43 protein-coding genes and 1 pseudogene (1 of these 44 only partly in view) are annotated in these 52,061 nt (G+C 45.8%); 32 read left to right on the forward strand and 12 right to left on the reverse strand.

Features of this window, described 5'->3' with window-relative positions:
* Positions 1 to 1,882: the 3' portion of a multidrug efflux RND transporter permease subunit gene (locus P0Y67_RS03900; RefSeq protein ID WP_342390815.1), read on the forward strand. It extends 1,256 nt beyond the left edge of the window; 1,882 of the gene's 3,138 nt are visible here — the last part of the coding sequence; its start codon lies beyond the left edge, outside the window; it ends in the stop codon at positions 1,880 to 1,882.
* Between the two features lie 105 nt (positions 1,883 to 1,987).
* Here P0Y67_RS03900 and P0Y67_RS03905 read toward each other — a convergent pair whose 3' ends face one another.
* Positions 1,988 to 2,563, reverse strand: a complete 576-nt coding sequence (locus P0Y67_RS03905) for a porin family protein (RefSeq protein WP_342390816.1) — start codon at positions 2,561 to 2,563, stop codon at positions 1,988 to 1,990.
* A 159-nt stretch (positions 2,564 to 2,722) separates the two neighbouring features.
* Here P0Y67_RS03905 and rluF point away from each other — a divergent pair, with 159 nt between their 5' ends.
* On the forward strand, positions 2,723 to 3,775 hold the full coding sequence (gene rluF, locus P0Y67_RS03910) for a 23S rRNA pseudouridine(2604) synthase RluF (protein ID WP_342390817.1): 1,053 nt from the start codon (positions 2,723 to 2,725) through the stop codon (positions 3,773 to 3,775).
* A 92-nt stretch (positions 3,776 to 3,867) separates the two neighbouring features.
* Positions 3,868 to 4,956 (forward strand): chorismate synthase, encoded by a 1,089-nt coding sequence (gene aroC / locus P0Y67_RS03915; protein ID WP_342390818.1) that lies wholly within the window; start codon positions 3,868 to 3,870, stop codon positions 4,954 to 4,956.
* 116 nt (positions 4,957 to 5,072) lie between these two features.
* Here aroC and P0Y67_RS03920 read toward each other — a convergent pair whose 3' ends face one another.
* Positions 5,073 to 6,194, reverse strand: a complete 1,122-nt coding sequence (locus P0Y67_RS03920) for a UDP-N-acetylglucosamine 4,6-dehydratase family protein (RefSeq protein WP_446728792.1) — start codon at positions 6,192 to 6,194, stop codon at positions 5,073 to 5,075.
* Positions 6,195 to 6,465: 271 nt separating this feature from the next.
* On the opposite strand from P0Y67_RS03920, the gene P0Y67_RS03925 reads away from it, so the two are divergent.
* The gene (locus P0Y67_RS03925) at positions 6,466 to 6,999 is read left to right on the forward strand and encodes an elongation factor P hydroxylase (RefSeq protein WP_342390819.1); all 534 of its coding nucleotides are present in this window, start codon (positions 6,466 to 6,468) and stop codon (positions 6,997 to 6,999) included.
* 90 nt (positions 7,000 to 7,089) lie between these two features.
* Positions 7,090 to 7,359, forward strand: coding sequence for a YfcL family protein (locus P0Y67_RS03930; RefSeq protein ID WP_120511441.1), 270 nt, complete (start codon positions 7,090 to 7,092; stop codon positions 7,357 to 7,359).
* A 136-nt stretch (positions 7,360 to 7,495) separates the two neighbouring features.
* Here the strand turns inward: P0Y67_RS03930 and P0Y67_RS03935 are convergent, their stop codons facing one another.
* The 6 genes from P0Y67_RS03935 to P0Y67_RS03960 all read right to left on the reverse strand — a co-directional run bounded on the left by P0Y67_RS03935 (position 7,496) and on the right by P0Y67_RS03960 (position 13,935).
* On the reverse strand, positions 7,496 to 8,629 hold the full coding sequence (locus tag P0Y67_RS03935; protein WP_342390820.1) for an LPS O-antigen chain length determinant protein WzzB: 1,134 nt from the start codon (positions 8,627 to 8,629) through the stop codon (positions 7,496 to 7,498).
* A gap of 371 nt (positions 8,630 to 9,000) precedes the next feature.
* Positions 9,001 to 9,225 (reverse strand): hypothetical protein, encoded by a 225-nt coding sequence (locus P0Y67_RS03940; protein ID WP_027252897.1) that lies wholly within the window; start codon positions 9,223 to 9,225, stop codon positions 9,001 to 9,003.
* 373 nt (positions 9,226 to 9,598) lie between these two features.
* Entirely contained in the window at positions 9,599 to 11,830 is a 2,232-nt protein-coding gene (locus P0Y67_RS03945; protein WP_342390855.1) for a YjbH domain-containing protein, read from the reverse strand.
* Positions 11,831 to 11,844: 14 nt separating this feature from the next.
* A complete protein-coding gene (locus P0Y67_RS03950; RefSeq protein ID WP_342390821.1) occupies positions 11,845 to 12,720 on the reverse strand; it encodes a capsule biosynthesis GfcC family protein in 876 nt (291 codons plus the stop codon).
* A gap of 78 nt (positions 12,721 to 12,798) precedes the next feature.
* The gene (locus P0Y67_RS03955) at positions 12,799 to 13,536 is read right to left on the reverse strand and encodes a YjbF family lipoprotein (RefSeq protein ID WP_342390822.1); all 738 of its coding nucleotides are present in this window, start codon (positions 13,534 to 13,536) and stop codon (positions 12,799 to 12,801) included.
* Between the two features lie 108 nt (positions 13,537 to 13,644).
* Positions 13,645 to 13,935, reverse strand: a complete 291-nt coding sequence (locus tag P0Y67_RS03960; protein WP_342390823.1) for a hypothetical protein — start codon at positions 13,933 to 13,935, stop codon at positions 13,645 to 13,647.
* 900 nt (positions 13,936 to 14,835) lie between these two features.
* Between P0Y67_RS03960 and P0Y67_RS03965 the strand changes: the two genes are divergently transcribed.
* The 16 genes from P0Y67_RS03965 (at position 14,836) to wecA (P0Y67_RS04040) (ending at position 33,684) form a co-directional block, all read left to right on the forward strand.
* Positions 14,836 to 15,990: a polysaccharide export protein gene (locus P0Y67_RS03965; RefSeq protein ID WP_342390824.1), complete on the forward strand. Its 1,155-nt coding sequence runs from the start codon at positions 14,836 to 14,838 to the stop codon at positions 15,988 to 15,990.
* A gap of 3 nt (positions 15,991 to 15,993) precedes the next feature.
* The gene (locus tag P0Y67_RS03970; RefSeq protein ID WP_342390825.1) at positions 15,994 to 16,434 is read left to right on the forward strand and encodes an arsenate reductase/protein-tyrosine-phosphatase family protein; all 441 of its coding nucleotides are present in this window, start codon (positions 15,994 to 15,996) and stop codon (positions 16,432 to 16,434) included.
* Positions 16,435 to 16,572: 138 nt separating this feature from the next.
* Entirely contained in the window at positions 16,573 to 18,732 is a 2,160-nt protein-coding gene (locus P0Y67_RS03975; RefSeq protein WP_342390826.1) for a polysaccharide biosynthesis tyrosine autokinase, read from the forward strand.
* 18 nt (positions 18,733 to 18,750) lie between these two features.
* The gene (gene wecB / locus P0Y67_RS03980) at positions 18,751 to 19,872 is read left to right on the forward strand and encodes a non-hydrolyzing UDP-N-acetylglucosamine 2-epimerase (RefSeq protein ID WP_342390827.1); all 1,122 of its coding nucleotides are present in this window, start codon (positions 18,751 to 18,753) and stop codon (positions 19,870 to 19,872) included.
* A gap of 10 nt (positions 19,873 to 19,882) precedes the next feature.
* Positions 19,883 to 21,136: a UDP-N-acetyl-D-mannosamine dehydrogenase gene (wecC, locus tag P0Y67_RS03985; protein ID WP_342390828.1), complete on the forward strand. Its 1,254-nt coding sequence runs from the start codon at positions 19,883 to 19,885 to the stop codon at positions 21,134 to 21,136.
* A gap of 63 nt (positions 21,137 to 21,199) precedes the next feature.
* Positions 21,200 to 22,303, forward strand: a complete 1,104-nt coding sequence (locus P0Y67_RS03990) for a glycosyltransferase family 4 protein (RefSeq protein WP_342390829.1) — start codon at positions 21,200 to 21,202, stop codon at positions 22,301 to 22,303.
* A 37-nt stretch (positions 22,304 to 22,340) separates the two neighbouring features.
* A complete protein-coding gene (locus P0Y67_RS03995) occupies positions 22,341 to 23,588 on the forward strand; it encodes an oligosaccharide flippase family protein (RefSeq protein WP_342390830.1) in 1,248 nt (415 codons plus the stop codon).
* Positions 23,572 to 25,299, forward strand: a complete 1,728-nt coding sequence (locus P0Y67_RS04000; RefSeq protein ID WP_342390831.1) for a heparinase II/III family protein — start codon at positions 23,572 to 23,574, stop codon at positions 25,297 to 25,299. Before P0Y67_RS03995 ends, P0Y67_RS04000 begins: the two co-directional genes overlap by 17 nt.
* A gap of 5 nt (positions 25,300 to 25,304) precedes the next feature.
* Positions 25,305 to 26,546: a hypothetical protein gene (locus P0Y67_RS04005; protein ID WP_342390832.1), complete on the forward strand. Its 1,242-nt coding sequence runs from the start codon at positions 25,305 to 25,307 to the stop codon at positions 26,544 to 26,546.
* The gene (locus P0Y67_RS04010; protein ID WP_342390833.1) at positions 26,543 to 27,625 is read left to right on the forward strand and encodes a glycosyltransferase; all 1,083 of its coding nucleotides are present in this window, start codon (positions 26,543 to 26,545) and stop codon (positions 27,623 to 27,625) included. The genes P0Y67_RS04005 and P0Y67_RS04010 overlap by 4 nt, the downstream gene beginning before the upstream one ends.
* A 296-nt stretch (positions 27,626 to 27,921) precedes the next feature.
* Positions 27,922 to 28,803, forward strand: coding sequence for a hypothetical protein (locus P0Y67_RS04015; protein WP_342390834.1), 882 nt, complete (start codon positions 27,922 to 27,924; stop codon positions 28,801 to 28,803).
* Positions 28,742 to 29,614: a glycosyltransferase gene (locus tag P0Y67_RS04020; RefSeq protein WP_342390835.1), complete on the forward strand. Its 873-nt coding sequence runs from the start codon at positions 28,742 to 28,744 to the stop codon at positions 29,612 to 29,614. The genes P0Y67_RS04015 and P0Y67_RS04020 overlap by 62 nt, the downstream gene beginning before the upstream one ends.
* Before the next feature lie 8 nt (positions 29,615 to 29,622).
* The gene (locus tag P0Y67_RS04025) at positions 29,623 to 30,438 is read left to right on the forward strand and encodes a glycosyltransferase (protein WP_342390836.1); all 816 of its coding nucleotides are present in this window, start codon (positions 29,623 to 29,625) and stop codon (positions 30,436 to 30,438) included.
* Positions 30,439 to 30,442: 4 nt separating this feature from the next.
* Positions 30,443 to 31,609 (forward strand): nucleotide sugar dehydrogenase, encoded by a 1,167-nt coding sequence (locus P0Y67_RS04030; protein WP_342390837.1) that lies wholly within the window; start codon positions 30,443 to 30,445, stop codon positions 31,607 to 31,609.
* 13 nt (positions 31,610 to 31,622) lie between these two features.
* Positions 31,623 to 32,534, forward strand: a complete 912-nt coding sequence (gene galU / locus P0Y67_RS04035) for a UTP--glucose-1-phosphate uridylyltransferase GalU (RefSeq protein ID WP_342390838.1) — start codon at positions 31,623 to 31,625, stop codon at positions 32,532 to 32,534.
* Between the two features lie 55 nt (positions 32,535 to 32,589).
* Entirely contained in the window at positions 32,590 to 33,684 is a 1,095-nt protein-coding gene (wecA, locus tag P0Y67_RS04040; RefSeq protein WP_342390839.1) for a UDP-N-acetylglucosamine--undecaprenyl-phosphate N-acetylglucosaminephosphotransferase, read from the forward strand.
* A gap of 558 nt (positions 33,685 to 34,242) precedes the next feature.
* Here the strand turns inward: wecA (P0Y67_RS04040) and wecA (P0Y67_RS04045) are convergent.
* Positions 34,243 to 35,283, reverse strand: a complete 1,041-nt coding sequence (wecA, locus tag P0Y67_RS04045) for a UDP-N-acetylglucosamine--undecaprenyl-phosphate N-acetylglucosaminephosphotransferase (protein WP_342390840.1) — start codon at positions 35,281 to 35,283, stop codon at positions 34,243 to 34,245.
* 265 nt (positions 35,284 to 35,548) lie between these two features.
* Between wecA (P0Y67_RS04045) and P0Y67_RS04050 the strand changes: the two genes are divergently transcribed.
* The 3 genes from P0Y67_RS04050 (at position 35,549) to P0Y67_RS04060 (ending at position 40,395) form a co-directional block, all read left to right on the forward strand.
* A complete protein-coding gene (locus P0Y67_RS04050; RefSeq protein ID WP_342390841.1) occupies positions 35,549 to 39,367 on the forward strand; it encodes a DEAD/DEAH box helicase in 3,819 nt (1,272 codons plus the stop codon).
* A gap of 85 nt (positions 39,368 to 39,452) precedes the next feature.
* Entirely contained in the window at positions 39,453 to 39,770 is a 318-nt protein-coding gene (locus P0Y67_RS04055; RefSeq protein ID WP_342390842.1) for a hypothetical protein, read from the forward strand.
* A gap of 61 nt (positions 39,771 to 39,831) precedes the next feature.
* Complete coding sequence (locus P0Y67_RS04060; RefSeq protein WP_161442640.1) at positions 39,832 to 40,395, forward strand: helix-turn-helix transcriptional regulator; 564 nt, start codon at positions 39,832 to 39,834, stop codon at positions 40,393 to 40,395.
* A 165-nt stretch (positions 40,396 to 40,560) separates the two neighbouring features.
* Here P0Y67_RS04060 and P0Y67_RS04065 read toward each other — a convergent pair whose 3' ends face one another.
* The gene (locus P0Y67_RS04065; protein WP_342390843.1) at positions 40,561 to 40,848 is read right to left on the reverse strand and encodes a type II toxin-antitoxin system RelE/ParE family toxin; all 288 of its coding nucleotides are present in this window, start codon (positions 40,846 to 40,848) and stop codon (positions 40,561 to 40,563) included.
* Positions 40,823 to 41,053 (reverse strand): TA system antitoxin ParD family protein, encoded by a 231-nt coding sequence (locus tag P0Y67_RS04070; protein ID WP_161442636.1) that lies wholly within the window; start codon positions 41,051 to 41,053, stop codon positions 40,823 to 40,825. Before P0Y67_RS04070 ends, P0Y67_RS04065 begins: the two co-directional genes overlap by 26 nt.
* Before the next feature lie 253 nt (positions 41,054 to 41,306).
* Between P0Y67_RS04070 and P0Y67_RS04075 the strand changes: the two genes are divergently transcribed.
* The 7 genes from P0Y67_RS04075 (at position 41,307) to P0Y67_RS04105 (ending at position 49,090) form a co-directional block, all read left to right on the forward strand.
* Positions 41,307 to 42,767 (forward strand): mannose-1-phosphate guanylyltransferase/mannose-6-phosphate isomerase, encoded by a 1,461-nt coding sequence (locus P0Y67_RS04075; RefSeq protein WP_342390844.1) that lies wholly within the window; start codon positions 41,307 to 41,309, stop codon positions 42,765 to 42,767.
* Between the two features lie 31 nt (positions 42,768 to 42,798).
* Positions 42,799 to 44,196: a phosphomannomutase CpsG gene (locus P0Y67_RS04080; protein WP_342390845.1), complete on the forward strand. Its 1,398-nt coding sequence runs from the start codon at positions 42,799 to 42,801 to the stop codon at positions 44,194 to 44,196.
* Between the two features lie 452 nt (positions 44,197 to 44,648).
* Complete coding sequence (locus P0Y67_RS04085) at positions 44,649 to 45,050, forward strand: type II toxin-antitoxin system RelE/ParE family toxin (protein WP_342390846.1); 402 nt, start codon at positions 44,649 to 44,651, stop codon at positions 45,048 to 45,050.
* A gap of 8 nt (positions 45,051 to 45,058) precedes the next feature.
* Positions 45,059 to 45,373 (forward strand): helix-turn-helix domain-containing transcriptional regulator, encoded by a 315-nt coding sequence (locus P0Y67_RS04090; protein ID WP_342390847.1) that lies wholly within the window; start codon positions 45,059 to 45,061, stop codon positions 45,371 to 45,373.
* Positions 45,374 to 45,856: 483 nt separating this feature from the next.
* Entirely contained in the window at positions 45,857 to 47,227 is a 1,371-nt protein-coding gene (locus tag P0Y67_RS04095) for an MBL fold metallo-hydrolase (RefSeq protein ID WP_303453151.1), read from the forward strand.
* A 171-nt stretch (positions 47,228 to 47,398) separates the two neighbouring features.
* The gene (locus P0Y67_RS04100; protein ID WP_342390848.1) at positions 47,399 to 48,565 is read left to right on the forward strand and encodes a nucleotide sugar dehydrogenase; all 1,167 of its coding nucleotides are present in this window, start codon (positions 47,399 to 47,401) and stop codon (positions 48,563 to 48,565) included.
* 228 nt (positions 48,566 to 48,793) lie between these two features.
* Positions 48,794 to 49,090 (forward strand): hypothetical protein, encoded by a 297-nt coding sequence (locus tag P0Y67_RS04105; RefSeq protein ID WP_342390849.1) that lies wholly within the window; start codon positions 48,794 to 48,796, stop codon positions 49,088 to 49,090.
* 113 nt (positions 49,091 to 49,203) lie between these two features.
* Here the strand turns inward: P0Y67_RS04105 and mnmC are convergent, their stop codons facing one another.
* A complete protein-coding gene (mnmC, locus tag P0Y67_RS04110; RefSeq protein WP_342390850.1) occupies positions 49,204 to 51,231 on the reverse strand; it encodes a bifunctional tRNA (5-methylaminomethyl-2-thiouridine)(34)-methyltransferase MnmD/FAD-dependent 5-carboxymethylaminomethyl-2-thiouridine(34) oxidoreductase MnmC in 2,028 nt (675 codons plus the stop codon).
* Between the two features lie 205 nt (positions 51,232 to 51,436).
* On the opposite strand from mnmC, the pseudogene P0Y67_RS04115 reads away from it, so the two are divergent.
* Positions 51,437 to 52,009, forward strand: a pseudogene (locus tag P0Y67_RS04115) (beta-ketoacyl synthase N-terminal-like domain-containing protein); the annotation flags it as partial.
* Between the last annotated feature and the right edge of the window lie 52 nt (positions 52,010 to 52,061).

The raw sequence follows: 52,061 nt of genomic DNA on the forward strand, positions 1-52,061 counted from the left end.
ACCTTTGCTGGCCGCTTTTAAAGGCACCCGAGAGGTCGGGTTTGCCGTAATTGCCACCACACTGGTACTGGTAATGGTCTTCCTGCCTATCGGTTTTATGGATGGCATGGTGGGACCGCTGTTTACTGAATTTTCCGTGCTGCTGGCGATGTCTGTGCTGTTCTCCTCCCTGGTGGCACTGACCTTAAGCCCGGTGCTGGGCAGTAAGCTGCTCAAAGCCAATGTCAAACCCGGGCCGTTTAACCGCTTTGTCGACCGTCAGTTTGCTGCACTGGAGGCTGTGTACCGCAAAGCCGTCACTCAGGCCGTGCGCTGGCGCTGGGCGGCACCTTTGTTGATTGTCGCTGTGGTAGGCGCCAGTGTCTGGCTGTTTAAAATGGTCCCGAGCCAGCTTGCGCCCTCTGAAGACAGAGGGGTCATCTTTGCCTTTGTCCGCGGCGCGGAAGCGACCAGCTATAACCGCATGGTCGGTAATATCGAGCAGGTTGAGCAGCGCTTGTTGCCCATGGTGGGCAAAGGGCTGATCCGCTCTGTCAGTATCCAGACCCCGGCCTTTGGCGGCCGGGCCGGGGATCAGACCGGTTTTGTGATCATGCAGCTGGAAGACTGGGAAGATCGCGATGTCAGCGCGACCCAGGCACTCGGGGTGATCCGCAAAGCCCTGCAGGGCATTCCGGATATCCGTGTCTGGCCCTTCATGCCGGGATTTAGGGGCGGCTCGTCCGAGCCGATGCAGTTTATCCTCAATGGTGCCGATTACGACGAGCTGTTCGCCTGGGCCACCAAACTGAAAGATGTCGCTCAGGGCAGCGGCATGATGGACGGCGTGGACATAGATTACGCCGAAACCACCCCGGAGCTGGTGGTGACGGTTGATCGTCCCCGGGCGGCCGAGCTGGGCATTCCGCAGTCGGATATCGCAGAAACGCTGGAAGTCATGCTGGGCGGGCGCAGTGAAACCACCTTTGTCGAGCGCGGCGAGGAATACGATGTGTATCTGCGCGGTGATGAAAACAGTTTTAACAATGCGATGGATCTGAGCCGGATTTACGTTCGTGCCAGGAACGGCGAGCTGGTGTCGCTCAACAGTGTGGCGAAAGTCGAAGAAGTGGCGGCGGCCCGCAAGCTGAGCCATAACGAAAAGCAGAAGTCGATCACCATTACCGCCAACTTACTGCCCGGCCATACCTTGGGTGAAGCGCTGGATTTTATGGATGAGCAAGCTTTATCTATGTTGCCGAGTGATATTGTGATCGACTATGGTGGCGAATCGAAGGATTTCCGCGAGAATCAGAGCAGTATGGCGATGATCTTCGGTCTGGCATTGCTGGTGGCTTATCTGGTGCTGGCGGCACAGTTCGAAAGCTTCATCAACCCTATGGTGGTGATGCTGACTGTTCCGCTGGGGATCTTCGGCGGCTTGCTGGGACTGATCCTGATGGGGCAGAGCCTGAATATCTACAGTCAGATCGGCATGATCATGCTGATTGGTATGGTAACCAAGAACGGCATCCTGATTGTGGAATTTGCCAACCAGCTCAGGGATAAAGGCATCGCCTTTGAGCAGGCCATTGTCGATGCCTCAGCACGGCGTTTACGCCCGATTCTGATGACGGCATTCACCACCTTGTTTGGTGCCTTACCGCTGCTGCTGTCGAGCGGTGCAGGTTATGAAAGCCGCATTTCGGTCGGTACCGTGGTGTTCTTCGGCATGGCGTTTGCGACTTTGGTGACTTTGTTCGTGATCCCGGCCATGTATCGTCTGGTGTGCGCGAAAACTCAGTCACCGGGCCATGTCGCGGCACAACTGCAAAAAGCCCTGGAACATGATTATGTCGGACGCCGCAGCCATGGTGAGTTGCCACTGGAGGATTTAAAATAAAAGTAATTGATTGTAAATCAAAATGTTATGGATTCCCGCGCAGGCGGGAATCCATAATGTCTGCTCCGGGCCGATAGGTTCAAGCCAAACCAGTTTGATGGCTGATCAGTAACGATAACCGAGCGAGAGCTGGAATCCGTCCAGCTCAAACTCTTTAAATGTCTTGTTCAGCGAGCTTTGTTCAATACTGCTGATATATTCGCCTCTGAGCTGGAATCGGTGATTAATATCCCACTGAACCCCCAAGCCGGCATCAAAAGTCAGGCCGTTTTCCGAGAAATCAGCTGAGCATCCCTTACATTCGACGTCTGTCAAATTAACTGCAAGCCGGGCAAACAGCTTCAGCCGTGAGTTCCCCAGCTCTCCGGTCGAAGGTATCAGGCTCAGACCGACTTGTGAGGCTCTTAACTCAGCCGTTTCTATCTCAGTAAGCAGGTACTGATAACTACCTTCCAGAGCAATATAGGGCGAAAAATCATGGCCGATACCAGCTGTAAAATTATGCTGTTTATCAATACTGATCCCAGTACTTTTTTTGGCATCGAATCCCAGCGTCCCTGTTCCTCCATAAAGGTAAAAGGTTGGATTTGCAGAGATGACAAACGGGGAGACATCGTGCGGATTAGCGAAGACAGTTAGGGGTAAACAGGACAACATTAATATGGAGGGTAACTTAAACATTGATTATCAACACGTTTCTGAATTTTATAAGGGGGTTGTAGCATATTCTGTATATGCTCTGCATTCCCTTATCCGCTTCACAGATTTCTATTTAAACAGACATTAGGTAAAATCCCTGCTTCCGAACGCGTTGTGAAACGCACAATGAAGAAGATCATCATGCCAGAAAATAAACCTCAGTCTCGTAATGACGCACCATCCTCAGACACCAGTCTGGTTCGCCTGAATAAATTTATCAGTGACACAGGTTACTGCTCGCGCCGGGAAGCCGACAAACTGATTGAGCAAGGCCGGGTGCTGATTAACGGCCAGCAGCCAGAAATGGGGGTGAAAGTCGGCCCGAACGATGAAGTGCTGGTGGATGACAAACCGCTACGCAGCAAAGAGCAGCCTGTCTATATTGCGCTGAACAAGCCCGCCGGGATCACCTGCACCACGGAGAGGCATGTTGAAGGCAATATTGTTGACTTCATTGGCCACCGCAAACGTATTTTCCCGATCGGCCGACTGGATAAGGCGTCTGATGGTCTGATTTTCATGACCAATGACGGTGATATCGTCAACAAAATCCTCCGCGCTGGTAACTCGCACGAAAAAGAATATGTAGTGCGGGTGGATAAACCGGTGACCGAGGCGTTTCTGGCCAAAATGGCCTCCGGTGTTGAGATTCTCGATACCGTCACTCTGCCTTGTAAAGTTACCAAGGAAACCACTTATTCCTTTCGTATTGTGCTGACGCAGGGCCTTAACCGCCAGATCCGTCGTATGTGTGAAGCGCTGGGCTTTGAAGTGTATAAACTTCGCCGCGTTCGCATCATGAATATCACCATTGACGGTCTGACAAACGGTAAATGGCGCTATCTGACCGATGATGAAATGGCCGAGATTCACCGTTTACTGGCGCTGTCGAGTAAGACAGAAGAAGCGTCGCGGGTCGACAGCCAGGGGCAGGCCATCAGCAAAGCCACAGACGCTAAACTGTACGATGCCCGCCAGCAGAGTGAGCAGGAAGCGCCGGTTAGGTATAAAACCTATAAAGGTAAAGGCGAGGTCGAGCGTCGTCGTCCGGGCGGCAAACCGGGCAAATCACCGCAGCGTCCGCACGATAAAAAATCCGGCGGGCAAGCGGGTAAAGGCGGCCGCCCGGACCGTTCAGGTCATGAGTCGACATCGCCAGGCATTAAAAAATGGAAGTCTAAGAAAGACCAGTAACGGCTCAACGCCGATTCTGCTTGCATTCCCCTGCGCAACTTTGCACTATTCAATGATTACAAAAAGCCAGAAGCAAAGTTACAGGGGAAGTCATGGCAGGCAACACAATTGGACAAGTTTTTCGCGTCACCACCTTTGGCGAAAGCCATGGTCTGGCGCTGGGCTGCATCGTTGATGGTTGCCCACCGGGGTTGGCGCTGACAGAAGCCGACATGCAGCACGATCTCGACCGTCGTCGTCCGGGAACCTCTAAGTACACCACACAACGCCGTGAGCCGGATGAAGTCAAAATCCTGGCCGGCGTGTTTGAAGGCCAGACAACCGGTACTTCTATCGGTTTGATGATCGAAAATACCGATCAACGCTCAAAAGACTACTCCCAGATCAAAGATCTGTTCCGTCCCGGCCATGCTGATTACACCTATGAGCAAAAATACGGTGTCCGCGATTACCGCGGCGGCGGCCGTTCTTCCGCCCGTGAAACCGCGATGCGGGTAGCGGCTGGCGCAATCGCCAAAAAATACCTCAAACAGGTTCATGGTATCGAAGTGCGTGCTTACTTATCGCAAATGGGCGACGTCAGTATTGATACCGTCGATTGGGATCAGGTCGAGCAGAATGCGTTTTTCTGCCCGGATGCCTCGAAAGTCGACGCGCTGGATGAGCTGATCCGCAAACTCAAGAAGGAAGGCGATTCCATCGGTGCCAAATTGACAGTCGTGGCTGAGAATGTCCCGGTTGGACTGGGTGAGCCGGTGTTTGATCGTCTGGATGCCGACATTGCCCATGCGCTTATGGGCATCAACGCAGTGAAAGGCGTGGAAATCGGCGATGGCTTTGACGTTGTGACACAGCGCGGCAGCGAACACCGCGATGCCATGTCACCGCAGGGTTTCAAATCAAACCACGCCGGCGGTATTTTAGGCGGGATTTCCTCCGGTCAGGACATCGTCGCCCACCTGGCGCTGAAGCCCACATCCAGCATTACCGTGCCGGGCGAGACAATCAACAAGCAGGGCGAAAGCGCTGAAGTGGTGACCCGTGGTCGGCATGACCCGTGTGTCGGCATCCGCGCCGTACCGATTGCAGAAGCCATGGTGGCTATCGTCCTGATGGATCACATGTTGCGCCACCGCGCGCAAAACGCCGATGTGATCACCTCGACGCCTAAGCTGAAATAAAGAAGCTAAAAGAGATCAGCTGAAAGCAATCGAATAAAGCGTAAACCGCTCAACCTGATTCAGAGCGGCAGGTTAAACAAAAAGAGGACGTTGGGGCGTCCTCTTTTTGTTGTTCGTTACTGTTTCAGACAATCGCCAGCGGCTCTTAAGCACATAAAGTGACTTAAAAGGGAACGAATACCGTCTAAATCTGTTTCAGCACAATATTGGCTGAGTTGGTTTAAATAGGCTTCTGTTTCAGACCATGGGCTCGGTTCTTCTGTTAATACCATGATTTTTGGATGTACAGTTCTTTTGGCATTGTCTGTGATAAGCGGCTCTTCCTCGAGCTTTTCTCCAGCCCGAAGCCCAGTGAAAATGATTTGTATCTCGGGACTGGCCTGGTGAGTATTCACCGGGTGAAATTGCTGAATCAGTCGTTCAACCAATGTCAAAACTTTAATCGGTTTCCCCATATCAAGAACGAACAGTTGTCCGTTTTCGCTCATTCCATTTGCTTGAATTACCAATTGTGCAGCTTCTGGAATAGACATGAAATAGCGGGTTGCATCAGGATGCGTAACAGTAACAGGTCCGCCTTGCTGGATCTGCTGCCTGAATAACGGTACGGCTGAACCGGAAGAATCAAGCACGTTACCAAATCGTACTGCTGTAAAAAGTGTTGTGTTCTGATACTGAGCCAGAGATTGCACTATGAGCTCTGCCAGTCGTTTGCTAGCACCCATTATATTAATAGGTTGTACGGCTTTATCAGTAGAGATCAGGGTGAAGTGGCTGATTTGAGCCTGTATTGCGGCTTTTGCTAATGCCAAAGTACCAAAGACATTGTTATACAGTCCCTCAATGATGTTTTGCTCTTCTTCAAGCATAGGGACGTGTTTGTATGCTGCAGCATGATAAAGGTTATCTACCTGATGTTTTACCATCAGTGATTGAGTTCTCTGCTGATTTTGAACAGAACCTAAAGCTGCGATTAATGGAATATCAAGGTCCAGATTGTTGAGTTGCAGGCTGATTTCCTGATGAATGCGGTATAGGTTAAATTCATTTAACTCAAATAAGACCAATTTTCTGGGTTTCAGCCGGATGATCTGTCTGCATAACTCTGAACCAATTGAACCTCCAGCACCCGTAATCATCACGGTTTTGCCGGTAATATTTTTTGACATAAGCGATGTCAGAGGCAGCACTTGTTCACGGTCTAACAATGTTTCGATGTTTATAGTGGTTTTTGGCATGAGTGATTCTGAGAGCATGGAAAATCGCGATGTCGATATTACGGGCAACAGTATGCTTGGATAATAATTTGCATTATCTTGCTACTAGGCGTTCAGGAAGGCTGCATCATACCATGAGCTTCAGTGCTAGCGTGAGTCTCCTCGTGATGTAAGGCTTATGTGTTGCGGTTAGCACTATGATCCCAAACCCGCTATAATCGGCGGCATTCTTGCGGGAGGGGCTGGGATAATCAGCGCGACCTCCCAGATGTTAAATGAAGTCACACAGTCCATGCCTCACGATTATAACGACCTGATAACACTCTTTAACCGCACTTTCTTAACCAGCCTCAACACCGAATTGGTGCTGGGCGGTGACGAGCCGGTTTATCTTCCTGCCGATACTGAGCACCCGCACCACAGAATTGTGTTTGCCCGTGGTTACTTTGCCTCTGCACTGCACGAGATAGCGCACTGGTGTATTGCCGGCCCCGAGCGTCGCTTGCTGGAAGATTATGGCTACTGGTATTTGCCAGACGGGCGGGACGCTGATCAGCAGGCGGTGTTTGAACAGGTTGAAGTGAAACCTCAGGCGGTAGAGTGGCTGCTGTCGGCCAGTTGCGGCTTTCGTTTTCAGGTCAGCTGCGACAACCTGAGTGGTGATCATGAGCCGGATCGGGTAGCATTTACCCGCAAAGTCCGCCAGCAGGTGCTGCATTACCTGAATGGCAATACACCGGAGCGAGCAGGCATACTGTCAGAAGTGTTGCGTCAGCATTATGGTGTCCAACCGCTCAGCGCAGACGATTTTCCTGAGCCGCTTTGATTCGCATCATATCAATGCGTATCAGTGGCGTGAGTAAACCTATTCTGATCCGTACAGGGCCAGATTCAGATAAAACGAAAGAGTGACGAGATGATCCAGCAATACGAAGAAAAGCTGCTCACCCTGATTGACCTGATGGTGGAAACTGCATCGGATGACGAGTTATTTGCAGGCGGTTACCTGCGTGGCCACATTTCGCTGTCGGCAGCAGAGTGTGAGCGTGACGGCATTGCGTCTTTGGAGGCAATGAACCAGGCGGTGAATGACAGCCTGAAGAATGCGCAGTCTGAGCTGAACCCTGCCGATCAGCAACTGGTGAAATCACTGTGGCTTCAGTTGCAACAGTCGGCGGTTGAATAACTGCTCTGGTTAGATTGCCGTAATCCAGGCACATTGCCAGTAACTGAAACAGAAGTACAAATAGATACAAAAAGGCCAGTCCGGGTAACGGACTGGCCTTTTTGGTTATGCCGTCTCTGATTGCTTGTGTTGGCAATCAGTCGTGATTTCTGAACGCAGAGCGGATCAGGACAAAGGCCACAGCCAGCATACCGCCCAGCAGGGTGGCGATCACTACAATCAGTGAGCGTTTAGGTTTGTCTTTGGTCACCGGCTTTTCTACGTTTTCAAGAAAACGGTAGGTTTTAAATTTGATATTTTTATCCAGTTCAGTGCCCTGCAGCAGCGACAGACGTGCTTCTACCTGCTGAATGCGGGGTTCAACCACGCTCAGGTTCTTGACTGATTCCAGGGCACTCACTTTGGCCGCCAGTGCTTTGGCACCTAAGTTGATGGCAAAGATCTCGTTATCACCCAGGTTCTGAACTGGCTGATTGACATCCGCGGCGCTGGCGATATTCAGGGCGTATTGGGTACGCTCTTTTTCAACCTGCAGATAACTGCTGGCCTGACTGCGCAGTACCTTAAGCTGTTGTTTCAGCTCGTACTCTTTGGCTGACACCAGCGCCTGCACGTTGGCTAACGTATCGTTATAGACCTTGGCAGACACGAAATCGATGTACTGTTTCAGCATATCAAAGCTGCTGTTACTGGTGGTCGCCTGCAGGTTAATCACGAAGGTATCGGATTCCTGCTTGCTGGCCTGCTGAGCGGTGATTTTATCGAACCAGTTTTCCAGCGCTCTGTCGGTATCTTCTTCAGCGGCGACATTATTGTCAGTCAGAAATTGCTGAAAATCGCTACTGTTCGTTAAGAATGCCTTCTTGTTTTCCAGCGAATTAAAGCCATTGATGAAATGCTTAAACAACACTTCGGCATCAGCCACATCCAGAAGCTGAGTGCTGACCAGTACGGTACCGTCGGCCTGATAGACATCAAAGGCAGGCTGGAAGGCACTGATTTCACGTTGCAGCTGAGCAAAGTCGGTGATCTGAGGTTGAATCACTTTGGCTTTGGCCGTCCACCATTCTTGTGCGGTCAGTGCGTAGGCAACACCGGCGATGGCGAAAACAACAGTAATCAGTGCTATCAGCAGCTTTTCTTGCCACAGTGTTCTTACCAGCTGGACGAGATCAATTTCATCAGTGCTGTCTGGTGTTGGCATAGTTTGATTAGATTGATGAACAAGTTGAGGGCCTGACGGGACGGCTTTTGTGTGTGTATCTGTCACTATGACACTTCCATTGATAACTGCAATTTGTGATGCGATAAAGAAGAAAAGTAAAAAATTATCTTTGTAATTTTATCTTAATGTGTTCAGTAGAGCATTAGAATTAAGTAAATATGTACTCACAAGGCAAATTATAGGTGGGTGCTCTTAGCGGAAGCAAGCAGCCATAGGCCACTTGCAGGAAATTATTGAACAAGTTTCTACTATCCGTGATCCCTGACAAAAAAATCGGGATAACCGAGGCTCATCAAAAGTTACTTTTTATACAAAAAAGCAACATTCCCTTAAGCGTGGCCTAAAGGCACGGGATGCCGAGCCCCGCTCTCGCTTTGATTTGCGATGTTCGCTTTCATTTGCAACGAATGTCAGGGTCAATCGACTGAATAGGGGAAGCTGATATATTTGCGCCGGTAGTTTGACGAACCGGCAAAAAGAGTCAGCAGGAACATGACGGCCAATAACCCCAGACTGAACACGATATCCTCCTGAACTACCAGTTGGTAACAGCAGGTGGCAAAAAACGCGATCGCCAGCAACAGGTTGATTTTATGCAGTACGGGAAATGTTACCGAAAAAACAGCATATTTTCTGAACATATTTCTACCTCACAAACGTCGATTACGAGATCACTCCATCAGTTCAGGAAGGCGACAGTATTCGATGAAGATTAATATTTAGCCACTTTTTATATTGTCGGTACGGGATCCCGGTGCAACCGCTCAGCAGAGTGACTGGCAGCGTAGTAGCGCAGAGGTGCAATAAATCCATTCATTTTGCAGGGTTAATTATTGGTGAAATCAGACACACAGAACAACAAAAAAGAGTTGAAAGGATATAAAGAAAGCTAAAAAAACAGGAAAAAAAGCGAAGAGGGCAGAAAAGCAGGAGCGGTTGCGATCTCAGCAGTAAGCTGACCCGCCGAGGCGGGCCATCCAGTGTCACCTGACTATAAAGTCATGATCCTCATACTTATTCCGCTTGCATCATTTTCCGGCTGTACCAGGGATAACGCGCATCGGTAATGTTATAGAGCTGGTACTTACGGTTGAGCATCTGCCCGCCGTCGCGCGTCAGAGGAAGCCAGGAAATATTGGCGCGGTTGCGGCTTGGTTTTACTGTCATCAGATCGTAAGGGATCGAGATGTAAAAGCCTTTATTGTAACTGCCCTCACCAAATTCTTCGGCCGACAGGTTGGTTTTGGTCACAAAGGCACCGGCAATCACCCCACTGTCAAACTGCTTGGAGAAGTCGAAGGTTACACCCACATCTTCTGTCAGATAGCGCCCGGCGCTGATTTTCATCAGCGTATTGGGTAACAAAGTCCACTGTGGCTGGTAATAGAAAGTGGCATGACCGGTTAACGCGCCCGTCTGTACCTTGTAGTCACGTCCTGTGATGGGGTCAAAATGCACCTCGTCATGGAAAAGACCAAACTGGGTATCCGGGTCTCGCTGAATCACATAGTTCATATCAGCACCCAGCGCCCAGTTTTTCCCCATAGGGCGATAAAGCACTTCACTGCCGGCACCGGCAAACATCATTTCCAGGTAACCTGTGTACGCTTGCCCGTACCAGTTATCCGCCAGTTGATCCATCCAGGTCAGCTGAAGATTGTTGACCCGGATCGGATTGCCATCAATGTACTGGCGAACCAGAGTACGAACACGTTTTAAATCTGTGCCATCGGGCGGTACATCGTAGAGGAACTTATCATAGTTATCGAACAGATTGAGATAGACGCTGCCGCCCAGCTCCCAATGGTCTGTCATGTGGTAACTGGCACCAGCCGTCACCCCTAAGTTGTACAGATAAAACCCTTCCGAGCCACCAAAAGACTGCTGAAGAGTCGGGGACACACTCAGGTCCCATTTGTCAGTGTCTGTAGCAATCAACCGGCCTTGTGGTTGTGCCGGTACCTGATGAGTGATGGCATCATCGATAGAGGCATTGACATAGCTGTGACTGGCGACCTGATCAAATGCCTTCACATTCACCCGGGTTTCTTTGACCGGCAGCTTGTTGCTGGTTTCGATCAGGCGGTACTCGCTATAAAGCGGCAGGCCGGTGTCAGGATCTGTCGGTAACTGATTGCTGAGCAGGGTCGCCGCACGCTGATAGCCCTGGTCACGATCCCGGTATTTGTTCTGCGGCGCCTCTACAGTCACTGTATGGTCATCTGCGTACAGGGTCGGGTTTTCATAACCGGCGTTGATATGCAACTGATTCGCGATGTTCTGCCAGTCTGCGCTGGTGGTGGACCGCTTTTGCCTGTCGGGCGCATAAGTGTCGGCAGGTGTATCGCGCCAGGAGGTTGTCAGCTGATTAAAATTGGTATTAAGGTTAAAACCGGCGGTCCAGGTATTGCCGCGCTCATAGCTTATTCGCAGATCACCCCAGTCGCCCAGGCGGTATAACACCCCCAGGTTTATCGGGCTGTCCTGAGACATATCCGAGTCCGCGCGGGTTACAGGAAAATCACTGGTATAGTCGTTGCCGTCATATTCCAGTTTCAGTCGCAAAGGCCGCCAGGGTGTCTGGTATTCCACCCCGCCAAATAACGCCATGCAGCCGGAAAACCAGCGCTCGAAATCGACACTGCCGCCTTTGCCTTTATACTCGGTATTTCGGCCGCAGTCGCTGCTCAGGCTTTTATCGCCGGACAGATTGGCGCCGTTGCCAATGTAGCCCCAGCCCAGCCCCAGGGTAAAATCCAGCGCTCCCCAGTGTTTGCTGGCCGCAATGTATTCGCCGTCAAACAATCCGGTACCGCCAAAATCACGAATACCGACAGAGGTTTCTGGTATCCAGAAGCTTTCTTCCAATAGCCTAAGCTTAAAGTCTATGCCTTTGTCAGTGTATTTGGTGTCGCCACTGAAGTCCTCGTCCTCACTGTAGAGAACATCCTGAACCAGGGTGTAGCGTATGGTGGTTTCCAGCCAGGGGAACAACTGCAATGACACATTGTAATGCAGGTAATCCTGGTTATAGGTGGTACCAAAGGTGAATTCGCCTTCCGGCGCAACACGACCGGAAGGCATTTGGATCAGGCCTACGCCACCAAAATCGGATTGGGAAACGGAAAAATCAGGGTAACTGAAGTCATCGGCATGGGCCGCAAGGGTGATAACCCCCAGAGATAATCCTGACAGAAAACGGAGACCCGGAAAACGAAGACCCAGGTGCTTGGTACAGGAAGACATAACAGGCTGATCCATCAGAAAGGCCTTTGTGAAAGCAAATGAATAATTTGAGAATTTAACGACTTCGCACTTGCTGGCAGATCGGTAAACGCAAGATAAAGAATGGCGCCCGGCGCGATATCTTTATCTTGTCGGTTCCAGTACGCGATGCTGTGTTGTTCGGCTTTGCCGTCGGGCTGAATCACCCAGACGTAATCCCGGTTGGCCACCGATAACGCTTGTATCTGTTTCAGATAGCCTGCGGCATCTTGCCTTTCCTGCCACGGCAGGGAAATATCAGCTGTATTGCCGGCAGGCAGTTTGATGGCACCTGTCACCTTAACGGTATTGGGCCGGGTGGCTAATCGCAACACAAAAGGCCCGTTCAGCGCAGGGTTGTTCTCCGGCACAATGCGCACGCGATCGCTGTCTAACGGAAGAAAAATGCGCTCACCCGGCAAAGGTGAGGCTAAACTTTGTGCCAGCTGAATAAGAGTCTCACTGGCAGCCGGGCGATGGTAGCGCCAGTGATCGGCCAGCGCTCGGATCTGCCTGTCTGCGGTTTGCTGCTGCAGGGCGAGGGCTTGCTTAGCACGGTGATCGGCTTTCCATAAAAAGGAACCGATCCAGTACAGAGACTGCCAGTACAGAGCCTGAGCAGTATTGTCTGATTTTGTTGATAACTGGTATACATTGGCTAGCGCGTCTTGTTGAACCCGATCCAGGCGGACAGTTTGCGGGTAGCGCAGTTGCAGTTCTTTTTCGCCGCTGTCCAGCTGTACTCTGACGAAGGTGGGTGCCGTTTCAACAGGCATTGCCATGGCAACAGGTGTCAGGGCAGGTGACATCCCTAACAAAGCGAACAGTATCAAAGCCGTCAGTTTAATAACAGCCGGTATCAAAGCTTTCATCATAGATCCAGGGGCGAAAAGCCATGTCTGGCGAGGCGAAAATATCCGCTGTAAGTGATTGTCTGGATTCATAAACCGTTATCGTCCGTAAGCTTTAAGCAATTGTGTTTCGACTTCAGGTAAGCCGGGTGCGATAAGCTGGCGACTTTTCAGTACCTGACCACTGGCGGGCTCAATCCAGAAAGCGTTGTCAAACTGCAGATCCAGACTGGGTACATTGACCGTCTCAACAAAATAGCGTGCAGACTGAGTAATATTGTTGATCCTAATAGTCACCAGCCCTTTGTCCTCAAAGCGGGAGGTGAGCTGATAACCAAAGTGGTAGCCGGGCTGCCAGTCGATGCGGCGGGTCCAGGTTGTCGGCGTAGTGGGCAATTGCAACCCGAGAGCAACCGGGTCTGGCGTTTCTGCTGTAACCTGTACCAGATTGCCAAGGGGCAGGTTCAGGGTTTTCACCAGTCGCCCGTGTTCTGTCACTAGCATGCCTTTGTCGGCGGCCAGCCATTTCAGCTGCATAGCCGGCTCGGTCGCTTCTGACTCAGTAGCAGTTTTTGACGATGTCAGAACCGCAGCAGGCTCTGCCAGAGCCAGCACCATAAAGGCCTGAGGGCCGTCTCCGATACGGGCGTACATACTGGCGTAAGGGAGTTGTTCAATCCAGGCTGAGGATTTTACTGTGTCATCATCACCGCGAACAGCAAGACGAAAGGTATCCGACACATTCTGAAATTTTTGGCTGCATCCGGATAAAAAAAGCGGTAACAGGGCGATGAGTACCAGAAAGCGTCTGTTTACAGAAAGACGGGCGTCGAACATTAGGTATCCGCTAGTCATAGGTCAATGGGAATCACAGGTCAATGACAGAAATAAAAATAACCGCACAGATGTGCGGTTATCGAATCAGAGACAGCAAAGCGTGTTTGCTTAGCCCTGATTTACAGACGTTGATGTTGCTGTATCGTTGTCGTTGGCATCAACAACAGCAACTGCGGTGACTGCCACGGCAGCACCTACAGCAACAGTGGTAGCAGTGATACCGCCAACAGCGGCAGCCGTTGCACCCGCAGTACCGGCTGCAGTACCTGCCGCAGCTGTTGAAGCTGTAGTTGCGGTGGTAGTAGAAGTAGTAGCTGCTGCAGTACCTGTGGTGCCGGTAGCTGCAAACGCTGAACTGGCCATTAGCAATGCAGCCAGAGAAACGATTACCTTATTCATCCTATTCCCTTATTAAGTTGTGTTGAGTGATAAATTCTAAAGATTGCGGCTTGTTGATAACGCAAAACGCTTTTCAATGATATTTGCATATATAAAGGATAGCAATGTATAGAATGTGAAGATTGCTGTTTACTGCGATTTTAAAACAAAACACTCAGTTAGTATTTTTATACTAAGCGCATTACTAAGCGCATAGTATAGCCTTGTAGCTACTTGTTAGTACCAGAGATTCGGTGAACATTCCGTTGAATGCATTGAAAATTGAATTTTTCCTGCGAACAATTACCTGACGATGACTAATTACTCTAATTTGAACCCTGTTGCATTTAATGGTTTCTCAGTGGAGAGCGATTGTGTAGAATGCGGCAACCAAAGTGACAGTCAATCAGGGCGTTTTTACAGGCTCTGCAACGATTGTGATGGGGTAATACAGGCGTTTTTACAGGTTTTGGTTAAAACAAAGACAAATGTAAGCTAAATCACATTTTGCTAATAAAATGTCATGCGGCTGACACGAGTGTCATGTGAAAGCGGTAACCTGCACCTTGCAGAAAAACATGGATGTATTGAAGGCGTTTGGGAGCTGTAACCTAAGGGCGGTAGCATGCCTGAAAGGGTAAGTATTCGTTTATTCCCGGTTAGCGGAATAACTGAAATACCGGGTTCAACGCAGTCTCTTTCTTAACTGGCTTTCAATTATTATCCTTGTGTTATGCACCAGGGCATGCTTATCACTCCATCAGGTTTCTCTAATTAAGTTAAGCGATTGTTGTCACTTTAGTGTGATTCAGCTGCTTGCATAATGTGTGACAGACTTGTCAATTGGCAACTGCAATTTGCATATTGCGATTAGTTTTTCGATCAAAATTCAATTTTTTTATTTATCAACGTTGACTGGATATGGATTTCTCTAAGAAGCTCCTTTTTACTGCTGTGGCGTCATTGTTATTAGCAGGTTGTACGGTTGTTCCCGGTTCTCATATGTCTTTACCCGACAATAAACAACAAGCAGACAACGAAGCGTTCAACGTGTCTGAGCAGGTTAACGTCTATCCGTTGACACCCTCTGTTATTTACCAGTCAAAACGGCCAGAAGTGACAGCCAGAACCAATCCAGCCTTGGATGCCGAACTCACGGGTTATGAGTACTATATTGGCCCCGGTGATATCCTGAATATTACCATCTGGGATCACCCTGAGCTGACCATTCCTGCCGGTTCTTACCGCAGTTCCAGTGAGTCTGGTAACTGGGTGCATGCCGATGGCAGCATCTTCTATCCCTATATCGGCATTGTTCAGGTCGGCGGCAAAACCGTGACGCAAATCCGTGATGAAATCTCGCATCGGTTGGCGGCTTTCATAGAAAGCCCGCAAGTGGATGTCAACGTAGCGGCCTTCCGTTCGCAAAAAGCATACGTGACCGGCGAAGTTAACGAGCCGGGTCAGCAAGCGATCACTAATGTGCCAATGACTCTGTTGGATGCCATTAACCGCGCAGGCGGTCTGGCAAAAGAGGCCGACTGGCGAAATGTAACCCTGACCCGCAATGGCATCGAACAGGATATTTCGCTGTATGCCTTAATGCAACGTGGTGATCTGACGCAAAACCGCCTGCTTCGCCCTGGTGACATAGTGCATGTGCCGCGCAACGATGCGCAGAAAGTGTTTGTGATGGGTGAAGTGAACGCCCCGCAGTTGCTGAAAATTGACCGTGCCGGTATGACGCTGACGGAAGCACTGAGCAGTGTTGGCGGTATTAACGAGCTGGAAGCGGATGCGACCGGTGTCTTTGTGATTCGTAACGTACGCAAAAATAACAAGGCAAATACTGTATCCACAGCAGACAACGCGCAATTGGCGGACATTTACCAGCTCAATATCAAAGATGCCGCGGCACTGGTACTGGGGACAGAGTTTGAACTGGAACCCTACGATGTGGTGTATGTCACCTCAGCACCGATTGCGCGCTGGAATCGTGTGGTGCGTCAGTTGCTGCCAACCATTACCGGGTTTAATCAGCTGACCGAAGGGGCAGTTCGAGTGAGAGATTGGTAAGCCATGTTTAATAATATTCTTGTGGTATGCGTCGGCAATATTTGCCGTTCTCCGTCGGGGGAAGCGCTGCTCAAACAATTGCTGCCGGCTAAAAATATTCAGTCGGCAGGGTTGGGAACAGAGAAAAGCAATCTGCAGGGAAAACCTGCTGATCGCACGGCCAGCGAGATTGCCGCTGAAAATGGGGTTTCCCTTGACGGGCATCAGGCTCAGCAGCTGACTTCAGCGATGTGCCGTGACGTCGATTTGATTCTGGTGATGGAAAAAAGCCATCTGGATGCTGTGGCGTCTATCGTGCCTGAAGCCAGAGGCAAAACCATGCTGTTTGGGCAATGGATCGGTCAGCAGGACATTCCCGACCCTTACCGCCTGAGCCGGGAAGCATACGAACATGCTTATCAGCTGATTGACAAAGCGGCCCGTGCCTGGGCGCAAAAGCTGTAACACCTGGTGTCAGTTTTTACAGACTGATGCATTCAGAGTGATCAAAGACTGTCGGTTTGAACCCTGAGCGACAGTAATTAAGACAGGGAAGATCACCATGACATCCACCATCATGAGTAGCCTGAGTAGATAGACACTATGACTGTTTCGCAACAAGTGTCGGTGAAACAAACCGACTCCGACGAGATTGATCTGGGCAAGCTGTTTGGCATATTGCTGGACAGGCGCTGGACCATTATCGCCATTACGTTCGCCTTTGCGGTTGCAGGCATTGCTTATGCACTGTTAGCGACCCCCATCTATAAAGCCGATGCCCTGCTTCAGGTTGAAGAGAAAAGCAATGGCTTGTCTGGCCTGGGGGAGATGGGGGATCTGTTTTCGAGTGAATCCTCTTCGAATACCGAGATTGAAATTATTCGCTCGCGCATGATCCTCGGCAAAACCGTCGACAAACTCAACCTGACCACACTGGCAGAACCTGCTGCGTTGCCTTTGATTGGTAAGGGCTTAAATCGTCTGACCGGCAATAAAGACAGTATTGCGATCAGTCGATTTGATATCCCTCAGGGCATAGAAGAGCCGGTTTATACCCTGGTGGTGGATGACCCGGACAGCGGGACTTATATCCTGTTCGACAGTGAAGAGCAGAAAGTTTTATCGGGTAAAGTCGGCGAGTTGGCGACATCCGGTGAGTATCAGCTTTTTGTCTCGGAGCTGATTAGCGAACAGGCAGGGACAGAGTTCAGCATCAGTAAACGTTCACGCTTAGATACCATCCAGTGGATTCAGCAGAGCCTGTCAGTCTCGGAGCGCGGCAAGCAAACAGGTATTTTACAGTTGTCGTTTACCGGGCCGGACAAAGCGCAGAACACCGCGATTTTGAATGACATCAGCCAGAACTATTTTTTGCAGAACGTGGCCCGTAATTCGGCTGAAGCGGAAAAGAGCCTGGAATTTTTGCGTGGTCACCTGCCGGATGTCAAAGTACATTTGACCAAAGCAGAAGACGAGCTGAACCAGTTCCGCCAGGCCAACGATTCGATTGATCTGGGACTGGAAGCCAAATCGACTCTGGATGTGATGGTCACCCTGGAATCCCAGCTCAATGAGCTGACCTTCAAAGAAAGTGAAATTTCACAGCGCTTCACCAAAGAGCACCCGGCTTATATTGCGTTGATGGATAAGCGTAAAACCTTGCTGAGTGAGCGCGAGAAACTCAACCGCCAGGTGCAAAAACTGCCCAAAACCCAACGTGAAGTGTTGCGCTTAACCCGGGATGTGGAAGTCAACCAGCAAATTTATGTTCAGTTGCTGAACAAAGTGCAGGAACTCAATATCCTTAAAGCCAGCACAGTCGGTAATGTCCGCATTCTGGATGTCGCTCAGTCATATACAAGCGCGATCAAGCCAAAGAAAGCCTTAATCGTGGTGTTAGCGACTATGTTGGGCGGTATGCTAGCTGTAGTGTTAGTTCTGATTCGAGCAGCCTTTCATCGCGGGGTGGAAAACCCGGATGAAATTGAAGCCATTGGTTTGCCTGTTTATGCCAGTATTCCACTGTCAGACTGGCAAAGCGACATGGAAAAGAAACAAAAAACAAAGCGGCAACTCACGGTGGAAGAGAGTTTACTGGCAGTGGCGAACCCGGCGGACTTGTCGATTGAAGCGCTGCGCAGCCTGCGCACCAGCCTGCACTTTGCCATGATGGAAGCCAAAAACAATATCCTGATGATCTCAGGCCCCAGCCCTGGCATTGGTAAGTCGTTTGTGTCATCCAACATGGCAGCAGTGATTGCTAAAACCGGCCAGCGTGTGTTGCTGATTGATGCCGATATGCGCAAAGGCCGATTGGAAAAGAACATGGCGGTCACTCACACACCGGGACTGTCGAGTTATCTGGTTGATAAAGCCGCAATAGAAGAGATTATCAAGCAGCCAGGTGTGGACAATCTGGATTTTATTGGCCGCGGTGAAGTACCGCCTAACCCGTCTGAGCTTTTAATGCACCCAAGGTTTAAAAAATTGCTGGATTGGGCATCGGATAATTACGACATTGTGGTGGTGGATACCCCGCCAATTCTGGCAGTGACCGATCCGGCTATCGTGGGTGCCCATGCGGGTACCACCTTGCTGGTGGGCCGCTTTGGCCAGAACGCTGTAAAAGAGATTGAAGTGACCAAGCAACGCTTTGAACAAAACGGTATTGAAGTGAAAGGTTTTATTCTCAATGCGGTATTGCGAACTGCAAGTTCACATTATAGCGGTGGCTACTACAACTACAGTTATGAGTCGAAATAATCGGGTTTATATAATTTTATGTCTAAGAAGAAAGTACTGACGGTTTTTGGCACACGTCCAGAAGCGATAAAAATGGCGCCATTGGTTCATGCATTGAATGATGATGATCGCTTTGAGGCCAAAGTCTGTGTGACTGCTCAGCACAGAGAGATGCTGGATCAGGTTCTGGAATTATTTGATATAACCCCAGACTATGATTTGAACTTAATGAAAGCCGGCCAGACGTTGAATGATGTTACAGCAAGAATACTTCTTGAATTAAAGGCTGTACTGCAAGAGTTCAAGCCTGATGTTGTTCTGGTTCATGGCGACACAGCAACCACATTTGCTGCAAGTCTAGCTGCTTATTATGAGCAAATCCCGGTTGGACATGTTGAAGCCGGTCTGAGAACCGGAAATATTTATTCACCCTGGCCTGAAGAAGCAAACCGTAAATTAACAGGCGCGTTGACAAAGTATCACTTTGCACCAACTGATACATCTAAAGAAAATCTACTGAAAGAGAACTTCTGCTCGTCTGGCATTTATGTCACTGGAAACACTGTCATTGATGCCTTGTTGATGGTGAAAAATAAAATTGATGCGGATGAAGATTTAAAAGCAACTCTGGCATCAAACTTTCCTGAATTAGACGGAAATAAAAAATTAATTCTTGTAACCGGTCATCGCAGAGAAAGTTTTGGTGGTGGTTTTGAGCGAATTTGCCAGGCACTCGTTGAAATAGCTAAACAACATGATGATGTACAAGTTATATATCCTGTTCACTTGAACCCAAATGTGCGTGAGCCCGTTAATCGGATATTAGCAGGTGTAGACAACGTACATTTAATCGAACCACAACAATATTTGCCCTTTATTTATTTGATGAGCCGAGCGCACATTATTTTGACGGATTCTGGTGGTATACAAGAAGAAGCGCCTTCTTTGGGTAAACCTGTTCTTGTTATGCGAGATACAACTGAGCGCCCAGAAGCCGTTTCTGCAGGCACTGTAAAGTTGGTTGGTACTGATGTAGATGTCATTGTTAATAGCTTAAATGAATTATTGACTGATAAAGAGCAGTATCAAAAAATGAGCTTCGCCCACAACCCATATGGCGATGGAAAAGCATGTGAGCGAATTTTAAATAGTTTGGCGTAAAGGTAGTAAAATGTCATTTGAAACAGTATCAGTAATTGGCCTTGGTTATATTGGTTTGCCGACAGCAGCAATGTTTGCCTCCCGAAAGAAAAAAGTGATTGGTGTTGATGTCAACCAGTACGCAGTAGACACAATCAATCAGGGGAAAATTCATATCATTGAACCTGAGCTGGATATGATTGTTCATGCTGCGGTTACTGAAGGCTATTTAAAAGCAACAACATCTCCTGAATCAGCAGACGCTTTCCTCATTGCAGTACCAACGCCATTTAAGAAAAATACCAATGGTGATATTCCTGAACCAGATTTGTCTTATATCAAGGCAGCAAGTCAGGCAATTGCACCTGTGCTAAAAAAGGGTGACCTAGTAATATTGGAATCCACATCACCCGTTGGCGCAACAGAACAAATGGCAGAATGGTTAGCGATAGCTCGCCCAGATTTGAGCTTTCCGCAAACAGCTAGTGATAATGCAGATGTGAATGTTGCTCATTGCCCGGAGCGAGTCTTACCTGGCCACGTCGTTCGCGAACTGGTAGAAAATGACCGTGTCATAGGTGGTATGAGTGCTCGTTGCTCTGAGCGTGCGATTGAGCTATATAAAACATTTGTCGAGGGTGAGTGCGTTATTACCAATGCTCGTACAGCTGAAATGGCAAAACTGACCGAAAACAGTTCCCGCGATGTTCAAATTGCATTCGCAAATGAACTATCAATTATTTGTGATAAACTTGATATTGATGTTTGGGAATTAATTACACTTGCTAATAGACATCCTCGAGTGAATATTCTACAGCCAGGTCCTGGAGTGGGCGGCCATTGTATTGCTGTTGATCCTTGGTTTATTGTTTCTAAAACTCCAAATGAGTCCCAGCTAATTCATGTAGCTAGGAAGGTGAATGACTCAAAACCTAGTTGGGTGATAGATAAATTAAAATTATCTATATTAGATTATTTACAAGATCATCCTGGAAAAACGATTAATGATGTTTGTGTGGCATGTTATGGTATTTCATTTAAGCCGAATATTGATGATTTAAGAGAAAGTCCAGCATTTTCAATAACAAAAGAAATAGCATCCTTCCATAGAGGACCGCTTTTAGTTGTTGAACCAAATATCAGTAAGTTAGATAATTTTGAGCTTGTTAAACAAGAAATAGCATTTAATAAAGCAGATATACACTTATTGCTTGTTGATCATGATGATTTTAAACTCAGTAAGCCTCAATCAAACTATATTGTTGATTGTAAAGGTATTTGGTAAGCTAATAGGCGCATGCTTTTTATATAACTGTAGTTGTGCGCCAAAGATTAAATATGTGAATAAATGAAAAATATCATTCAAGTTGGCAGTGTTACAGCGGAGTTTGGTGGTGAGGTTGGTGGTATATCAACACATTTAATTCAACTGTCAAAAGAGTTATCTAAAAAAAAATATCAAGTTACTATATTATCAGATGTTAAAAATGACTATACGACAGATTATTTTAATGTTGTAGGGATAAAGAAGAGGAGGCGTATATTAAAAACATTTATTAATAGCCCATTTAAGTTTGTGTCTCAATGCCTTTTTAGAGGTAGGTTGGGAATAAAACAGCTTATTGTTCATTATGAGATTTCTAAATTTAACGTTGATGATACAGTAATTCATGTTCATTCTTTGCATAATGAGTTAGCTGACCAGGTCGATTTAAAGTATAAAAAGTGTTATTCAGATCATGGTTTTTGGCAAAAAGATAAATTTAATGCTGAAGATATAAAAGCAAAGCTTAATAATTCTCATGTTATAATATCAGTATCTTCTTATGCGAGAGACATTTTCATAAAGACTTTTGGTGAAAAATATAGAAAAAAATCAAAAGTTATTTACAACCCAGTTACAAATTGTGAAAACAAAAAAGATATAAAATTAAAAAGAAATAGAGAGTTCGTGTTTTTCAATGGTTACTCTGAATCAATCAAAAGGAAAGGATTTCTTGATTTTTGTAAGTTAGCCAAAGATTATCCAAACGAAAAATTTGTAGCTGTGGCAGATAAAGATAGTGAGAAATATGCAGAAAAGCATAAAATTTCAAACTTAACAGTATATGGTAGGTTAAGTTTAGATGAAATTTTTAAGTTATATAGCAACTCCAAACTCATGGTTTTACCGAGCAAAAGTGAAAGTTTTGGTATTGTATATATAGAGTCTGCAATGCATGGTGTTCCATTTGTTGGTTTTTCTCCTGTTGTAAAAGAATTCAATAAATACTCTGAGTTAACATTAGGTTATGAGTATGACCCTAATGTTAATAATTATATTGAGTTGAAAAATATCTTTGAGTTGGCTCTCAAAGCTGATTTGGATGCAGAACGGATGCAACAAGTTGTGAGGTCTTGTTTTAGTTGGGAACACTTGATTGAAAATTATACAGCTGCTTATGAATCATAATGATATTAGTTGCTTTTTGTGATGGATATTTTGAAATATGAATCTCGTAAGTAGAAATATAAACTTGTTGTTGTTTTTATTATCTAACTTTCTCATTAAGGGTATCGGATATATTACTCAACTCCTTCTTATTGTTTTTATTTCTGTTGAAGAAATAGGATATGTAAGAATAAGTTTCAATTATCTTGAAGTGTTTAATATACTATTAGGGTTAGGATTAGTAACTGCACTTTTACAAGTTAACTCAATTTCTTGGATTGATGAAAATGAAAAGAGTGATAATTTACTATATGCGATAACAATAACATTAGTTGTTAGTGTTCCAATTTTATTCGTTTTGATTTATATGGCTAGTAGCGGACACTATTCTAGTGTTGAACGTGTTAATAATATTATTTGTTATGTATCTGGTGTTTCTTTACTCACTGCAATTAATTCACTGTTGATTGCACATTTGCAATCTTACGACCGATTCAAAACAATATCAAAAATACAATTACAATCAAAAATAATTGGATTTATTGCCTTTCTAATATGTTCATGGAACTGGGGAATAGATGGGTTTATAATTTCTATATATATATCTATGATTGTAAGTTTATATTTAAACTTTGTGGGTTGTAGTGATATTATATATAAAAGAACGATTTCATTTCATAGGTTTAAAAAGTTTTTTGTTAAAAATTTATCAATATCTTCATATTCACTGTTTTCTAATCTTCTTGGTACTACAAACAAATATTTGTCAATGTTCATAATTGGTTATTATAGTTTTGATGAGTATATTTTTGGGTATTTTAGTATTGCATTAATTATAGTTCTGGCTTTGGATATAATTACAACCACTACGCAGCAGTTCTATTTGCCAAAAATGGTAGAGAAATCAAAGAATATGAATGAGTGGACTAAGTTTTATTTAGGTATTGAATATAAGTTTATTGTTATCTCAATTGCAGTTTTTATCTTCTTAAACTTATTTGCTTATATTTGTTCTCTAGTAGTGCATATAAACGATTTAATCATACGTTATATTTTTTTACTATCTTTAAGTTGGCTTTTATCATCATTTTATAGTTTAAAAGGTATAGGTTTGATTAGCTTAGGAAAAGTTAAATCTAATTTTTACGCTCAATTATTTATTACACCATTCTATATTATCTCTTCTCTTTATCTAGTTGATTTGTTTGAGGTTGATGGGGTCGCTTATTCAAGATTATTATATGTGATTCTTTCTTTATTGGTATTTATGTATATATTTAAGAAAAATTATGTTCAGAAAAATTAAGAATCTATTTTACCGAATCAAACGAATAACTATAGTTTTTTTGTTAGATATATATGGTATTCTTTCATCTAAATTCAAAAAAGATTTTATAAACAATATCGATTTTAATGTTAATTTTGATAACATTAAATATGATTTACCTGATGAATTTATTCGTGGTATAGAAGAAAGAAAATTAGTATTGCTTGGAGATGAGTATTTAGAGTTTTCATCAAATGGCAAAGATTTTAATTGGTCTAAGTGCCCTAATACTGGATATATTTGGAAAAGAAAATGGCATAAGCTTAGTAATAAAGATAGAAAAGATGATATTGATATTAAAGTTCCTTGGGAGCTAGGTAGACTGCAATTTCTTATTCCGTATTTATTGAATAGTAAAAGCAAGAAGAATGAAGATATTGTAATTAAAGATATTAATTTGATTCTGGCTAGTTTTATTAAGGGAAATCCTCCAGGTTTAGGTGTTCAATGGGCATGTAATATGGATGTATCAATTCGTGCTGTGAACTTGATTTTTTTATATCTATTGATTCTAGATGATAATAAGACAGAACTTAAGAGTGATTTATCTAGGTTGTTAAAATCAGAATTCCCTATTTATCTAAACCACATTGAAAATCATTTTGAATGGAATAATGGTAATCGTAATAACCATTATTTATGTAATTTAATGGGAGCTGTGTCATTATCAGCTATTTTATATGAACTATCAGGAGAGTTTAAATATAATTTAAAAGCCAGAAAGTATGCAGGGCTCTTCATGGATGAGGTCTGCTATCAGTTTAATGATGATGGATCAAATTTCGAATGTTCATTAAATTACCATAGACTTTCAACTGAATGTTTTTTCACCACGCTACTATTCATCTTTGAATATGATTTATTAAGTGAATCAGATAAATCTAAAATTTTAGGAATGTACTCTAAAGCATTATCATTTTTAAAGTGCTTTTTAGCAGATGGTATCTTGCCAAATATCGGTGATACAGACTCTGGGATTATCCTAATGCTAAAACCGCAGTTTATGTATCGACATGCTCAAATGATATTAGATTCTAGAAAATTATCTCAACACTTATACGATGAAATTAGTGTTTTTGAAGGGATTAAATCTTATATTTCAAAATACATAGCTTCCTTGGATTATAAACCAAAAATTGAAAAAGATAGAGCAGTTAACTTAACTGCTCCATGTGTTATACATCAGGGAAAGGCAAAAATAAATATTGATACTAATAATAAGTGTTCTGATTGGATATGTAAATATTACAAAGATTTTGGTATAGCGAAAATATATAGAGATAAAGATTATATATTAATAAAGCTAAATGGTAAGAATAATACTGGACATAAACATTTAGACTTCATAAAAACTGAAATATTTTTAAAGGGTATGTTTTACAGTAAATTTCCTGGGAATAAATGGTACAAAGGAACTTTGGCTGAGAGGTTTTCAGATCGAGTTATAAATAAAAATATCGATTTTATACATTTGCCCAATAGATTTGAAATTCTACCTTTAGACATGAGTGAATATAGAGATTCACTTATTGTTAGTGACAATTATTATCAATTTAAGACAGGGGATCTATGGCTTGATATCACTGTATCGAATGAAGAGTTGTTATTTGATTACAATGATGACCCATTTATTTTTCCTGATGTAATATATCCTGCTTACAATTTATCCCAACGTGTATCTATATTGTGATTTTTATGGAAATAATAAAATACCTTAGGAAATCGGTCCCAAATGTTATTAAGTATAATTTAAAGTATATTTATAAACGAATACAATTAAGATTCTATAAAAGATGGGATGCTGAAAAGATTAATATTTATCAGGTCAAAAAAGTTAATAAAGTAATATCAACGTTTAACTTTTGTCATGATAAAAATTATAATCAGATTAATGATATCAACGAAATAGAGCACATCGATATTACTTCGAAGCATAATTATAGTAATGAAAATGCATTTAAAAAAAGTCGTGGTATCGGATTGTATTGCTCCAATACAGGGGGGACAACAGGAAAACCACTTAAATTGATTAAAAGTCGAAATGATCTGGCATTCGAAGCTGCTTTTATTGATGATATTATCCATGATTTTGATGTAAACACATTTATTCCTTATAAAGCCGTTAGGTTAAGAGGTGATAACATCGATAGTTGGATAAAAAGCACAGGATATAATAAATATTCTTTATCTTCTTATAAGATCAATGAAAACACTGTGAAATATTACTATGACTTTTTGAAGTCATTTTCACCAGATGTGATTTTTTGCTATCCATCTTCTTTATATTTGTTGTCGAAGGAAATTATCTCAAAGACTGATGATTTTGATAAGATTAAATGTAAAGTTATTGTTTTTAGCTCTGAGAATTTGTTTGATTACCAACTTGAATTGATTAAACGTGTTTTTGATTCTAATGTTATAAATTTATATGGAAATACAGAACACAGTGTGTTGGCTGTAGATTATTGCCAAGGAAGTGGTTTTATATTTAATAGTTTATATTCCCATGTTAGCTTTAAAAATAAGAAGATTATATCGACCTCTTTTAATGATTTAAATATGCCAATGTTGAGGTATGATACTGATGATTTAGTTGATGTGGATAATTTGGGGCGATTAAAAATTTTAGGACGAAATCAGGATATTGCTATTGGAGTTTCTGGACAGAATTATCCTGTTGTTGGATTGTTTTTCGGACAGCATTTTACATTTTTTAATGAAGTTAAAGAAATGCAATTAGTTCAAAATAAGGCTGGTCAGTTATCTATTCATTATTACTCTGAAAAAATTCTTTCAGAGAGTTCAATGTTACAAGCACAAGAAAAAGTTAGGAAACTTTCTAACAACGATCTTGATGTTAGCTTTGAATACAAATCATCACCACTTTGCCGAACTAAAAGTGGGAAGCTTAAATTTTTTGTAAAAGATATATTATGAAGAAAGTAATTGTTTTGTTGTTTGAAAATATATGTACAGATGGTCGTGTTAAGAGACAGCTAGATATTTTGTCAAAAATTGATGATATAGAAATATCTTTGTTTGCATTTAACAATAATGATTTTCGATATAAAAATTTTTTTTCGTTAGGAAAAGAAAGAACACTATTACCATCATATTTTTTCTTCATAAGAAAATTCTTATTTTCGATAAAAGCAGATTATATTTACTGCAATAACATTCAATCAATAATACCAGCACTCCTTATTAAGATATTAAATATTAAAGCTAAGATTATTTATGATAGTCACGAGTTGATAATACCAGATCCTGAAACGGGAATTTCAATAGCTTCAAAAAAGTCGCAGTTCTTAGAAAGAATAATAACGAAGCTAGCGTCAAAAGTTATTTGTCCAAATGAAGATAGGGCAAACTTGATGATGAGTAGTTATCAATTAGATTCTAAACCTTTTATTGTTCCTAACTTTCTTGAGTCAGGTGAATGGGATTCTGGTATATTGAATGAGAAAGTAGGAAGATTCACATTTATCTACCAAGGAGTTCTAAAAAATAATCGTTATTTAATTGAGTTGATAAAAGCTTTTAAATTTGTAGATAATGCACAGTTATTTATTGTTGGATTTGGCGAATTAGAAGAAAACATAAAGACACTTATTACCGAGTTGTCGCTAATGGATAAAGTGGTTTTAGTAGGTTCTTTGCCAAGAGAAAAATTATATAAACTTACTAAAACGTGCCATGTTGGTATTGTTACTTATGATTTTTCAAACATTAACAATAAACTTTGTGCACCTAATAAAATATCTGAGTACTTACTTCTTGGGTTGCCGATTATATCTACACCACAAGTAACAATCAAAAATATCATTGAGAATGAATCTGTTGGACTTTGCTTTAATAAAGATGCCTTAGATTCAGAGGATTTAATTAACATATCAAAAACCTTTAAACAAGCACAAAAAAATTATAATATGCATCTTGAAAATGTATTGAAATGCAGAATGAGATTTGAGTTTAAAGCTGAAAACTATACAACTATACTGGACTTTTCAAAATGAAAATTTCGATAGGTGCGATCATTATATTTTTAGCTGTCTTTTTAATAAATTTGAATGTTGAGTCGTTATATTTTAGATTAATCTCTTTAAGTCTATGTTTTGTCTTTTTGTTTTTTATCGTTTTCTACGATGGCTTTAAATTTTGTAAAAGGCAATTCATTTTAAAGTTATTATTTTTGTTCTTCTGTTTATCACTCTATTATTTATTAGAGAAATATTTTAGAGGGCAGTCATATACAATATTATTTTTGATTTCCATTTTGACTTTTTTGAATTGTTTTTTCATCATACAGTGGATGGATAAGAAAAGTGATAGAATTATTTTTTTTAGAAAAGCACTTTCCTTTTTTGTTTTATTCAATGCAGTTAGTGTTTTTATTCAGCTTTTCTTTTGGTATTTATTCAACAATGATTTAGATTATAGCTTGATGTTAGGGATAACAGATACGGCGCAGAGATCAATTTTTTACGGTGGAGTCTACAGACCTACTGGATTTTATGCTGAGCCTTCTATCTATTCATCTATTACACTTTCAATTGTTGTTCTGAGGTATGCCTTAACCACTAAATTTGATTCGATATCACTTTTAGGGATATTGTCTTCATGTTTGACTCTTTCAACAGTTGCTTTGCTAATTTCTTTTATGTTGATTGTTGTGGTGTATTTCAGGTTTAAAATCTCTGATCTCATTTATGCTACTCTGTTACTGTTTGTTTTTGTTTATTTGTCGTTTGATGCATTGAGTATGCGTTTGGACTTATTGCTATCGGGTGTAGATGGTAGTTCTAATGTTAAAATAGAAGTATTGAATTATTGGTTTTCAAGGAATGAGCTATTTTTGTTTGGATTTTCACTAATTGATAAATCAAGAAGTAATTTTGGTGAGTTTATTGTTGGTCTTGGTGATTTAGGCATATTTGTTAATAATTTAATGTTCTTTGGCCTTTTTGTTGGGGGCATAGTGAACATGCTACTTCTTTTACTATTTTTTAAAGGAAGCATCAGGGTTGGTCTTTTATGTATAATTGTGACCATTAAATTGAGCTCATTCACTTTTCCTGCGACAATTTTCTTTATTTGCATGGTTTCATATATAAATTCACTAGGAGTTAAAAGTGTTTTCAGTTGTCATAACAACAAAAGACAGGCCTCAATTTTTACAAAGAGTTCTTGCTAGCATAGAATATTCCACGGTGTTACCTGATGAAGTAATTATCGTTAATGATGGCGAGAAAATATCTGATACGGTTGGAGGCTTTTTGTTTAGCATCCAAGTTTTTAATAATGAAAAGCCAATGGGAGCTAACTTTAGCAGAAATTTTGGTATAAACCACTCAAAAAGTGATATAGTATTTTTGATTGATGATGATGATGCTTTTTCGAAAACAGCTTTTGAAGATAGATTAAATATATTTGAAAGTGATCCAGATGTTGGTTTATGTTTCACTGGTATAAAAATAGTAAATAGTAGTAATTTAAATGAAGTTATCCGAACTGTAACACCTTTATCTTGTGATGACTATCATAAAGAATTATTTTTTAAAGGAAATATAATAGGATCTACATCTCGAGTCGCTATAAAAAAAAGCGACTTTATTAAAGCTGGATGCTTTGATGAAAATCTTAATTGTTTTCAGGATTACGATCTATGGATTAGGATGAGTAAAATAACCAAGATTAAACACGATTCGAAGTCAAATATATACTATACAATTCATGATAGCTCGAATCAGATTAGTAGTAATTACATTAAATATAAAAATGCTGCTCAATATTTGTTAGTAAAATATAATGAATCCCCACCAAAGTTCATTAATAGATTGTCAGCAAATCTTAATTTAAGGATTGCAATATCTGCAATAGGAAAAAATTGGAGGGTTTCTAAGTTGTGCTCGATAAAATCTTTTTTAAAAAAACCCAGTTTAAAATCATTCGTGATTACGGTTCTTCCTGGGTCAGTTATTAAAAAGCTATATAGTTTTGTCTAGGTTTTATTATGACTAGTAATGTGGCAGTGATCATGTCTGTTTATAAAACAGATTGCTTAGAAAAGTTTAAGATTTCAGTAAATAGTATTTTATCTCAAGATTATTTATCTGATCTGTATCTCTATCGTGATGGTCCTGTATCAGAAGGAATTGATGACTTCCTTGATGAAATATCGTGTCATGAAAACGTAAGGCTTTATCGTTCTGATGTTAACAAAGGTTTGGCTCATGCTCTAAATTATATTATTGATAAGGTTGTTGAAAATGGTGGGTATGAATATATTGCCAGAATGGATAGTGATGACATATCCTATGTAAATAGAATAAGCACTCAAGTTTCTTTTCTTGAAAAAAACATAGATGTTGACGTTTGTGGTACCTCTTGCAAAGAAGTAGGTGCATCCTATGCAGTGGAAGAAAAGCATCTTCCACCAAATCACGAAGAACTTCTTAATTTTAGTATGACTCGTTGTCCGTTTGTTCATCCAACAGTTATGTTTAGAGCTAAAATATTTGAAGCTGGAGTAAGATATCCTGTCAATACTACTTTAACTGAAGACATGGCTTTGTGGTTTTGTCTATTAAAAATAGGTTATAAATTTTCAAATATTAACGAAGTTCTTCTTGAGTATTACCTTGATGAAAATACCATTTATAGAAGGAAGGGTATAAAAAAAGCGTGGAGCGAGGTAAGTATAAGAATGAAAAACATGGTGCAGTTAAATAAGACGTCTCTTTTAAATGTTACTCTTATTCTTTCACGTTTTTGCTTTCATCTAGCACCAGCATGGATGATAAAGTTAGCTTATAAATATGCAAGGTAAAGTCATGAAGATTGCAGTTGCTGGCACAGGCTATGTGGGTTTGTCTAATGCCATGTTATTGGCGAAACATAACGAAGTTGTAGCCGTAGATATAATTGAAGAAAAAGTAAAGCTTCTGAATGATCGTATATCTCCGATTGTTGATTCTGAAATTACCGAGTTCTTACAGCGCAGTGATATTAATTTTACTGCAACTATTGATAAGAAATTTGCTTTAAAAGATGCCGACTATATAATTATCGCCACTCCAACTGACTATGATGCAGAAACGAATTACTTTAATACGTCCTCTGTTGAGTCGGTCATTAAAGACGTAATGGCAATTAATCCTAATGCTGTCATGGTCATCAAGTCAACCATTCCTGTGGGTTATACTGAGCGTATTAAAAAAGAGCTGGGTTGCGAAAACCTGATTTTTTCACCTGAGTTTTTACGCGAAGGAAAAGCGCTCTTCGATAACTTATATCCATCCCGTATTATTGTGGGTGAGAAGAGTGAGCGAGCAAAAATCTTTGCTGAACTATTGCTGCAAGGTGCGGTGAAGAAAGATGTTCCCGTTCTGTTTACAGATTCCACTGAAGCAGAAGCCGTTAAGCTTTTTTCTAATACGTATCTGGCGATGCGTGTGGCATATTTCAATGAGCTTGACTCTTATGCTGAATCTCACGGATTAGATAGCCGTCAAATTATCGAAGGTGTAGGCCTGGACCCGCGAATTGGGTCGCATTATAACAATCCATCTTTTGGTTATGGTGGATATTGTTTGCCTAAAGATACCAAACAGTTGCTTGCAAACTACCAGGATGTGCCAAATAGTTTAATTAAAGCAATTGTTGATGCGAATACTACCCGTAAAGATTTTGTCGCTGATGCTATTTTAAAGCGGCAGCCAAAAGTGGTGGGTATCTACCGACTAATCATGAAATCGGGTTCAGATAACTTCAGAGCTTCAAGTATTCAGGGGATTATGAAACGGCTGAAGGCCAAGGGTGTTGAAGTCATTGTCTATGAGCCTGTACTACAGGAAAGCGAGTTCTTCAACTCAGCGGTATACAGAGATTTCGATGCATTCAAAGCAGAAGCGGATGTGATTGTTTCAAATCGTATGGCTGAAGAGCTCCTGGATGTACAATCTAAAGTGTATACCCGGGATCTTTTTGGTTCTGATTAATAGAATATTTAATATGAATAGAATAAAGAAAGCTGTAATCCCTGTTGCAGGGCTAGGTACTCGAATGTTACCCGCGACCAAAGCAATTCCTAAAGAGATGTTGCCGTTAGTCGATAAGCCGTTAATTCAGTATATTGTCAATGAATGCGTGGCTGCTGGTATTAAGGAAATTGTGCTGGTAACTCATTCTTCAAAAAATGCGATTGAAAATCACTTTGATACTTCGTTTGAGCTTGAGGCAACTTTAGAAAAGCGAGTGAAGCGTCAGCTACTTGATGAGGTTCAATCGATTTGCCCTAAAGATGTCACCATAATGCATGTACGGCAGGGTAATGCTTTAGGTTTGGGGCACGCCGTATTGTGTGCTAAACCCCTGATTGGAGATGAGCCTTTTGCCGTCTTATTGCCAGACGTTGTCCTGGACGAATATACAGCCGATCAGAGTAAAGAGAATCTGGCGGCTATGCTGACACGGTTTGCAAAATCATCAGCCAGCCAGATTATGGTTGAGCCTGTGCCAATGCAAGATGTATCAAAATACGGTGTTGTGGATTGTGGCGGCGCAGTACTGAGTGGTGGTCAATCGCACGCAATGACAGCTATGGTTGAGAAGCCTTCTGTTGAACAGGCACCATCTAATCTGGCTGTCGTGGGTCGCTATGTACTATCTGCCAAAATCTGGGACAAACTTGCTATAACGCCACCTGGTGCAGGCGATGAAATTCAGTTAACGGATGCTATTGATATGCTGATGGCAGAAGAAACTGTAGAGGCATTCCATATGACAGGTAAATCTCACGACTGTGGTGACAAAATCGGCTATATGAAAGCATTTATTGAGTATGGGCTTCGCCACTCAGAGTTGGGTGATGGCTTCAAGGCATACTTAAATGATGTCATCCCAATTGTGCGTGCTGTGTCCTGAGTTTCGATACCCCGACATGATTCGGGGTTAACTTGTTTAACTTAAGAGTCCCAACATGACTTCTGCATTCTTATTTGTTTTCCTGATGTCCTTTTGCAGCTTGTTTATCTGCCGTAAAGTGGCGAAACGGGTTGGACTGGTCGATGCACCTAACGAACGAAAACACCATAACGGTGTGATCCCGCTTGTGGGTGGTGTGTCGATCTTTGTTACGCTGGCGATAGCCTTCAGTTTTTTTGAATTGTTTCCGCAGAACCCCTGGTTGTATTTAAGCTGTGCCACTGTGTTGGTGGTTATCGGCGTGATTGATGACAGATACGATATCAGTTTTAAATTACGCTTGCTGGTACAGGCCTGCGTATCACTGGTGATGATTTTCATCGGCGATAAAAGCCTGCACTATCTGGGTTACATGTTGGGGGATTTTCCTCTCGATTTACCCGTAGTCGCCAGCACGCTGCTGACCATCTTCGCTGTCATTGGCGCGATTAACGCATTCAACATGGTTGATGGTATTGATGGCCTGTTAGGCGGCCTGGCTTCAGTCAGTTTTGCGGCACTCGGTTATGTCTTCTATGTGTCGGGTAACACGGAATTTTTTGTTATCTGCACCATGATAGTCACCGCTATGGTTCCTTACATTCTGTTGAACCTCGGTTTCCCTCTGGGGCGTCGGTTTAAAGTCTTTATGGGGGATGCCGGCAGTATCTTCATTGGTTTTACTGTCATCTGGTTATTGCTGGAAGCGACCCAGAAGGGTGAACTGAGTGCTATGCGCCCGGTCACTGCCTTGTGGTTAATTGCTTTACCATTAATGGATATGGCCACCATCATGATTCGACGAATCCGCAAAGGCCAGTCACCCTTTAAGCCGGATCGTGAACACCTGCACCATATTTGTCAGCGCATTGGTTTGTCACCTTTCATGACCTTGGTGGTGATTTGTGGCCTGGCAGCCAGTATGGCGGGAGTCGGTATTTGGTCTGACATATCGCAGGTTAACGAAACCCTGATGTTGCTGAGCTTTATGATTATGTTCGGTGTGTATTTTGCCGTGATCAGCCATATCTGGCGTATTACCACCTGGATACACAAGCTGACCGGCCGCAGTCAGCCGAAAACGCCCGAGCAGGCGACCTCAGAGCGTTAAGCGGATTCACCTAAGGGTGAATGCGATGTGAGTGATTGAACAGAAGTCAAAGATGTTGAACATGAACCCAGGCTTGTCCTGGGTTTTTTTATGCGTTTTTTCTGTGCATTATCCAGGAACCTGTCTGCTTTACTGGCTAATTTAACGTCCCAGCCGGTCTTCTCTTCTTATCTGTTTTGCAGCTTTGTCATAGTGGTCTAACTGATTGAGCCAGCATACAGCGGTCCATAACAGCACAAAGCCGATGTTCGTGGCCGCTGAATATACTGCTGTCAGGCACAGGCGTTCAGCTCTGTTAACTATCGCTTGTAATGTGCGCCTCAGCATAGCGTGTAAAATCTCTCTCATCGTCTTGGTCTTGTATTTGTTGTATCTGTATATGATTTAATATCTCTGTAACATATAAAGATGCGTCAGCTATTAAGTACAAGCTTAATGGATTTGAGAGAAGATGAACTAACTGGGACTGTTGTCCAATAAATTTGCAATGCGCCTGTAACAGCCATATATAGAAGTGAATAAGTGACAGCCGCACAGAACATACGGCTGTTTGCTTCGTTAAGAGGCTTCTTGCGGAGGCGAGTACTTTTCTACTTTCGACAGTGTGAAGAAGTAGATGAGGAAACACAGGATGAATAACCAAAACATCATATACTCTGGCACATTGGCAATCTCGCCATAAATCCCTACAGCGCTCAGTAAGGTCGCAATTGTGCAGATAGCAATCAGCGTTTGCAGTGAATTGAGGCCCAGACGCTGGAAGATATGGTGCAGATGCTCGCGGTCTGGTTTAAAGGGGGAGTCGCCGCGCTTGATTCGGCGGATCATGATGGCTGTCATATCCATTAAGGGGACGGCGATTATCCAGAGTGCCGTCACCGGCCGCAACGGTGGGCGGCTGCCATTCTGGCTGGCCAGCAGTAAAAACCAGATCACAGTGAAACCGATCAGCATACTACCTGCATCCCCCATAAAGACTTTACGCTGCCGGCCAAATGCCCCCAGGTTAAGCAGGATATAAGGGATCATCGCCACTATGATGATGCCGCACAGATACGCCAGTGATTGCTGACCATCGTGGAACAGCATGATACCCAGCCCGCCAAAAGTTACCATAGATAACCCGCCCAGCAGGCCATCAATACCGTCGACCATGTTGAAGGCATTGATAGCGCCAATCACCGCCAGTACAGTCACCAGATAGCCAAACATCCCCAGGTCTATTTCGCCAAAGCCAATCATATTCCCCAGCGTATGCAGTTCCAGACCGGCAAAAACCATCATGCAGACAGATAACAAGGCTTGGATCGCCAGGCGGAGCTTGAAGCTCACATCAAACTTATCATCAAGTGCACCGATGATGGTCAGAATGGTGATACAGAAAACGTAAAGCCCGGCGTCGTCCAGTATGTTCGGCGAGTAATAGAGAAACTGAGCCAGCGTAATGCAGATAGCCAAACCGCCAACCAGCGGGATCGCCCCCTGATGCAGCTTTCTGGCATTGGGTTTATCCACCAGACCAACACGTTTGGCGACCTTTCGAAGTAAAAAAAGTGCGGCAAATGAAGAAAAAAAGACAAAGAAAAAATCGGCTATCATGCTGTGGTCCGAAGGCATACAAAACGCAAAAAGACTACCAATATTTTGTCTCTCTAGGAAGAGAAGAAAAAATATTCACTAAGTAAATTATTACTTTTGCTCCCTCCGTCCCAAGTGCAGCTAGGCGCAAACACCAGCAAGCCTGATCGCAATGATTTGGACTAGGTAGCTGTAAGTGTTTGTTGCAACAGCATGAATATTTTACAATCACTCGCGTCGCAATAATCTTTGATAAATGGTTTGATATCATCCAGCAGGGAAATCCATGCAATATTTACAGTCTGAAGCTTCTGTTACTGAAGAGCTGTTAGCCCAGATTCTCATTACATCTGGCATCACCACCAAAAGCCTGTGTCGGCAGATCAGCAATAGCCATAGTGGCCCAGAGATAGAGGCAGCACTGTCTGCGATGCAGGAAGCTGGATTGGTGGTGAAAAAAAGACAGAGCTGGAGCTTGTCGCTGAACGGATTTTTGTCTGCATTACAGAGCTTATTGCGATTTGGCCGGGAGCGAACCCTTTATGCTGCTATGACCCACGCCGATAAGGTCTCTGTGGAACTGGAAGTCTATTCTGTGCTGTCAAATACCCGCTGGATGTTTGCCTATTCAGCGATTTCTCCGCAGGCGGAAGGGTTGCTGATGCATTTATTCCTGCATCCTGATGCGTGGGAATTACTGGCATTGATTGAAGACGACAGGCTGAAATACAGCCTGCAGGGATGGGCCTGGTTGTTAAATCAGCTGTACACGACGGGGAATATTACATGGGAGCCGTTAGCCAGCAAGACGATCACAGATTACGGCAGAAGGCAGGTTGTCTGGGCTCCTGCCGAGGATAATTGGCAGGCGCTCAGGGCCGGAAGTGTTTCCCACCCTTTGTGCGATCCTTTCGATGATAAGTACTTCCAGCATCGCACAGCTTTCTCTGCCATGACGGCAAAACGCTATTCCTATACGGCCTTGGCTGATCTGGCCGTAGTGGCTTTACTGGACAAATCCGAAGCCGTTGCAAGCTATCAGCACAGCCTCGACGCTCACCGTAGTCAGCAAATCGCGTATGACCAGTTCTGGCAACAGCAGGCTTACGTCATTATTGCGCCTTACAGTGAGCAAGAGGAATATTTGGCGGGTGTTGACGATTGGTTTGATTCACTCATGGTGATTGCAGATTACGTGAGCTGGGGGAAATTATTGCTGGATGTGCTGATGCTTTGCCAATGGCAGCATGCGAACCCGAAACAGTATCAGCAATGGGTGGCTCAGGTGAAAGCGCACCCGCTGACGGAAGTGATTTTATCCCATCACTCTGAAAGCCTGTTAGCCGCCAGAGCCAAACACGCCCTGCGTTACCTTACCGGACAGATCAGCGAATCTGACGCCCCTTTTTATGTCCCGGCTGCCCGCCAGGATATCTGGTTAAGAAAGCTGACGCAGACCATCCAGTCGGATAAGGAGGATCAGGCAGCTCAGCGACTGGTCTGGGAGTTGTGCCTGAAATCACTGAAAGTACAGCCGAGGATTCAGTCAATGGGGAAACGTGGCTGGACCAAAGGCCGGGTGATTCAACTGTATTCCATCCAGTATTCAGCGGCTGAAGCTTTGATGTCAGATGCTGACTGGCATGTCTGTCAGCAGCTGGAACGTCAGAGCAGGGTTCGCTGGGGCCAACCTGCTCCCGATGTGTTGCCGGTACTGAAAGCCTTGTCGGCGTGTGACAACATCATCAGTCAGGACGGCCAGTCCGTCAGTCTGCACGGTGTCAAGCCGCTGGCCGTGCTGCAAGCCGGTGAACAGGTGACATTCGATGTCTTTCCCCGAGTGGCAAATGGAACATTGCGGCAGGTGATGGATGATGCCTGGTGTTTTCTGGATATCTCAGCGATATCGCCTCAGTTCATTGAAGTTATCGAATCGAGACCTGAGCAACTGGGCAGTGAGCATTTGCAGCCACTGACAGAGGCGCTGGAACAGCAGAAGGATTTACTCTGGTACAGCCCATGCCAGCACAAAGGCAATATAAAACCTGGTAACTGGGATGCGAGGCCGCATTTATGGCTGGACTGGCATCAGGGCACTCTGGATGTGGCCATTGAGCACCAGAATGATGTGTCCGGTGAGCTGCCGGCAAATCGCATGAGCATGCCTTCGGGACAGGGAGAGACATGGATCAGCGGCCCGGATCAGCAATGGTATCAGCGTGATCTCAGCCAGGAAAAAGCGGATTCGCTGGCACTGAGCAAGCACCTGGGATTGAAAGCGAACAAGCAACGGCGCTGGGCCTTGTCTGGTGAAGCGGCGTTATCGCTGATAAAAGCCGTGCAGAATTTGCAGGACGTGCCGGTTCACTGGCGCCAGCGCAGCAGCCAGGTAAAGGTGCTGACCCGCCAGGATCTGACACTGGATATCGAGAAACGCAAAAACTGGTTTGCTGTCACAGGCAAGGCGTCCACGGATCAGCATCTGGAGCTGAACCTGCGTCTGTTACTGGCAAATAGCCGCCAGGGATTTATTGAGCAGGATAGCGACAATCTGGTTGTGCTGATGGAAGATGAGCTTCAGCAGCAATTACGTATGCTGGACGGTTTGCTCAATGAAGAGATGGCCGTCGATGTGCAGATGGCCTATCCCTTACAACAGGTACTGGAAACCTTTAGTCATCAGGGCGATGCGGGATGGCAGTCGCTGCAAGAAAAATGGTCAGAGAAGCCGGTGGTTGCCGAGCATATTCTGGCCCCGCTGAGGGATTATCAGAAAACCAGTGTCCAGTGGGCGGCGCACTTATCTCACCACGGCTTTGGTGCCTGTCTGGCAGACGATATGGGGCTGGGTAAAACCTTGCAGGCCATCAGTCTGATCCGCCACTATCAGTGCGAGGGCGCGGCATTGGTTGTGGCTCCCAAGTCTGTGATTCACAACTGGCAGGCAGAATGCCAGCGCTTTGCACCGGAGCTGACAGTGGTGGATCTGGAACAGGTGGATAACCGGAACGAAGCCATCGCCGCGGCGGGCGAAAAGACCGTTGTACTGGTCAGTTACGGATTACTGACCCGCTGTCAGGATGCGATGCAGGAAAAAGACTGGCAGACCATAGTGCTGGACGAAGCGCAGCAGATTAAAAATCCGCAGACCAAACGGGCAAAACTGGTATTTGGTTTAACGGCAGAGCGGCGTTTTACCCTTACCGGTACCCCAGTTGAAAATCATTTAACAGAGCTTTGGAGCCAGTTCGCTTTCCTGAATCCGGGCCTGCTGGGTTCGCTGAAGCAGTTCAGGCAGAAATATGGTCAGGCCGCGCGTAATGCCGAGGATATGATGCGGCTGAAAGCCTTGATCAGTCCGTTTATCATGCGGCGAATGAAAGGTGAGGTGTTATCTGAGCTGCCCAGCAAAACCGAGATCACCCACACCGTCTATTTATCGGCCAAAGAAAGTGCCGCTTATGAAGCCGTCCGTAAGGATGCCCTGAAAACAGCCAAAAACAGTAAGGGTGTGGTCGAGGTGCTTGCCGCACTGACCCGTTTAAGGCAGGTATGCTGTGACGCCAGTCTGGTGTTTGATTCCTTTGCGGAAGAGAGCAGTAAGCTCAGGGAGGCCCTGGCTCTGGTGTCAGAAGCGATAGAAGGCGGCCATCAGATTTTGGTGTTCAGCCAGTTTGTGCAATTGCTGAAACGTTTTGCGGCGCAGCTGGAACAAGCCTCGCTGTCGTTCAGTTATCTGGACGGACAGTCGAGCAGTAAGCAGAGGAAAGCGGCGATTGAGGCGTTTAAAGCAGGAAAGCATCCTGTCTTTCTCATCAGCCTGAAAGCGGGTGGAACGGGCCTGAACCTGACAGAAGCCGATACAGTTATTCATTTGGATCCGTGGTGGAATCCGGCGGTAGAAGATCAGGCCAGCGACAGGGCGCACCGTATGGGACAGAGCAGACCGGTGACAGTTTATCGTCTGGTCACAGAAAATACGGTGGAAGAAAAAATTGTCCAGCTTCACCGGGACAAACGCGATCTGGCAGAAAAAGTCCTTTCAGGGCAAGACGATACCCAGACCCTGAATCCGCAGATGCTGCTCAGTATGATAGAAGATTAAATGCTCGCATGGCGCTCTGCTTCATTTGTAGAGCAGGCGCCTCGCTGGTGGTTTTAGCCTGTCAGATCTGTTGTGCTGGTAACAAATGTTGACACCTCAACTTTTACTGGTTACTATTGTTACCAGTTGGCCGTTTTGGCTAACTACGTTCTTTAACAATGTGAGACTTACTAAGAAGGAGATGCCTATCGCGTATCATAAAAATAAAGAGATCAACGCGGCGATTGCATACGCCGTGTCTAATGGCTGGACTTATATCAAGCGTAAGGGTAAAGGCCATGCCGTGGCGATTTTGCGTTGTGGCAATGAAAACAAGTGCCATCAGAAATCAGTTTGGGGAACGCCTGACAGCCCTCAAGACCATGCGAAAGACATAATCTCATTAGTAGATAAATGCAAATAATACTAAGGCCGTCAAACGGCGGCCTTCTTCTTCAGGTCTCACACATCATAGGAAAGTAGCTATGAAAAAATACAGTTTCGATATTGTGGTAGGCGGAAAGAAGATCACTACCGACGATGATTTATTTGATGTCTCAGACGCTTTGTATGAGGCTGGATGCAGCGACGCTCACCCTGCGGCATACAATGGTACCTTGTACGTGAATTTCACGCGACAAGGTAAGAATTACGAGCAAGCAGTTATGTCTGCAATATCAGATATTGAGTCAGTTTCCGGTTTAGTCTGCCTATCAGTGGACATTGGCGATATGGTCAGCCTCAGTGATGCGGCAGAGTTAGCCAGCACCACCAAAGCAACGCTATCTCGATACAGCAAAGGCAGTCGTGGAAAAGGTGATTTCCCGACTCCTATCTTGCGCGTAGACAGTAGCCGTCCGCTATGGTCATGGAGTGACATTGCTGAATGGCTGGCAAAAAACAAAGCCATCGACAACGAACTGGTAGAACAGGCACAGATCACTGGATCAATTAACACCGCCCTATCTATCAGACATGCAAACTCAATGGACGCAGTGTCCCATTACCTTAATGCACTGAATAACAACCATGCGGTCGTTACCGCATAATAATAACTCCTTCAAAGTCTCACAGTTGGCCATCCTTGCGATGGCCTTTTTTTTGTCTTTCTGTATTCACTCGCGCAAGAAGCATAAGCAACAATAGCCAATATACCCACCAAGCCTATGTCTAGTACGCTCACATTGTGTGGGCTTTTTTATATCTTCGCTTCATTACTCACTGGTATAAAAGTTCTCATGCGAACCAAGGCTTAACAGGCAGAGCCTTAATTCGTTATTAATCCAAGAGTAGCCGAGTAGCAATTCTTGCTTGCTCACCTTGAACTTATGAACTCGCAAGTGTGACAAGTCGCTTTTCTTTTGCTGCCCTATTTTTGGATTGGCAATAATCTTTTCGATCTCATCTTCAACGATGTTGAGCTGCTTTGTTGGTAGCCTGCTTAGGGCTTTGGTGAAGCGCCTAGCCTCAAAGACCTCAATCTCTCTTTGTTCTTCGCTCATATGGCTTCACCAATCCCTGCTTAACCTCTTCTGTAGCTAATAATGATTCACGGACAAATTCATAAGACAGATCTGGGTTCTCCATCATGATTTTACCGATCTTGGCCCAGTACTCTATTTGCATGGGCACAGAGCGATTCTCAGCGATCCCATAAGCCTTGGCTTCGGAAACAAAGTCATCATTTAATCGAACGCTTGTTGCCATAATTAAATCTCCTACTTAATTAACGGTGATTTGACTATAGACACAACATTGCATAATGCAATCATTTGTCGCATTGTGATTTAGCCACCACTCACAATACAGTTGCGACTGGCACTTTTTCATCCGCGCGCCTTCAATCCCCTTGTCTATACTTGCCTGAACAGGTGATAAAAAAAGACTAATGTAGATTGGTATAAATACCTGACAAAGAAGTACCGAGTATCTTGCACTTTTTTGCGAAGGGGAAAGGCGTATGCAGATTTTACCGGTTATTCTGGCTGGGGGGACAGGCAGTCGCTTGTGGCCCTTATCGCGTGAGCAGTATCCCAAACAATTTCTTGCCCTTCAGCCTGCTGAAAACCCGTCTATTGCCTCTCCATCGCTCCCGGCCAGCATGCTGCAGCAAACCCTTGCCCGTCTGGCTGAGTTGGATGCTCTGTCCCCGTTAGTGATCTGTCAGGAAGAGCATCGGTTTCTTGCCGCAGAGCAGCTCAGATCCTGCACCAGCCAGCCGAGTCACCTTCTGCTCGAGCCCCAGGGCCGTAATACCGCGCCTGCCATTGCGCTGGCGGCGCTACTGGCACAGGAGTCGCCTGACAGTCTGTCTTTAGAAGATAGTGATCCCTTACTTCTGGTGCTGGCGGCTGATCATCTGATTCTGGATACCGCCGCTTTTACTCAGGCCGTCAGGACAGCGCTGCCGCTGGCTGACAGCGGCAAGCTGGTGACTTTCGGTATTCCCCCTCAGTCGCCCGAGACAGGGTACGGCTATATCAAACGCGGCGCGGCGCTCGGCGCAGCGTTTGACGTCGCGCAATTTGTCGAAAAGCCGGATCTCAATACCGCCAGAGAGTATCTGGTCAGTGGTCATTATTACTGGAACAGCGGCATGTTCCTGTTTCGCGCTTCTGCCTATTTGCAGCAGCTGTCTCAGTTCCGGCCGGACATTCTGGCCGCCTGCCGCCAGTCTGTCGCTTCGCCTGAGCGGGACCGGGATTTCATTCGTATCGACAGCTCGGCTTTTGCCGGCTGTCCTGCCGAGTCGATTGATTATGCGGTGATGGAGAAAACCCGCCAGGCGGTGATGGTGCCGATGGAAGCTGGCTGGAGCGATGTCGGCGCCTGGTCATCGCTGTGGGAGCTCAGTCCCAAAGATGCCGCAAGCAACGTGGTTATCGGGGATGTGCTGACCGCGCAGAGCCACCATTGTTACCTCAGGGCCGACAGCCGACTGGTGGCGACTGTCGGTCTGGACAACGTAGTGGTGATTGAAACCAAGGATGCGGTACTGGTGGCCGCCAAAGATAAAGTCCAGGATGTGAAAGATATAGTGGCGCAACTGAAAGCGGCACAGCGGCCGGAATGTGAGCTGCACCGCGAGGTGTATCGTCCCTGGGGCAAGTATGATCAGGTTGATAGCGGCGGGCGTCATCAGGTGAAACACATCACGGTCAATCCGGGTGAAAAATTATCGCTGCAAATGCATCATCACCGCGCCGAACACTGGGTGGTGGTATCAGGGACGGCCAAAGTTACTCAGGGAGATAAAACCTGGTTGCTGACCGAAAACCAGTCCACTTACATTCCGGTCGGCGTGGTACACGCGCTGGAGAATCCGGGCAAAATTCCGCTGGAAATCATTGAAGTGCAGTCAGGCAGTTATCTCGGCGAAGACGATATTGTCCGCTTTGAAGACAGGTACGGCAGAAAGTAAGCGGGATGGCTGCGTCGATAAGGAGGCCGGCATGGAAAGACTCACCTGTTTTAAAGCCTACGATATCCGCGGTGAGCTGGGGCGGGAGCTGAACGAGGACATAGCTTACCGGATCGGCCGGGCGTACGGCCAGCATTTCCGGCCAGTAACGGTGGCGATTGGCGGCGATGTGCGGCTTTCCTCGCCGTCATTGAAAATGGCACTGGCGCAAGGTTTGATGGATGCCGGAGTGGATGTGATCGATCTCGGTCTGACTGGTACAGAAGAGGTATATTTCGCGGCGCAAAGCCTGCTCGTTGACGGGATCGAAGTGACGGCCAGCCATAATCCGATCAATTACAATGGCATGAAGCTGGTCAGGGCCGGGGCGATCCCTGTTAGTGGCGATACGGGCTTGCACGATATTCGCATACTGGCGGAAAGAAATGACTTTGCGGCGCCCGATCAGATCGGCCAGCTGCGTCACCATTGTGTGCTGAATGACTATATTGACCACCTGCTGTCTTATATCGCATCGTCAGAGATTACACCGCTGCGGCTGGTGGTCAACGCCGGCAATGGCGCGGCGGGACATGTGATTGATGCGCTGGAGGCGCAATTTGGTCAGCGCCGGATCCCCATTGAGTTTGTGAAAATCCACCATGAGCCCGATGGCACTTTTCCTCACGGGATTCCCAATCCGTTATTGCCAGAGTGCCGGGCGGCGACTTCACAAGCGGTGAGGGCGCATCGGGCCGATATGGGCATTGCCTGGGATGGCGATTTTGACCGCTGCTTTCTGTTCGATGAACACGGCCAGTTCATCGAGGGCTATTATATTGTCGGTTTGCTGGCACAAGCTTTTTTGCAGCAGCCTGAACTTCAGCAAGAATGCCAGCCGAGCAAAATCATTCATGATCCCCGTCTGACCTGGAATACGATCGATATCGTCACGGCCAATGGCGGAGAAGCGATCCAGTCGAAAACCGGTCATGCTTTTATTAAAGAAAGGATGCGGCAGGAAGACGCCCTATACGGCGGTGAAATGAGTGCCCACCATTATTTTCGCGATTTTGCCTATTGCGACAGCGGTATGATCCCCTGGTTGCTGGTGGCACAGCTGTTGTCTGTAAAAGGACAGCGTCTGTCGGAGCTGGTCGCGGACAGGATGCGGGCTTATCCGGCCTCCGGTGAAATCAATCTGATGGTCACTGACACGGACGATGCCATCGCGACAGTCCGCGCTGTGTACGAGCCGGACGCACTGGCACTGGATCAGACTGACGGGATCAGTCTGAGTTTTTCTGACTGGCGCTTTAATCTCAGGGCATCAAATACCGAACCCGTTTTGCGTTTGAATGTCGAGTCCCATGGCGATTCCGCGCTGATGAAAACGAAAACGGCTGAAGTGCTGGCGTTGCTCCAGCCGTTTTCTGTTCCCAGGTCATGACCAATAAAGGCACCGTCAGAAAGGCACCTGGCCCGACAGTATCACGGTCAGCTGACTGGCTTGCTGATAGTCCAGATTGTCACTGATCACCTGCATTTGTATTTGGGTGTAGAGTTGCAGTGATGCCGAAAATAGAGCGAGCCTGAAATCGTGACAAACCCTGCTGAATGACCATTTATAAGCGATAGGAAAGATGGACTCGGCAGGGCAGCCTGTCGATGTGCATTCACCCAGTGCGACAGGCCTTCTGGCTCAGTGCATGAATAAGGTTCAGGATGACCATACACTGCAGTATTTTTTGTTGAATCCAGTCAACGCGTTGTTATGCAAATTGTAGTAACATCTTTTTATCATAGGTTTAGGTAATCTTTTCGTTGATGGATTCGGAGATCCTTTCGTTTATTGTTTAAATAATAACGTTTGCGTTATTATTTGGTGTAAGATTTCAGTATATGGTAAAGCCGACAACGCCTCGGAAGGCGAATGAGTATGAAGACAGTGACGGACGGTCTCCGTTCGGTGAATGGCTCACAGCTCTCAAAGACGTGAGAGGTAAAGTGAAAATCACTAAGGCCATTACGCAAATGGAAGGCGGTAATTTTGGTGACCATAAGGCGATCACCGGTGGTTCTGGGTTATACGAACGCCGGATTGATTTTGGACCAGGGTACCGCATTTACTACATCATCGAAGGCGATAAGCTGATCATCATCTTTGCCGGTAGCGAAAAAAAGGATCAGCAACAGGCAATTGATAACGCCAAAGATTACTACGCGGACTACAAGAAGCGTAAGAAAGAAGAATCGGACAGCGCAGCGAAAGGCAAGCAGTCCAGACCCAAGAAGGGTAAGTGAGGCTGAATATGGCACTGACACGCGAATTTAAAGAAACCGTGATGGAAATGTGTAAAGACCCAGAGTATCGCAAAGCATTGCTGGCAGAGGCTCTGGAAACTTACCTGGAAGGAGATATCCCTACTGGTAATGCTCTGATGCGTGATTATCTCAATGGGTGTCAGGCGTTCGAGGAAGTGGCAGCTGAAACCGGTCTGGCTGTTCCTTCTCTGCGTCGAATGCTCTCTCCTAAAGGTAATCCGCAACTGAAGAACTTCTTTATGATTTATTCAGCGTGCAGTCACCGTGAAGGGATAGAAGCGAAAGATTTAGTTGCTGTATAAAGAAAAAGCCCCGAGAGGGGCTTTTTCTTTATACAGTCAGCTTATGTAGGACACTTAACAGAATCTTAAAGCCTGCAGCATGCTTGTGGCCCTCCGCCGCCCAGTTGAACCGCTATTTCTGAGACATCAATGCCCTTAGTTTCTTCTGTAATTTGATACCTGCCATAGAGCCTTGGTTCTGTGAGTAGGGTGTTTTTTGAGCGGGTGACGAATTACGCAGTGGCACTTAAAGCGTGATAAAAGCCGGGCAAGCGTCCAGTAAAAAACCGGTTAAAAGCCAGGTAAAAAGTAGGGTCAAAAGGATGACTGAACCTGATGCGGCCTGACTAAACGGACATGCCGTCGAATATTTGAAATTAACCTGTGTTGGGCATGAAAGTTTTTCGTGAATTCAGTCGCGCAATTTTGCTGTTAATGTTTCACCTGTCATTAACTTTGTCATGCTGGGTGAATTATTTAATCTCTTAATACCAGGGGAATCAGGTGAATATTTTACACCATGGAGCCAGGGACGGGGTGACCGGTTCCTGTCATGAGCTACAGCTAGGAAAATACAGTCTGTTAATAGATTGCGGTACGTTTCAGGGCGAGGAAGCCAAAGCCAGCAATGATATTACCTTTCCTGTCGAGCCCATTCGGGCACTTATTCTGACCCATTGCCATATCGACCATGTTGGCCGTATTCCCTGGTTATTAGCGGCTGGCTTTCGCGGGCCAATTTATGCCACAGAAGCGACAGCAGCCTTGTTGCCTTTGATGCTCGAAGATGGGCTGAAGCTGCAACTGGGACTGAGTGATGAAAAGTGCGAAGCCTTTATCCGGCTGGTGCGATCTCAGCTAAAACCTGTGCCATTTGATTGCAGGGCACAGATCATGTTGCCGGATGGCCAGGATGTCAGTCTCTCATTTCGTCAGGCAGGCCACATTTTAGGCTCGGCCTATGTCGAGTTACTGTTACCCGAGCGCCGGAAAGTGGTGTTCTCCGGCGACCTTGGTCCCAGCAATACCCCGCTGCTGGTCGACCCTGAACCGCCGCTGCACGCTGACGTACTGGTGCTGGAAAGCACCTATGGCAATAAGCGCCACCCTGGCGTGGCAACAAGAGAGCAGGCGTTAAAAAGCGTGGTCGAGCAGTCGTTAAAAGACGGCGGGGCCATTTTGATACCGGCGTTCAGCCTGGGGCGCACTCAGGAGCTGCTGTTTGATTTGGAAAACATTGTGAACAACGAAATCCGGCAGCCTTCTGCGGAGAGTCCTTGGCTCAATTTGCCGATTGTGCTTGATTCCCCCTTAGCCATGAAAATCACACAAGCCTATCAGGGCTTTAAGCGGTTATGGACCAAAGAAGCCAAGGCAAGGCTGGATAACGGGCGTCATCCGCTGGACTTTGATCAGTGTACCCAGATTGATGAACACAGCGATCATATCGGCTTGGTTAACCGTTTGAAGGCCAGTGGCGAGCCGGCCGTTATTGTGGCTGCCAGCGGGATGTGCAGTGGCGGGCGGATCATGAATTATCTCGAAGCTTTACTGCCTGATCCCAGAACCGACCTGCTGCTTATTGGCTATCAGGCCAGAGGCACACTGGGCCGGGAACTGCAAAACGGCGCCAAAGAAGTGATGATTAATAATAACCGTATTGCAGTGAACGCCAGAGTGCACACTATGACGGGGTATTCAGCCCATGCCGATCAGCGGGATCTGATCCGTTTTGTGAAGGGCATTGAACAAGGGCCTGCTGAGATTCGTCTGGTGCATGGCGACAGACCCGCCCAGGAAGCACTGGCGCGGCGTTTGCAAAAGGTCAAACCGGATGCAAAGGTGATAGTTTGCGCAAACCTGAACCAGGATTAAGTCATAGCTTGCATCAGGACTGTCTTGCGATACTCTATTCTGCGCGATAACACAGTGATAGCTGAGCAGTATATTCAATCCGTTTAATGGGCTTTGTCATCTGCATTCCATATCAACCCATTAAGCTGGGGCTATCATTGTTGTTAAGTAGGCCGAGTTTGAGGACAGATAATGAAAATAACAGTAGCGGGAACAGGTTATGTTGGCCTGTCGAATGCTGTATTGCTGGCACAAAACCATCAGGTTATTGCGCTGGATATTGTAGAAGAGAAGGTAAATCAGCTTAATCAGAGGCTCTCTCCGATCGTTGATACAGAAATCAGCGAATACCTCAAACACCGTGAGCTGAACCTGACGGCCACGACAGATAAACACCTCGCGTATGAAAACGCCGATTTCGTCATCATAGCAACGCCAACCGACTATGATCCGGTGACCAATTATTTTAATACTGCATCAGTGGAGTCGGTGATACGCGATGTTATTACCATCAACCCTGATGCTGTGATGGTGATTAAATCCACGGTTCCTGTTGGTTATACCCAGCGGATCAAAGAAGAGTTTGGTACTGATAACATTCTGTTTTCACCTGAGTTTCTTCGCGAGGGCCGGGCGCTGTACGATAACCTGTATCCATCACGCATTATTGTCGGTGAGCAATCGCAGCGGGCTGAAACCTTCGCAAATCTGCTGATCGAAGGTGCGGTTAAAGACGATATTCCGGTGCTGTTTACCCATTCGACCGAAGCGGAAGCGGTGAAACTGTTTTCCAATACTTATCTGGCGATGCGGGTGGCTTATTTCAATGAGCTGGACAGTTATGCTGCCGCACATGGCCTGGACAGCCGTGAAATTATCCAGGGGGTGGGGCTGGATCCGCGTATTGGCACCCACTATAACAATCCTTCGTTTGGTTACGGCGGTTATTGTTTACCCAAAGACACCAAGCAATTGCTGGCAAACTATCAGGAAGTGCCGAACAACCTGATCCGGGCCATCGTTGATGCCAATTCCACCCGCAAGGACTTTATTGCTGAATCCATTTTGCGCAAAAAGCCCAAGGTGGTGGGTGTGTACCGCCTGATCATGAAAAGTGGCTCAGACAATTTCCGGGCATCATCGATTCAGGGCATCATGAAGCGCATTAAAGCCAAAGGTGTGGATGTTGTTGTTTATGAGCCTGTGCTGAAAGACGATGAATTCTTTCATTCCGCGGTGATTCGTGACTTAGCGGAGTTCAAGGCAATGTCTGATGTGATTGTGTCGAACCGAATGACGCCAGAGCTGGAAGATGTGCTGGAGAAAGTCTACACCCGCGATCTGTTTGGTGCTGATTAATCAGAGAATTCTGACCAAAATGGGGGAGTGTCTTACTTTTCTTGCGGTTTGATTTCGACATAGATCACAGAAAATTAGCATCCCTGTCTATACTTGAATTACCTCTTTGGTTATTTGAGATGGTCAGGGACTGCTATGAGAACTCTTGCGAGAATCCTTACGGGGATCGATTCCCGAAAACCCGTCATTGCGCTAATGGCGGCTGGAATAATGGTTGCTGGAATGACGATGAGTCTGGGTGTGAGTGCGGCAGAAACGGTAACTGACGTACCCGCTGTACCCAGAGCAACGTCAGCCCCAGTGACGACCCCTTCTTCTGCAACAACATCTTCTGCGACGACCTCGACGGCGGCCTCCTCGAAAGGGTCTGCGGCGGGCATCACCACGGCGTCTGCGGCATCAGCCGGGGGCTTGACGGCCACTGTGGTTGCTGTCGGGGTGGCCGCTGTGGTGATAGGCGTCGCGTTATCGGACACCGGCGGCGGTGATGATAACCCTGCGCCGCCGGTCACCAATCAGCAATAGCCTGAACCTCACCTGAGCGGTATCACTGCCGGGTATTGAGTGCTCTCCTCACGTAAATGGGGAGAGCCATTACGGCTGTGCGCTACCCATTTTGCGTGACACATATTGCTGAATCAGCTTTCTACTGCTTTTCCTTTGAGTAACTTGCGTACCCACATCCGTCCAGGATGCAGGGCATCAAGGACACTCAGAGGCAGTGGCAGGGGATCACCGCATAACTGGGACGCCAGCACTTCTCCCAGCAGCGGCGCAGAGCTGAGACCGCGAGAGCCCAGTCCTATCATGGCATACAGTCCGGAATAGACAGGCACATCCGCCGCTTCGCTTTGTTGCTCCCGCAGAGCGGCATACTGACTCAACAGCGTCTCAAAGCGGCAGACATCCCCGACGAAAGGCAAATGATCCCGGCTGGCACAGCGAACACCGGTTCGGGCATCCTGTGCGGAGAAATCGATGGCTGTTGGCCAGTCGACTGCGGGCAAACACTCAGCCAGCCGCGCCTGATTGTCCTGGTGTTCTTCTGGCGAGAAACTCAGATCGGTACTGTTGCGGCGATAACTGGCGCCGATACAGTGCGTCTGTGTGTCTGGGTTGACCGGCGTCAGATAACCGTCGTAACACAGAACCGATTTCAGTTGCGCCAGCTCACCCTGGCTGGGCACATGGCTGACCTGACCACGTACTGAGTAGGCTGGGATATCCCGGGTCTGCGCGAACTCTGCAAAGCGATGCCCATTGGCAACCACCACGGTTGCGTGGGTGAATTGGCGGTTATCACGGCTGATCAGCGACCACTGAGCGCTGTCATTCTGGCTCAGGCTGGTGATGTCAGTATCAGTGTGCAGTGACAAGCGTCCCGTTGCCTGTGCCTGTTGAATCAGGGCGCGAGTCAGCGCTTGCGGGCACAGCCAGCCGCCAAGCGGGTAGTGCACACTGCGGTGACCTGTGGCGATGCCTGTGATGGCCTGAGTCTGTTCGACATCCAGGGCATGAACGACATCCTGCGGAAAGCCGCCGTTCAGCATCTTATCCAGTTTTTCTGCCGTTTTCTCATTCCAGGCCAGTTGAGTGACGCCGCACCAGTCATGGCTGAAATCACTGACTGCAGCTGCCTGTTCGACAAACTGCCGGGCGTAGAGATAAGCCGGGGCAAAGAAACGGCTGAGCGCATCGTTGGAACCATTCAGCAGCGGGTAGACAGCGCCCTGGCGATTGCCTGATGCCCCTTCTGCCGGCAGGGCGTCGGCACAGTAAAGGCTGACCTGAACGCCGCGCCGCACCAGTGCCAGTGCCGTCGCGGCTGATCCTATTCCGCCGCCAATGATAGCCACGTCGGATAAATCTGCGGCGCTCTGGCGGGCATACCAGGGGGCAAAATTGGCCCCCTGGCGGCGTTCAGACAAGGTGCCGGCCAACATATCTCGCTTGTAGCCGAACCCTTTGACTTTTTTCATGTCAAAACCGGCATCGTTCAGTCCGCGGCGGACAAAACCGGCGGCGGTGAATGTGGCGGCGGTACAGGCTTCGCGGGCCAGTGCTGCCATGCCGTTGAAGAGATCCTGATTCCACATCTCAGGATTTTTGCTGGGGGCAAAACCATCGAGAAACCAGGCGTCGACTAACCCGCCTGCCGGGGTCCATACTTGAGGAAGAGAGGTTTTAATGTCACCAAACCACAGGTCCAGGGTGATCATGCCATCTTCCAGCACCAGGCGGTGGCAGTCGGCAACGGCTGGCGGATAATGGGCATGGAGCTGACGGGCAAGATCGGCCAGCTCAGGCCAGGATTCATGGGCTTTGATCAGATCCTGGCGGGTGACAGGGAATTTTTCGAAACTGATAAAATGCAGCTCTTTAACACTGGCGTTTGGGTTAGCCTGACGAAAGGCTTTGAACCACTGCCAGACCGCAAGAAAATTCAGACCCGTGCCAAAGCCGGTTTCTGCCACAACAAATCGGCGGCGGTCAAAGGTGTCCCAGCGTGTCGGCAGCCCATTCTGCTGCAAAAATACATAACGTGTTTCTTCGAGTCCGTTGGCATTGGAGAAATACACGTCGTCGAAATCGTGCGAAACTGGCGTACCGGCTTCATTCCAGTCCAGAACGGCATTTTCAATCTGTTTAGGCGACGAATGGGACAAAAGGACAACCTCTTAGTAAAGATAACGTGATGATTTTTTAAGCAAGAAATGTGAAATGCCGCTATGTCTTACAGGCAAACTTTGGTAAAAGATCATCAACTGACCACGATAAGTAGCGGATTGTAACCGATCACGGGGAAAGCTGACCACTTAAGCTTACTAAACCCGTTATCATCACCGCGTTAAATGACAGTAGGAATTCATCATGAAACGAGCCGTAATTACAGGCATGGGTATCGTATCCAGTATCGGTAACAATGTGAAAGAGGTACTGGATTCTCTGAAAACAGGTAAGTCAGGCATTAACTTTTCTCAGCAGTTTGCAGACGCAAAACTGCGCAGCAATGTCTGGGGTGACCTGAAAATGAACCCGGCTGATCATATCGATCGTAAAAAAATGCGTTTCATGGGCGATGCCGCAGCCTTCGCGTATTTGTCTATGGAACAGGCAATTGAAGATGCTGGTCTGACTGAAGAGCAGGTCTCTAATGAACGTACTGGTCTGGTGGCCGGTTCGGGTGGCGCATCCTCGTATAACCAGGTTGCAGCCGTTGATATTCTGCGTGAGAAAGGTGTGAAGCGTGTCGGTCCTTACATGGTACCGCGTACTATGTCGTCCACCGTGTCTGCCTGTCTGGCAACCCCATTCAAGATTCGTGGTGTTAACTACACCATGAGTTCTGCCTGTGCGACATCAGCGCACTGTATCGGCCACGCGCTGGAGCTGATTCAACTGGGCAAACAAGACGTTGTATTCGCCGGTGGCGGTGAACAACTGAGAGATAGGCCAAGCGGTTTTAATTTCAGCTAAAATACTCATTTATTCGCAG

It is taken from the genome of Photobacterium sp. SP02 (assembly GCF_038519165.1).
GTDB lineage: Bacteria > Pseudomonadota > Gammaproteobacteria > Enterobacterales > Vibrionaceae > Photobacterium > Photobacterium halotolerans.

What these genes read in the sequence shown, in the direction of transcription:
- P0Y67_RS03905 (WP_342390816.1), bottom strand. Translation starts at nt 2,563, where the DNA reads ATGTTTAAGTTACCCTCCATATTAATGTTGTCCTGTTTACCCCTAACT.
- rluF (WP_342390817.1), top strand. Translation starts at nt 2,723, where the DNA reads ATGCCAGAAAATAAACCTCAGTCTCGTAATGACGCACCATCCTCAGAC.
- aroC (WP_342390818.1), top strand. Translation starts at nt 3,868, where the DNA reads ATGGCAGGCAACACAATTGGACAAGTTTTTCGCGTCACCACCTTTGGC.
- P0Y67_RS03920 (WP_446728792.1), bottom strand. Translation starts at nt 6,194, where the DNA reads ATGCCAAAAACCACTATAAACATCGAAACATTGTTAGACCGTGAACAA.
- P0Y67_RS03925 (WP_342390819.1), top strand. Translation starts at nt 6,466, where the DNA reads ATGCCTCACGATTATAACGACCTGATAACACTCTTTAACCGCACTTTC.
- P0Y67_RS03930 (WP_120511441.1), top strand. Translation starts at nt 7,090, where the DNA reads ATGATCCAGCAATACGAAGAAAAGCTGCTCACCCTGATTGACCTGATG.
- P0Y67_RS03940 (WP_027252897.1), bottom strand. Translation starts at nt 9,225, where the DNA reads ATGTTCAGAAAATATGCTGTTTTTTCGGTAACATTTCCCGTACTGCAT.
- P0Y67_RS03945 (WP_342390855.1), bottom strand. Translation starts at nt 11,830, where the DNA reads ATGTCTTCCTGTACCAAGCACCTGGGTCTTCGTTTTCCGGGTCTCCGT.
- P0Y67_RS03950 (WP_342390821.1), bottom strand. Translation starts at nt 12,720, where the DNA reads ATGAAAGCTTTGATACCGGCTGTTATTAAACTGACGGCTTTGATACTG.
- P0Y67_RS03955 (WP_342390822.1), bottom strand. Translation starts at nt 13,536, where the DNA reads ATGTTCGACGCCCGTCTTTCTGTAAACAGACGCTTTCTGGTACTCATC.
- P0Y67_RS03960 (WP_342390823.1), bottom strand. Translation starts at nt 13,935, where the DNA reads ATGAATAAGGTAATCGTTTCTCTGGCTGCATTGCTAATGGCCAGTTCA.
- P0Y67_RS03965 (WP_342390824.1), top strand. Translation starts at nt 14,836, where the DNA reads ATGGATTTCTCTAAGAAGCTCCTTTTTACTGCTGTGGCGTCATTGTTA.
- P0Y67_RS03970 (WP_342390825.1), top strand. Translation starts at nt 15,994, where the DNA reads ATGTTTAATAATATTCTTGTGGTATGCGTCGGCAATATTTGCCGTTCT.
- P0Y67_RS03975 (WP_342390826.1), top strand. Translation starts at nt 16,573, where the DNA reads ATGACTGTTTCGCAACAAGTGTCGGTGAAACAAACCGACTCCGACGAG.
- wecB (WP_342390827.1), top strand. Translation starts at nt 18,751, where the DNA reads ATGTCTAAGAAGAAAGTACTGACGGTTTTTGGCACACGTCCAGAAGCG.
- wecC (WP_342390828.1), top strand. Translation starts at nt 19,883, where the DNA reads ATGTCATTTGAAACAGTATCAGTAATTGGCCTTGGTTATATTGGTTTG.
- P0Y67_RS03990 (WP_342390829.1), top strand. Translation starts at nt 21,200, where the DNA reads ATGAAAAATATCATTCAAGTTGGCAGTGTTACAGCGGAGTTTGGTGGT.
- P0Y67_RS03995 (WP_342390830.1), top strand. Translation starts at nt 22,341, where the DNA reads ATGAATCTCGTAAGTAGAAATATAAACTTGTTGTTGTTTTTATTATCT.
- P0Y67_RS04000 (WP_342390831.1), top strand. Translation starts at nt 23,572, where the DNA reads ATGTTCAGAAAAATTAAGAATCTATTTTACCGAATCAAACGAATAACT.
- P0Y67_RS04005 (WP_342390832.1), top strand. Translation starts at nt 25,305, where the DNA reads ATGGAAATAATAAAATACCTTAGGAAATCGGTCCCAAATGTTATTAAG.
- P0Y67_RS04010 (WP_342390833.1), top strand. Translation starts at nt 26,543, where the DNA reads ATGAAGAAAGTAATTGTTTTGTTGTTTGAAAATATATGTACAGATGGT.
- P0Y67_RS04015 (WP_342390834.1), top strand. Translation starts at nt 27,922, where the DNA reads ATGGATAAGAAAAGTGATAGAATTATTTTTTTTAGAAAAGCACTTTCC.
- P0Y67_RS04025 (WP_342390836.1), top strand. Translation starts at nt 29,623, where the DNA reads ATGACTAGTAATGTGGCAGTGATCATGTCTGTTTATAAAACAGATTGC.
- P0Y67_RS04030 (WP_342390837.1), top strand. Translation starts at nt 30,443, where the DNA reads ATGAAGATTGCAGTTGCTGGCACAGGCTATGTGGGTTTGTCTAATGCC.
- galU (WP_342390838.1), top strand. Translation starts at nt 31,623, where the DNA reads ATGAATAGAATAAAGAAAGCTGTAATCCCTGTTGCAGGGCTAGGTACT.
- wecA (WP_342390839.1), top strand. Translation starts at nt 32,590, where the DNA reads ATGACTTCTGCATTCTTATTTGTTTTCCTGATGTCCTTTTGCAGCTTG.
- wecA (WP_342390840.1), bottom strand. Translation starts at nt 35,283, where the DNA reads ATGATAGCCGATTTTTTCTTTGTCTTTTTTTCTTCATTTGCCGCACTT.
- P0Y67_RS04050 (WP_342390841.1), top strand. Translation starts at nt 35,549, where the DNA reads ATGCAATATTTACAGTCTGAAGCTTCTGTTACTGAAGAGCTGTTAGCC.
- P0Y67_RS04055 (WP_342390842.1), top strand. Translation starts at nt 39,453, where the DNA reads ATGTTGACACCTCAACTTTTACTGGTTACTATTGTTACCAGTTGGCCG.
- P0Y67_RS04060 (WP_161442640.1), top strand. Translation starts at nt 39,832, where the DNA reads ATGAAAAAATACAGTTTCGATATTGTGGTAGGCGGAAAGAAGATCACT.
- P0Y67_RS04065 (WP_342390843.1), bottom strand. Translation starts at nt 40,848, where the DNA reads ATGAGCGAAGAACAAAGAGAGATTGAGGTCTTTGAGGCTAGGCGCTTC.
- P0Y67_RS04070 (WP_161442636.1), bottom strand. Translation starts at nt 41,053, where the DNA reads ATGGCAACAAGCGTTCGATTAAATGATGACTTTGTTTCCGAAGCCAAG.
- P0Y67_RS04075 (WP_342390844.1), top strand. Translation starts at nt 41,307, where the DNA reads ATGCAGATTTTACCGGTTATTCTGGCTGGGGGGACAGGCAGTCGCTTG.
- P0Y67_RS04080 (WP_342390845.1), top strand. Translation starts at nt 42,799, where the DNA reads ATGGAAAGACTCACCTGTTTTAAAGCCTACGATATCCGCGGTGAGCTG.
- P0Y67_RS04085 (WP_342390846.1), top strand. Translation starts at nt 44,649, where the DNA reads ATGGTAAAGCCGACAACGCCTCGGAAGGCGAATGAGTATGAAGACAGT.
- P0Y67_RS04090 (WP_342390847.1), top strand. Translation starts at nt 45,059, where the DNA reads ATGGCACTGACACGCGAATTTAAAGAAACCGTGATGGAAATGTGTAAA.
- P0Y67_RS04100 (WP_342390848.1), top strand. Translation starts at nt 47,399, where the DNA reads ATGAAAATAACAGTAGCGGGAACAGGTTATGTTGGCCTGTCGAATGCT.
- P0Y67_RS04105 (WP_342390849.1), top strand. Translation starts at nt 48,794, where the DNA reads ATGAGTCTGGGTGTGAGTGCGGCAGAAACGGTAACTGACGTACCCGCT.